The sequence below is a fragment of the Azospirillum melinis genome, assembly GCF_013340935.1.
In the GTDB taxonomy this organism is placed as follows: domain Bacteria; phylum Pseudomonadota; class Alphaproteobacteria; order Azospirillales; family Azospirillaceae; genus Azospirillum; species Azospirillum melinis.
The window spans coordinates 1-40,855 of sequence record NZ_WHOS01000066.1; the positions used below are offsets into that span (position 1 = coordinate 1).

Annotated in this window: 38 protein-coding genes; 22 read left to right on the plus strand and 16 right to left on the minus strand. The window is 68.0% G+C overall.

The features are described 5' to 3' along the window. Positions 1-7: 7 nt before the first annotated feature. Genes ubiV through ubiT form a run of 3 tightly spaced genes read right to left on the minus strand, consistent with a single transcriptional unit; the run spans position 8 to position 2,657 of the window. Positions 8-919, minus strand: a complete 912-nt coding sequence (gene ubiV / locus GBZ48_RS30305; protein WP_174474415.1) for a ubiquinone anaerobic biosynthesis protein UbiV — start codon at positions 917-919, stop codon at positions 8-10. A gap of 28 nt (positions 920-947) precedes the next feature. Continuing rightward, on the minus strand, positions 948-1,934 hold the full coding sequence (ubiU, locus tag GBZ48_RS30310) for a ubiquinone anaerobic biosynthesis protein UbiU (protein WP_174474416.1): 987 nt from the start codon (positions 1,932-1,934) through the stop codon (positions 948-950). 6 nt (positions 1,935-1,940) lie between these two features. Next, entirely contained in the window at positions 1,941-2,657 is a 717-nt protein-coding gene (gene ubiT, locus GBZ48_RS30315; RefSeq protein WP_174474417.1) for a ubiquinone anaerobic biosynthesis accessory factor UbiT, read from the minus strand. Positions 2,658-3,222: 565 nt separating this feature from the next. Here ubiT and GBZ48_RS30320 point away from each other — a divergent pair. Then, entirely contained in the window at positions 3,223-3,363 is a 141-nt protein-coding gene (locus tag GBZ48_RS30320) for a hypothetical protein (protein WP_174474418.1), read from the plus strand. A 173-nt stretch (positions 3,364-3,536) separates the two neighbouring features. Continuing rightward, positions 3,537-3,689 (plus strand): hypothetical protein, encoded by a 153-nt coding sequence (locus GBZ48_RS30325; protein WP_158285609.1) that lies wholly within the window; start codon positions 3,537-3,539, stop codon positions 3,687-3,689. 35 nt (positions 3,690-3,724) lie between these two features. Here the strand turns inward: GBZ48_RS30325 and GBZ48_RS30330 are convergent, their stop codons facing one another. Beyond that, positions 3,725-4,387: a hypothetical protein gene (locus GBZ48_RS30330; RefSeq protein ID WP_174474419.1), complete on the minus strand. Its 663-nt coding sequence runs from the start codon at positions 4,385-4,387 to the stop codon at positions 3,725-3,727. Positions 4,388-4,999: 612 nt separating this feature from the next. Between GBZ48_RS30330 and GBZ48_RS36525 the strand changes: the two genes are divergently transcribed. Continuing rightward, the gene (locus GBZ48_RS36525; protein WP_246307564.1) at positions 5,000-5,368 is read left to right on the plus strand and encodes a hypothetical protein; all 369 of its coding nucleotides are present in this window, start codon (positions 5,000-5,002) and stop codon (positions 5,366-5,368) included. Positions 5,369-5,442: 74 nt separating this feature from the next. Here GBZ48_RS36525 and GBZ48_RS30340 read toward each other — a convergent pair whose 3' ends face one another. The 3 genes from GBZ48_RS30340 to GBZ48_RS30350 form a co-directional block, all read right to left on the minus strand. Continuing rightward, on the minus strand, positions 5,443-6,345 hold the full coding sequence (locus tag GBZ48_RS30340) for an SDR family oxidoreductase (RefSeq protein ID WP_174474420.1): 903 nt from the start codon (positions 6,343-6,345) through the stop codon (positions 5,443-5,445). 127 nt (positions 6,346-6,472) lie between these two features. Further along, positions 6,473-6,997 (minus strand): DUF2249 domain-containing protein, encoded by a 525-nt coding sequence (locus tag GBZ48_RS30345; RefSeq protein ID WP_174474421.1) that lies wholly within the window; start codon positions 6,995-6,997, stop codon positions 6,473-6,475. Positions 6,998-7,141: 144 nt separating this feature from the next. Then, positions 7,142-7,867 carry a Crp/Fnr family transcriptional regulator gene (locus GBZ48_RS30350; protein ID WP_174474422.1) on the minus strand — a complete coding sequence of 242 codons (726 nt, stop codon included), beginning with the start codon at positions 7,865-7,867 and terminating at the stop codon, positions 7,142-7,144. 138 nt (positions 7,868-8,005) lie between these two features. On the opposite strand from GBZ48_RS30350, the gene GBZ48_RS30355 reads away from it, so the two are divergent. Next, a complete protein-coding gene (locus tag GBZ48_RS30355) occupies positions 8,006-9,148 on the plus strand; it encodes an NnrS family protein (RefSeq protein ID WP_174474423.1) in 1,143 nt (380 codons plus the stop codon). Here GBZ48_RS30355 and GBZ48_RS30360 read toward each other — a convergent pair. The 4 genes from GBZ48_RS30360 to GBZ48_RS30375 form a co-directional block, all read right to left on the minus strand. Then, on the minus strand, positions 9,113-9,781 hold the full coding sequence (locus tag GBZ48_RS30360) for an alpha/beta hydrolase (RefSeq protein WP_174474424.1): 669 nt from the start codon (positions 9,779-9,781) through the stop codon (positions 9,113-9,115). The two genes, GBZ48_RS30355 and GBZ48_RS30360, sit on opposite strands and share 36 nt — an antisense overlap. Before the next feature lie 28 nt (positions 9,782-9,809). Next, complete coding sequence (locus GBZ48_RS30365) at positions 9,810-10,811, minus strand: glutathione S-transferase family protein (RefSeq protein WP_174474425.1); 1,002 nt, start codon at positions 10,809-10,811, stop codon at positions 9,810-9,812. Between the two features lie 88 nt (positions 10,812-10,899). Then, a complete protein-coding gene (locus GBZ48_RS30370; protein WP_174474426.1) occupies positions 10,900-11,484 on the minus strand; it encodes a YceI family protein in 585 nt (194 codons plus the stop codon). Positions 11,485-11,528: 44 nt separating this feature from the next. Then, the gene (locus GBZ48_RS30375; protein WP_174474427.1) at positions 11,529-12,374 is read right to left on the minus strand and encodes a hypothetical protein; all 846 of its coding nucleotides are present in this window, start codon (positions 12,372-12,374) and stop codon (positions 11,529-11,531) included. Positions 12,375-12,497: 123 nt separating this feature from the next. On the opposite strand from GBZ48_RS30375, the gene GBZ48_RS30380 reads away from it, so the two are divergent. Continuing rightward, complete coding sequence (locus GBZ48_RS30380) at positions 12,498-13,406, plus strand: LysR family transcriptional regulator (protein ID WP_174474428.1); 909 nt, start codon at positions 12,498-12,500, stop codon at positions 13,404-13,406. A gap of 127 nt (positions 13,407-13,533) precedes the next feature. Here the strand turns inward: GBZ48_RS30380 and GBZ48_RS30385 are convergent, their stop codons facing one another. Beyond that, complete coding sequence (locus tag GBZ48_RS30385) at positions 13,534-15,381, minus strand: DEAD/DEAH box helicase (RefSeq protein WP_174474429.1); 1,848 nt, start codon at positions 15,379-15,381, stop codon at positions 13,534-13,536. A 300-nt stretch (positions 15,382-15,681) separates the two neighbouring features. Here GBZ48_RS30385 and GBZ48_RS30390 point away from each other — a divergent pair, with 300 nt between their 5' ends. The 6 genes from GBZ48_RS30390 to GBZ48_RS30415 all read left to right on the plus strand — a co-directional run bounded on the left by GBZ48_RS30390 (position 15,682) and on the right by GBZ48_RS30415 (position 22,857). Next, entirely contained in the window at positions 15,682-16,740 is a 1,059-nt protein-coding gene (locus GBZ48_RS30390; protein ID WP_174474430.1) for a LacI family DNA-binding transcriptional regulator, read from the plus strand. Positions 16,741-16,787: 47 nt separating this feature from the next. Then, entirely contained in the window at positions 16,788-18,239 is a 1,452-nt protein-coding gene (xylB, locus tag GBZ48_RS30395; protein WP_174474431.1) for a xylulokinase, read from the plus strand. Then, a complete protein-coding gene (gene xylA, locus GBZ48_RS30400) occupies positions 18,236-19,558 on the plus strand; it encodes a xylose isomerase (protein WP_174474432.1) in 1,323 nt (440 codons plus the stop codon). The genes xylB and xylA overlap by 4 nt, the downstream gene beginning before the upstream one ends. 118 nt (positions 19,559-19,676) lie before the next feature. After that, a complete protein-coding gene (gene xylF / locus GBZ48_RS30405) occupies positions 19,677-20,735 on the plus strand; it encodes a D-xylose ABC transporter substrate-binding protein (protein WP_209798453.1) in 1,059 nt (352 codons plus the stop codon). Beyond that, on the plus strand, positions 20,735-22,057 hold the full coding sequence (locus tag GBZ48_RS30410) for a sugar ABC transporter permease (RefSeq protein ID WP_174474433.1): 1,323 nt from the start codon (positions 20,735-20,737) through the stop codon (positions 22,055-22,057). Before xylF ends, GBZ48_RS30410 begins: the two co-directional genes overlap by 1 nt. After that, on the plus strand, positions 22,054-22,857 hold the full coding sequence (locus GBZ48_RS30415; protein ID WP_174474434.1) for an ATP-binding cassette domain-containing protein: 804 nt from the start codon (positions 22,054-22,056) through the stop codon (positions 22,855-22,857). The genes GBZ48_RS30410 and GBZ48_RS30415 overlap by 4 nt, the downstream gene beginning before the upstream one ends. A 71-nt stretch (positions 22,858-22,928) precedes the next feature. Here the strand turns inward: GBZ48_RS30415 and GBZ48_RS30420 are convergent, their stop codons facing one another. The 3 genes from GBZ48_RS30420 to GBZ48_RS30430 form a co-directional block, all read right to left on the minus strand. Next, positions 22,929-24,032: a TAXI family TRAP transporter solute-binding subunit gene (locus GBZ48_RS30420; RefSeq protein WP_174474435.1), complete on the minus strand. Its 1,104-nt coding sequence runs from the start codon at positions 24,030-24,032 to the stop codon at positions 22,929-22,931. Between the two features lie 32 nt (positions 24,033-24,064). Then, positions 24,065-25,459 (minus strand): sel1 repeat family protein, encoded by a 1,395-nt coding sequence (locus GBZ48_RS30425; protein WP_174474436.1) that lies wholly within the window; start codon positions 25,457-25,459, stop codon positions 24,065-24,067. A gap of 452 nt (positions 25,460-25,911) precedes the next feature. Next, positions 25,912-26,472, minus strand: coding sequence for a sugar O-acetyltransferase (locus tag GBZ48_RS30430; RefSeq protein WP_174474437.1), 561 nt, complete (start codon positions 26,470-26,472; stop codon positions 25,912-25,914). A 410-nt stretch (positions 26,473-26,882) separates the two neighbouring features. Here GBZ48_RS30430 and GBZ48_RS30435 point away from each other — a divergent pair, with 410 nt between their 5' ends. Further along, positions 26,883-27,293, plus strand: a complete 411-nt coding sequence (locus GBZ48_RS30435) for a hypothetical protein (RefSeq protein WP_174474438.1) — start codon at positions 26,883-26,885, stop codon at positions 27,291-27,293. Between the two features lie 115 nt (positions 27,294-27,408). Here the strand turns inward: GBZ48_RS30435 and GBZ48_RS30440 are convergent, their stop codons facing one another. Then, positions 27,409-28,599, minus strand: coding sequence for a plasmid replication protein (locus GBZ48_RS30440; RefSeq protein WP_174474439.1), 1,191 nt, complete (start codon positions 28,597-28,599; stop codon positions 27,409-27,411). A 968-nt stretch (positions 28,600-29,567) separates the two neighbouring features. Here GBZ48_RS30440 and GBZ48_RS30445 point away from each other — a divergent pair. The 10 genes from GBZ48_RS30445 to GBZ48_RS30490 all read left to right on the plus strand — a co-directional run bounded on the left by GBZ48_RS30445 (position 29,568) and on the right by GBZ48_RS30490 (position 40,623). Further along, a complete protein-coding gene (locus GBZ48_RS30445) occupies positions 29,568-30,467 on the plus strand; it encodes a helix-turn-helix domain-containing protein (RefSeq protein WP_174474440.1) in 900 nt (299 codons plus the stop codon). An 11-nt stretch (positions 30,468-30,478) separates the two neighbouring features. After that, positions 30,479-31,174 carry a hypothetical protein gene (locus GBZ48_RS30450; RefSeq protein WP_174474441.1) on the plus strand — a complete coding sequence of 232 codons (696 nt, stop codon included), beginning with the start codon at positions 30,479-30,481 and terminating at the stop codon, positions 31,172-31,174. Between the two features lie 82 nt (positions 31,175-31,256). After that, positions 31,257-32,333 carry an apurinic/apyrimidinic endonuclease family protein gene (locus GBZ48_RS30455; RefSeq protein WP_174474442.1) on the plus strand — a complete coding sequence of 359 codons (1,077 nt, stop codon included), beginning with the start codon at positions 31,257-31,259 and terminating at the stop codon, positions 32,331-32,333. Positions 32,334-32,418: 85 nt separating this feature from the next. Then, entirely contained in the window at positions 32,419-33,999 is a 1,581-nt protein-coding gene (locus tag GBZ48_RS30460; RefSeq protein ID WP_343049729.1) for a PAS domain-containing sensor histidine kinase, read from the plus strand. Next, positions 33,989-34,699, plus strand: coding sequence for a response regulator transcription factor (locus tag GBZ48_RS30465; protein WP_246307565.1), 711 nt, complete (start codon positions 33,989-33,991; stop codon positions 34,697-34,699). Before GBZ48_RS30460 ends, GBZ48_RS30465 begins: the two co-directional genes overlap by 11 nt. Positions 34,700-34,826: 127 nt before the next feature. Further along, positions 34,827-35,255, plus strand: a complete 429-nt coding sequence (locus tag GBZ48_RS30470) for a response regulator transcription factor (RefSeq protein WP_246307566.1) — start codon at positions 34,827-34,829, stop codon at positions 35,253-35,255. Positions 35,256-35,396: 141 nt separating this feature from the next. Next, complete coding sequence (locus tag GBZ48_RS30475; RefSeq protein WP_174474443.1) at positions 35,397-36,161, plus strand: helix-turn-helix domain-containing protein; 765 nt, start codon at positions 35,397-35,399, stop codon at positions 36,159-36,161. Positions 36,162-36,311: 150 nt separating this feature from the next. Then, positions 36,312-38,969, plus strand: coding sequence for a bifunctional acetaldehyde-CoA/alcohol dehydrogenase (gene adhE / locus GBZ48_RS30480; RefSeq protein WP_246307567.1), 2,658 nt, complete (start codon positions 36,312-36,314; stop codon positions 38,967-38,969). Between the two features lie 154 nt (positions 38,970-39,123). Continuing rightward, the gene (locus GBZ48_RS30485) at positions 39,124-39,519 is read left to right on the plus strand and encodes a hypothetical protein (RefSeq protein WP_174474445.1); all 396 of its coding nucleotides are present in this window, start codon (positions 39,124-39,126) and stop codon (positions 39,517-39,519) included. A gap of 330 nt (positions 39,520-39,849) precedes the next feature. After that, a complete protein-coding gene (locus GBZ48_RS30490; protein WP_174474446.1) occupies positions 39,850-40,623 on the plus strand; it encodes an FRG domain-containing protein in 774 nt (257 codons plus the stop codon). Positions 40,624-40,855 lie beyond the last annotated feature (232 nt).

Sequence of the window (40,855 nt, forward strand, 5' to 3'; positions counted from 1 at the left end):
ACCCCCCTCACGCCACCCGCAGAGCCCCCGCGGTGTCGTGGTAGAAGCCGTTGACCAGCGGCGCGTCGATCAGCCCGCCCAGCTCGGCGGCGACCTCCGCCCCGTCGCGGCGCCCGTCCAGCACCGCCCGGAACGCCTCGGCGACCCGCACCATGTCCATCGCCTGCGGCGACAGGCGGAAGCGGTCCACCCCCATCGCCACCAGCGCCGGCATCTCCGCCGCCAGGCACAGGCAGCCGTGCGACATCGTCTGGGTGCCGTTGACGGTCAGGAAAGGCTGGCCGTCCATCGTCGTCACCGGCATGCCGTCCGGGTCGTTGCCGCAGACGAACTGGCAGCCGTCCTTGTGCAGCCCATGGGCGCGCGCGTGATAGCAGCGGGCCGAGATGGCGAGCGGCGCCCGCCCCCAGACCTGCACCTCGGTCCCGATCCCCAGCTCCCGCCCGGCCTTCGCCAGCACGGCGACGGTGGCCGCCGGCAGTTCCGCCGGCAGCGACACCGCCACCGCCCCGCGCCCGGCCATCCAGCCCAGCGTCGCCTCGTTGTAGACGTTGATCGTCGGCCCGACCGCATGGGGCCGCCCGGCCAGCAGCGCCAGCGCCCCCATGTCGTTCGCCTCGACCAAGCCACCATCCGGCAGCCCGGCATCCGACCCCACCAGATCGCGCATCGCCGAACGCTCGCGCTCGCTGCCGACCAGGATCGGGCTGGCGAGCCACACCGTCTTGCCGGCGGCGCTCAGCCGCTCGATCACCTCGCCCATCGCCTCGGCGAAGAAGGGCGCCCGCTTGAAGCAGACGATCTCGCCGACGACCACCGTGTCCACCGGCGCCTCGTCGGCGATGCGGGCGTAGAAGTCGCGCCAGCGGTCGACCGGCCAGTTGAACAGCACCGGCCCCAAAGTGAGTGACGCAGTCATTCCTTGAAACTCCTCAGCGCACCCGGGCTTACCGCCACGCGCGCGTATAGGCTCCGGTGGTCTGGGTCCCGCCCTCGACCATCGCCTGCAGATCGATGTGCGGCACCGGCCGGCCGGCGGCGAATGTTTCCAGCGCCTCGCGATAGGCGCGGACCACCGCGGCGATATAGGCCTTGCCGCGCTGCCGCCCTTCGATCTTCAGCGCCCGCACCCCGGCCGCCTTCAGCTCCGGCAGCAGATCCATGGCGTTGAGGCTGGTCGGCTCCTCGAACAGGTAGGCCGGCCCGTCCCCAGCGACGAAGCGACCCTTGCACAGCGTCGGATAGCCGGCCTGCTCGCCCTCGCCGAACACATTGATGGTGAAGCCGCCCAGCGTCGAAGCCAGCGACCCGCCCCGCTGCTCGTAGCGGACATGGTTGGCCGGCGAACAGACCCCCTGCTTGTTGGGCGACAGGCCGGTGGCGTAGGAGGACAGCGAACAGCGCCCCTCCGCCATCGGGCAGAGGCCGCCGAAGACGAACACCTCGGTCTCGATGTCGATCTCGGCATTCAGCCTGGCGATTTCCGGCACCGTCAGCACACGCGGCAGCACGACCCGGCGCACGCCGAAGGCCTCGCGGTACAGCCGGATCGCCTCGACATTGGCGGCCGACGCCTGGACCGACAGATGCAGGCGCAGGTCGGGATGGCGCTTCGCCGCATAGTCCAGCAGCCCGGGATCGGCCAGGATGACGGCATCCACCTTCAGCCGCGCCGCATCGTCCACCGCCTTCCGCCAGGGGCCGAGATTGCCCGCCTGCGGATAGGTGTTGATGGCGACATAGACCTCGACCCGGCGCGCATGGGCGTAATCCACCGCGTCGGCCACATCTTGCCGGGTGAAGTTCAGGCCCGGAAAATTGCGGGCGTTGGTCTCGTCGCGGAAGCCGAGATAGACGGCATCGGCCCCGGCATCGACGGCGGCACGCAAGGCGGCCGGCGTCCCCGCCGGGCAGATCAGTTCGAAATTGTCCATGATCCCCTACGCCCCCGTACCCGGCAACTTCCCCGGCAGCCCGCCTGGCGGCGTCCCCGCCGTCCCGCCGAGCCGTGCCTCCAGCCGTGCTTCCAGCCGCTCGATCCCGCGGCGCAGCGGCGGCGGCAGCAGCCGGCGCGCCGCGTCGATCCGGTCCAGCACCGGCCCGGCATTGCGCCGCAGCACCGGCAGGGCGCGGGCCAGCGGCCCGGCGATGGAGGCGGCATCGGCCACCAGATCCATCTCGTCCTCGCCGTCCAGCGTGTTGCGCAGCGCGAGGATCAGCGCGGTGTCGCCGGAAATGCTCAGCTCGCGCCGGAAGAACAGCGCATCGCCGTCGATCCGCCCTTCCAGCAGGTCGAGCAGCCTGTCATAAGGCCCGCGCACCACCGCGTCGGCGGCAGCGGCCTCGCCCGCCCCATCCGCTCCACGGGGCAGGGCATGCAGCGACAGCTCGGGCCCGACGCGCATCAGCAGGGCGACCGGCGCGTCCACCGGCTCGATCAGCACGCGGGCGTCCGGCATCTCGCGCAGGGCCTCGAAGGCGCGCGGATGACGGTCGGCCAGCAGCCGCAGCAGCCGGGCGAGCAACGCATCGCTGGCCCGCCGCCCCAGCCTGGGCACCAGCCCCAGCCCGGCCCGGCTCAATCCGGTCTCGAACCGGCGGGCACGCTCGCCAGCGGGGGAATTGGAAACAGTCTGTGCGACATCGGGATCGCGCATGGGCGGCTTCCCTCCTCATCGGTCATTCCGCCGCCCATGAAAGCCGGCAACCGCCTGACGTCATTGACCTCGGTCAAGTTCAAGCTTGAAAAAGCCCTTGCGTCAGGCTGCGCTCGCCGACCCGGAGCGGCCGCTCAGGTCGTACAGCCGGCGATCCTCCCGGCCGATGCGGTGTTTCAGCGCAGCGACCCGAAGGACCGCCGGGGCCTGCCAGGGGATTGGGCTGGGGGATTGCGGTGGGGGATCGCGCCAAGCGGCCAGTTTTCCGGCCGAGCCATCCGCCGTGCCTTCGATGACTGTATGAATCTCAACGGAGCATTGCATGCATATCTGTTGACATTGTAGGTCTCAACGGAGCATACAGTTGCGCATTGTATGCATTAATTGCTTGGATTTCCTCCAGGAGAGCCATGCAATGTCATCCGAACAGGAGTGGCCGCCTCTCCGGTACAGCCACGCCAACCCAGCCGTCTGTCTTCCGCCCGCAGACAAGGACCCGCGCCCGACCCGACTCCCGTCGGTTTCCCCTGACGAAAGACAGCGTCGTATTCTGGAGATGTTCAAAATGTACGACTGGTTCCCTCTGGTCTTCTTCCCGTTCAAGATCATCGTGTTGGGCACGGGGATGTTCTTCGCCATCAAGTGGCATCACGATCGGGCGAAGGAGGAGCAGGCAAAGAAGGACAAGGAAGCCAGCAGGCGGTAAGCACCCGCCGAAGCTGCCGGGCGCCGCCCGATCCGTGCTTCGGAATGAGCCGGGCTGTGGCACCGCTCACAGCACCGGAAGCCGGATGCGTCCAGGATCGCCCCATCGCCGCCGACCATCCCCGGTCGATTGAATGGCACCGAGATATCAGCCCTTTCGGACGGAGCGATCCCATGACCATCCTCTGCATCAGCGCCGCCACGTCGATCCTCAGCCTCGGCCTGCTGGCCGGGTTCGACCTCTGCATCGCTCCGCCGCCGAAAACCGCCGGGGCAAGGGCCGCCGCATCCGCCCGCCGGCGGTCCGGCGAAGACATGATGGGGTGAAAGGGGCATGCGCCGAAGGCGACGGGACACTGTCCCTATTCGTTTCTGATCACCCTGTTGACGGCCTTGGTTATATCGGGGCTGCTCTTGCTCCTGACCCAGTTTCCGGCCTCGGTACAATCGTACCTGATGGCCTTCGCACGGACCTGGATGGCATGAGGGGCCTTGACATCCACATCCTTGGTTCTTCCTGTCTTTTTGTCCAGGACGGGCATCGTCATTTTTGTATTGCTGACGATCACCTTCATCTCTATCGCATGCACATACAGCTTTGCCAGTTCCGCCCGTTTATCCTTCTCCGTGACGGCCCGCGAAATGGCCTTCTCGACCTCGGATTTGTCGATATTGAAGAACTGGTTGGAAATAATCAGAAGCTCCTTCACCTTCAACTCTACCGCACTGTGGCGCTTGTTCGTCGTTGCGGTAAGGGGCGTCAGGTTTTCGCTCACCCCCGGTCCACCCATGTTGTCGTTCAACAGATGGCCGGCGATCCACTTGACCTTCGGATGGTCTCTTCTCAAAGCGGTGATGCAGCGCGGGGAATTTCTCTGCGGCTTGCTGCCGTAGTTGGAAGACGCAATGGCGCCGGGCCCCATGATCACATGGACGGATGTGCCGCCACCGCCGCCCGCCAGCTCCCTGCCCCATTTCGGGGCCATGAAATATATTGGAACGGATGGAATCTGTACTCTGGCCATCAGAGACCCTCATTCTCGTGACTGACGGGTGAGCGCCCAGGCGGCGTCGCGTCGATTGACGAGGGCAATTCTAATCATACTTGCTTTCGCAAGTTAACACTCGCGGCAAAGTTATCGAAAACAACCAATGCGTTTGCCGGCGCGGTCGGTCCCGGCATTTTGCCGGGAAGGGTCTGAGAACCATCTCCAACCCGTCTTTGCGAAAAATATCCTCAGGAGAATAATTTCCTATAATCTCTTCGCGAATGTCCCCTCAGTCGCGGAGCCACGCCATGCCTCTCGATCCCCGCAGCTTCACCGGTGACAACTTCCCCCGCTGGGCCGAAGAGCCGCCGACGCCTGCCGAAGGCTCGCTGGTGCCCGGATCGCAGTTCCATGAGGAACAATGGATCATGGCCGCCGGCATGCTGGCGCGCGGCAACAGCTTCCTTCAGGTCTCCCGCGCCATGGGGTGCAGCCGGACGACGCTGTGGCGCGCCTATTACGGCTCCCAGGATTTCCGTCACAGGGTGTGGTGGGAGCGGCAGGCGCTGAACCGCGAGGCCGAACTGCGCCTGTCCTCGCTGCGGGTGCTGGTGGCCGAGCAGATCGAGCGTCGGCGATCCCGCCACCGTGCGCTGGCTGGCCGAACGGCTCGGCCTCATCCCCGGTCTCGGGAGCGCCCGCACCGCCTCGCTGGACAGCCGGGAGGTGGGGGCGGAGGAGGGACCGGCGGCGAGGCCCGAGGACAGGCCGCGGGCGCCCCGCCCGGAGGACCCGCCCGCCGTCACCGTCCCCGAACTCGACGACGACATCCCCGGCGCCCTGCGCGAGCGCCATCCACCCAGCCCGGCCATGGTCGCCGCCGTCGTCGCCCAGCCGGAGGCGGAGGGTCCGAAGGGCGTTTTCCCCTGGACCGTCAACCAGTACGAGGAGTACCCGAACCTCAACCCCGGCCCGGTCGGCCGCCGGGCTGCCGACGCCTTCTCCGGGCGCCGGTAGAGGGGTGGCCGGGCGGTGGAACATCCGCCGGAAAACGTTCCACGCCGTTCCATCCTCCGCCGAAGGAGCCTTCCTTACGGTTGCCCGCTGCCGCCCGCCGCGCCATAGACATGGCCGGTGGTGAAGCTGGCATCCTCCGCCGCGAGCTGGACATAGATGCTGGCAAGCTCGGCCGGCTGGCCGGGGCGCCCGAACGGGGTCTGGCTGCCGAACTGCTTCAGCTTCTCCTGGCTGGCGCCGCCGCTGACCTGCAAGGGGGTCCAGATCGGGCCGGGGGCCACGCCGTTGACGCGGATGCCCTTGTCCGCCAGCTGCTTGGCCAGCGACTTCACGTAGTTCATCGTCGCCGCCTTGGTCTGGGCATAGGCGTAGAGGTCCGGCGTCGGGTCGTAGGCCTGCTCCGACGTGGTGCCGATGATGACCGATCCCGGCTCCAGGTGGGGCAGGGCGGCCTTGATGATCCAGAAGGGGGCGTAGATGTTGGTCTTCATCGTCGCGTCGAACTCCTCGCTGCTCAGGTCGAGGATCGACGGGATGGCCTGCTGGCGCGCCGCGTTGCAGACGACGATGTCGAGCCCGCCCAGCCCGGCGACGGCATCGGCCACCAGCTTTTTGCAGAACGCCTCGTCGCGCAGGTCGCCGGGGATCGCCACCGCCTTGCGGCCGGCTTCTTCGATCAGGGCGACGACGTCCTGGGCGTCCGGCTCCTCGGTCGGGAAATAATTGATGGCGACGTCGGCGCCCTCGCGGGCATAGGCGATGGCGGCGGCCCGGCCCATGCCGGAATCGCCGCCGGTGATCAGCGCCCGGCGCCCGGCCAGCCGGCCGGAGCCCTTGTAGCTGGTCTCGCCATGGTCGGGCGGCGGATCCATGTCGCGGGCCAGCCCCGGCCAGGGCTGCGACTGGCCGTTGAAGGGCGGGCGCGGATACTTCGTGCGCGGGTCCTGCGGCGTGACGGTGTCGTCCTTGCGGTCCATGCCTGTCTCCTGATCCGGCGTGCTGTGTGCGATGGGGCGATGCCTCGCACACAGAACCGGACGGGGACGGAAATGGTTGCCGCAACCCTGCCCATCAGCGAAACGGGCCATCGGCGGAACGGTATCCTCAGCCGCACATGCCGCCGCAGCAGGACCCGTTGCGCCGGGCCAGCAGCCGCTCATAGGCGATGCTGACCACGCCGGCCGGCGGGATCACGCCCTGCAACAGCGCCAGCACGTCCCCCTCCGGCGTGCCGGGCGGGACATCCGTCACCTCGCAGACCGAGGCGCCGCTGCCGTCCGGACCCAGCCGCGCATCGCCGGCGGCAACAGCCACATCGCCGTTGCGGTCGATGCGCACGCGCAGGCTGGCCGCCGCCGCCCCCTCGGGCCGGGCAATGCGGACCTGCCAGACCTCGGGCCCCTGTTGCAGATACTCCCAGGAGAAGCTGGCGCCGAACAGGCTGAGCAGCTGGTGGTGCAGCGGGCGCGGGTCATGGTCGTTGACCAGCGAGAAACCGTCGCCGGGCGTCAGATCCTGCACCGACGCGAAGATCAGCTGATGGCGCTGGTAGGGCGGGATCGCGCGGAGATCGAGAACCGGTTCGGCCTGCCCGGCGTGGGGGGCGGTCGGCGCAATGGGAGAGGTCATGGTCGGCATCGTCGTCCGTCTGGTCTGTGGGGGAGCGGCAGGATCGCCATGTCCCCCTGTAGCCCGGATCGCCGCCCCCTTCTTTGCTCCAGCACAAACCCCGGAACGGGTCGGGCGTTCAGCCGACCCAGCATCCGATCACGGTCAATTCCGCTCAGCCGGCAGCGGCAAGGACGGCAGATCCTCGGCGATGGCGACCAGCGCATGGGGCTTGCGGATCACCACCTGCTGCCGGCCGCTCTCGACGATGCCCTGGCTTTCCCAGGCCGACAGGGTGCGGCTGACGGTGTGCAGCGTCGTGCCGGTCATCTCCGCCACATCCTGCCTGGACAGCGGGAAGTCGATCTCCACCCCGGCCTCCACCCGCCGCCCGGCGTGGCGCACCAGACGCAGCAGGGCGTGGGCGATGCGGCGCTCCACCCGCTCCGTCGCCACCTCGCGCAGGCGGTTCTGCACTTCGCGCAGCCGCCCGCCGACGATCGACAGCGCGTTGCGGGCGATGGCGGGATGACGGTCCATCAGCTCGGTCATCGCGGCGGCCGGCCAGGACAGCTCGACGCAATCGGCCACCGCGACGGCATCGGCCGGATAGAACCCGTCGGTGAAGATCGCCAGCGTGCCGAACATCTCGCCGGGGCCGATGAAGCGCATCACCACCTGCTGCCCGTCGGGGCCGGTCTGCACGATCTTCACCCGCCCGTCGATCAGCGCATGGCCGGCCGCCGCCGGTTCCCCCTGGCTGAAGACGGCGGTGCCGCGGACATGCAGACGGGGCCGCGCCAGCGCAACGGCCTCGGCCAGCGCCTCGGCATCCAGCCCGGCGAACAGCGGCATGCCGCGCAGGATGGCGGGATCGGGGGGCGGGGGCATGGCGGTCGTCCTGGCGCGCTGTGCGTGATGGGGGGCGTGATCTCCATCCATTCGTGCACGAGTTTGTTGCGGGTCAAAGCGCGAAATCCGGCATGCCGCCAGAATGGCCGCAGCATCCCAGGGAAAGCACCCCGCGCCATGTCCACCCCCATTACAGGTGCCGCCTCCGGCGCCGTCACCAGCGCCCACCGGACGATGTACCCGGCCGCGGCGCTCTATGCGGCGCTTGCCGTCCCGCTGTGGCTGGCGCAGGCCGGCGGCCTGCTGCCGGCGGGCTGGTCGCCGGCCGTACATGCGCATGAGATGACGCTGGGCTATGCGCTGGCAGTGGTCGGCGGCTTCCTGATGACCCGGCTGTCGCGTCCTATGCTGGCGGTGGCCCTTCTGTCCTGGCTCGCCGGCCGGCTGGTTTTGCTGCCGGGGCTGCCGCCGCTGCTGGCACTGCCGCTCTGCTTCGCCTATCCGCTGCTGCTGTTCGTCGTCGCCGGCCTGCCCTTCCTGCGCACCGGCCGCAGCGGCCACAACGCGGTGTTCGGCCCGCTGATCGGCGCCTTCCTCGGTGCCGAGGCGCTGTTCTGGGCCGGGGAACTGGGCCTTGTCCCCGGCAACGGCCAGCCCGTCGCCCTGCTGCTGATCGCCACGCTGCTGCTGGCCATGGGCGGGCGCGTCATCCCCGCCGCCACCGCCGGTGCCCTGCGCCGCCAGGGCGTCACCCTCGCGCACCGGGTTCAGCCGAGGCTGGAGGCGATGGGCATCGCCGGGGCCGCCCTCTGCCTGCTGTCGGCCACCAGCGGCCTGCTGCCCCTCGCCGGTGCCATGGGTGCCGCGATGGCCGGGACGAGCGCGCTGCTGCGGCTCGCCCGCTGGAAGCCCCATCTGCTGCTGCGCCGGCCGGAGATCGCCAGCCTGCATCTGGGCTATCTCTGCCTCGGCGCCGGCTGGCTGCTGACCGCCGGCACGGCGTTGTCCGGCCTGCCGCCCGCCGCCGGCTGGCACATGCTGGGGGTCGGCGCGCTCGGCATCCTCGCCAGCGCCATGACGATCCGCACCACCCTGCAACGCGAAGCGGAGCCGGAGCGTTTCCCACCGGCCGCGACCGTCGCCGTCGGGCTGATCGCCCTGGCGGCGGTTCTCCGCCTGACGGCGGTCCGGTGGCCGTCGATGACGCTGCTGACCGCCGCGGCGACCGCCTGGACACTCGGCCAGCTGCTGACCGCCGGGGTGCTGCTCACCCGGCCGCGACGGTCACGCCGACGGCAGGACGCGCTGCAGGAAGTCTAGGCCGAGCTGCGCACCGGCGGCGGTGATGGTGTGGGGAACGCCGCGCAGCAGATGCTCCTCCACCGCGAAGCCGGCGGAGCGGAAATGCGTGGCGGCGGCCTGCACCACGGCGGGCGGCATGATGCTGTCAGCCGCACCGCCGACCATCAGGATCGGCGGACGCCGGCCCGACCCGTCGGGGGTTGGAACCGGCGCCGCGATGCGGCCGGCGAAGGCGACGACCGCCCCACAGCGCTCCGGGGCGGTCATGGCGAGATGCAGCGCCATGATGCTGCCCTGGCTGAAGCCGACCAGCGCCACATCGGCGGGGGAGACACCTGCCCGCTGCCGTTCGGCCTCGATCAGGTCGGCCAGCGCCGGCAGGGCGGCGGCGACGCGGGCGGGACGATTCTCCTCCGTCACACCGGCGATGCTGAACCACTGATGCCCGTTGCCCATGTCGAACGGCTGCGGCGCGTTTGGCGCCACGAAGGCGGTGTCGGGAAGCGCCCCCCGCCATGCCTGGGCCAGGGGCATCAGGTCGGCACCCGACGACCCGACACCATGCAGCAGGATGACCAGCCGCCGTGCCACCCCGGAGGCCGGGGCCAGGCGCAGGACCTCGCCGGAACCGTCTGATGTGCTGCTGCTCATGGAAACCACCCTTCCTGCCGTTGCCGTGTCACGCCCGCTGCCAGATGCCCTTGCCCGGCAGCCGGTCGCGGTCATGCGGACGGTCGAAATCCAGCGCCGGCCCCTTCGGCACGATCAGCGTCGGGTTGATCGCCGGGTTGGTATAGTAGCCGGCCTTGATGTCGTCGATCTTCACCGTGTCGCGGATGCCCGGCCACTGGTACAGCTCGCGCAGATAGGCCGACAGGTTCGGATAATCCTCGATCCGCCGCAGGTTGCACTTGAAGGCGCCGTGATAGGCGGCGTCGAAGCGCACCAGCGTCACGAACAGGCGCCAGTCGGCCTCGGTCAGATGCTCCCCCGCCAGATAGCGGCTGGCCGACAGCCGCTCCTCCAGCCGGTCGAGCGTGGCGAACAGCGCCTCGAACGCCTCGTCGTAGCTGGCCTGCGACTTGGCGAAGCCGCAGCGGTACACGCCGTTGTTGACGGTCGTGTAGACCAGCTCGTTCCAGCGGTCGATCTCCGGCCGCAGCGGCTTGGGATAGAGGTCCAGCCGGTTGCCGGTCAGCCCATCGAAGGCGCTGTTCAGGATGCGGATGATGTCCGCCGACTCGTTGTTGACGATGCGGCCTTCCTCCCGGTCCCACAGCACCGGGACCGACACCTTGCCGGTGTAGGTCGGGTCGCTCGCCGTATAGAGGCTGTAATGGTGGCGGAAGCGGCCGACGCGCGGTCCGCCGTCCTGCTCCTCGCCATAGACCCAGCCATCCTCGCCCAGCACCGGCTCGGCGGCGGACATGCCGATCACCCCCTCCAGCCCCTTCAGCGCGCGGACGATCAGCGTGCGCGAGGCCCAGGGACACAGGTAGGAGACATAGAGGTGATAGCGCCCGGCCGACGCCGGCAGGGTGGGGCGCCCATTCTCATCCGGCGCGCCATCCGGCGTGATCCAGTCGCGGAAGCGGGTCGGCTCGCGGTGGAAGGCGCCGCCCTTGATCTCGCTGGCCGCGATGTCGCCCTTTTCCCAAACACCGTTCACAAGCTGCGGCATCGCGGTTCCTCCGGTTCAATCGGCACATATGCGAAGGGGCCGGCGAACCGGCCCCTCTTACTCTGCAACAGTCGAAGACTGCCCGCGATCAGGACTTGACCGCTTCGACCTCGATCAGCAGCTGGATGTCGTCGCCGATGGCCGGGGCGCCGTACTTCATGCCGAACTCGGTGCGCTTGACCGTGCCGCGGGCGGAGAAGCCGGCGGTCTCCAGCTTGCTGGCCGGGCTGACGCCGTCCTTGTTGAAGGTGATGTCCAGCACCACCGGCTTGGTCACGCCCAGCATGGTCAGGTCGCCATGCAGCTTGCCGGTCTTGTCGCCGGTCTTCTCGATCTTCGTGCTCTTGAAGGTCATCTTCGGGAACTCCTTCGCATTGAAGAAGTCCGGGGAGCGCAGATGCTCGTCACGCTTGGCGTGGTTGGTGTCGACGCTGGCGGTGTCGATGGTGACGTTGACCACGCTCTTCTCGACGGCGTCCTTGTCGAAGGTCACGTCGCCGCCGACCGTGTTGAAGCGGCCGATCACGTTGGAGAAGGCAACGTGGTTGACGATGAAGGCGACCGCCGTGTGCGCCGGATCGATCTTGTAGCTGACCGGGGCGGCGAAGGCGGGGGCAACGGCACCGGTCGCCGTCGCGACGAACAGGGCGGCGGCAAACAGGGTCTTCTTCATGAACGGAACTCCGGAAATCAGGATTGACTGGAAGGAAGGCGGGATCAGTAGGGCGACGCTTCGCCGCCGGTCAGCGCGAAGGCCGCGCCGATGGCGACCAGCGCCGGAAGGACCGCGACCACCGTGACGGCGGCCGACGAGGCGGCGCGGCCGATCAGTCCGTCGCCCAGGGGAATGAAGCGGCGGACATGGCCGGCGAACAGGGCGGGCAGGGCCAGCAGCAGCACCGCGGCCTGGGTCTGGGTGAACAGGGCCAGCACGGCGGCCAGCAGGACGGCGATGCCGGTGGCAACCCGGCCCGACAGGCCCCAGCCATGGCGCTCCACCGGCCAGTTCCACAACAGGAACCCACCGGCCGACGCCGCCAGCGCCAGCGCCATCTGGGCGATGGAGGCCGAGGAGCCGATCAGCGCGGTGCCGCCGACGGCCAGCGCCAGCGCCAGCAGCGTGGCGGCCGGCGCCGTCGGGCTCTCGCCCTCCTGCGTTTCCGAACCGCGGGCAAAAGCGACCCACGCTGCCGTGCCGAGCAGGACGACAAGGCTGACGATCGCCGCTGCGGAGTCGAGCGCGGGCAGGGCGATCCACAGCAGCGACGCGGCCAGCCAGACCGCCAGCACGGCCGAAGCGACCCGGCCGCGGATCCCCGCCACATCGGCGACCACGCCGATCAGCAGTCCGGCGGCGGACGCCCAGAACAGCTTGCCTATGCTCGACGGCGGCGGCAGGGCCGGCAGGCCGATCACCAGCGCGAAGACGACCAGGAAGCCGGCGGCGATGCCGGCCGCCGCCAGCGGGCGGCGCAGCAGGTGCAGCGCGCCGACCAGGATCAGGCCGACCAGCAGCGGCAGCACGCTGGATTGGACGAAGGGGTCTTGAAGCAGCTCGGACATGGGGGAAAGCCGGGTCTCGATAAGGTGGCGCAGGTTGCGCTTGGTCGGGACCCTAACCTGTGCTCTGGTAAGCGCAAATTCGGGAGATTTGCAAAAAGCATATGCAGGAATGAGCGGGAATAAATGATAGGTAGCAGCAATTGGGATGATTTTCGCTATCTGCTGGCGGTGGCGCGGCATGGGTCGCTGTCGGCGGCGGCGCGCGTCCTCGGGGTGAACCACAGCACGGTTCTGCGCCGGGTGACGGCGCTGGAGCAGGCGATGGGCGCACGCCTGTTCGACAAGCTGCCCGGCGGCTATGTGCTGACCGCGGCGGGCGACGAGATGCAGCGGGTGGCACAGAAGATGGAGGAGGATCTGGCCGCCGCCAACCGCCTGCTGTCCGGCCGCGACACCCGGATCAGCGGCAGCTTGCGCGTGACCACCGTCGACATCCTGACGCTCTACGTCCTGCCGCGCCACATCGCCGCCTTCCGCCGCCGCCACCCCGACCTGCGGGTCGATCTGGTGGCGGCGGAGGCCTCGCTCAGCCTGACCCGGCGCGAGGCCGACGTGGCGATCCGCGCCACCACCAGCCCGCCGGAAAATCTGGTCGGCCGCGCGGTGTCCGGCCTCGCCTTCGCCGTCTATGGCGGCGCCGGCTATCTGGAGGAGGCGGGCGAAGGCGGCGATCTCGACCGCCACCCCTGGGTCGGGCTGGACGAGTCCTTCGACCACACCAACCTCGCCGACTGGATGAAGCGGACGGTCCCGGCGGACTCGGTCCGCTACCGCGTCAATTCGGTGGCGGGGGCGGTGGAGGCGGTGCGGGCCGGGATCGGGCTTGGCCTGCTGCCCTGCGGCGTGGTCGACCGCGACCCCGCCTTCCGCCGCGTCGGCGACCCGGTGCCGGAGGCCGACGCGAAGCTCTGGCTGCTGACCCACGAGGATCTGCGCCACATGGGCCGCGTCCGCGCCTTCCTCGACTTCATGGCCGACGCCCTGACCCGCGAGCGCGACCTCCTGGAGGGACGCTGTCCGTGGTTGGAATGACCGATAAATGCCCTCTCCCGCCCCGGGAGAGGGAGGGGACCCACGCCAAAGGCGTGGGGAGGGTGAGGGGGAGAGCAAGGATCCCGAACCGCATGGCCCCGAACCGCATGGATCTTTGGATAACCCCTCACCCTTCCCACCGCTTCGCGGCGGGCCCCTTCCCTCTCCCGGGGCGGGAGAGGGAGCTATACGGGATGGCCTGACCCCGCCGCCGGGTCGACCATGTGAATTGCGGATCGTCGAGGATCAGGTGCCGGTGGTCCGACAGCCGGTTGCGCTCCAGCCAGCCGACCGTCGCCTCCAGCTCCGACAGAGTCATTTCGGAGCGCGCCTTCTTCATCAGCCGCTTCAGCACGGCGTTGTAGATGTGGTAGCCGGTCGGCCCCTCGGTGACGAGGTTGTTGTCCTCGTCCTCGATCACCTGGGCCGCAACCAATTGCCCGATGCGCTGGCGCAGGTGATGCTCCGCCGCACTCGGCGTCAGCGGCAGCTCCCCCGGATCCCGCCCCTGCGCACCGAAATCCGGCCCCGGCGCCACCACCGCGAAGCTCAGCGCCGTGGCGTTGGATTCCAGCGGAATGATCTCCGGTTCCCGCTCCGTCGAGCGTTCGAAGGGAAGCTCCTGCTGCGGCCTGCGGGTCTTCACCATGGCGCGGGTGCCCTGCTGGGTCTCCACCATGGTGCGGAACTGTTCGAACAGCGCGTCGGACGGGTGGTAGACCAGCGCCCGCTGCCGGTCGTAGGGGCCGCCATGCGGGTCCACCCGCGTCGCCCGCGCGATGGCCTGCTCCAGCCAGGGGCGGGAGCGGATGTGCGTCAGGCAGGCGACATGGGTGATCGACGGCGCGTCCAGCCCCTCATACGCCATGGCGACGGACACCAGCACCGCCGGTTCGGGACGCAGGCGGAAAGCGGCGACCACCTCCTGCGCATCGCGGCACTCGGAAATGGCGAGCCGCGCCATGCGCCCCGCCTGCGCCTTCGGCATCCAGCCCTGCAGCGTCTCCAGATAGAAGCGCGCCGTTCCCTGGTCGGGGGCGATCACCAGCAGCTTGCCAAGCCCCGGATCGTCGCGACCCGCCGGCAGCTTCAGTTCCGCCCGCCGCTTCGCCCGATGCTCCCGGCAGGAGCGGTAGGCTTCCCGCAGCATCGCCTGGGCGAAGCCGGTGCGCAGCGCGGTGAACAGGGCGTCGCGCGTGTTCTCCCCCGCCTTGGACAGGGAATCGACCCAGCGGTTGGTCCGCTCCGCATCCAGCCAGGAGGCCGTGCCGTCCATCGCCCCGAAGGTGACCGGCAGGATCGCCTTCTCCGCCAGCGCCTGCCGCCGCGAATATCCCACCACCGCCCAGCCCGGCGCCTTGAAGTCGACCTCCCGCACCTTCCGCGTTCCCTGCGGCGCACGGTAGGGCAGCCACAGGATCGGCCGGCCGTCGGCGCGCTCCAGCGTCCCGCTCATCAGCAGACGGGCCGACGCATTCTCCAGCAGCGGCAGGATCGACCGGCTCCAGGCGGTTTCCTCCTCCACCGCCGCCATGCGGTCGGTGTCGAAGACCGCCGGCAGATGGTGCAGCTCGTCCACCGCCAGCAGGTAGCGGTGGCGGCGGAACTCCTGCAGATGCAGGTCCGGTGCTGCGGCCACCGCCTGATAGGTGGTGACGTAGCCCTGCAAACCGCGGCAGAGGTCGCGCCCGTTCTCCGCCGCGCGCAGGGCAAGGTTGTGTCCCAACACCTCGCGCCAGCGCGGATCGACGAAGGCCTCCTCCGCCTGCTGGCGCAGGCTGTCGCGCGGCACGATCCAGCAGACCCGGTCGATCCGCCCGGCCTTGTGCAGCGCCGCCGCCATGATCACCGGCAGCAGCGATTTCCCCCCGCCGGGCGTCACCGCCGCCAGAACGTCGCGAACCTCCGTCTGCTGCTGGCCGATGGCGTTGGCGATGGCGCTGACCAGTTGCTGATGGGTTCTCAGCTGCGGCATTCCACCCTGCTGGCTGTGGCACGAGGGAGGAGCAAGCCTAAAGTGCCGAGAGTCCCCCGGTCTTGAGCGCAATCGTAGGTAACGAGCCTCAGGGGGAGTAATGCCGCCACCGGTCGGGTGGAGCGATGAGCGCCACCTAAGCCTTATGAGCACGCCGCCCTGCGGCATTCTGATGTACGCACCTGAAATTCCGCACATGCGAACCTCTCAGCATCAAAGCCAACCGGCCAAAAGGCAGAGCACAAGCTGAAGCTCAAGATTTGAGTTGCGCACCTCAAAATGCAGGAATATGTTCGCGGCATGAACAATCAAACCAGCGACGGCCCCCTGACCCTGCGTGACGTGGCAGCTGCGGCCGGCGTCAGCCTTGCGACCGCCGACCGGGTGGTCAACGGGCGGCCCGGCGTCAGCGCCAAGACCGCGCGCAAGGTGCACGAGGCGGTGCAGCGGCTGGGCTTCCGCCCGCTGGCGGCGGCGGCGGAGCTGGCGCGGGCACGCTCCTGGCGCTTCGCCGCGATCCTGCCCGGCGGCGGCAACCGCTTCATGATGGACATTGCCGACAACATCCGCGCCCAGGCCGGCTGGTTCCGCGCCCGCCGCATCGGGGTGGAGATCGTCGAGGCCGACGTGTTCGACGCCGACACGCTGGCGGCGCAGCTGGCCGCCCTGCCGGGCCGCTTCGACGGGGTGGCGCTGGTGGCGCTCGACCATCCGCGCATCCGCGCCGCCATCGACGATCTGGTCGAGGGCGGGATGGCGGTGGTGACGCTGGTGTCGGACGCCCCGTCGTCGCGCCGCCAGCATTATGTCGGCATCGACAACATCGCCGCCGGCCGCACCGCCGGATCGCTGGTCGGCCGCTTCCTCGGTCCGCCCCGAAACGGGGAGACAGGAGGCGCCGTCGGCATCATCACCGGGTCGGGCAGCCTGCGCGACCATGCCGAACGGCGCTTCGGCTTCGGGCAGGTGCTGGCGGAGGAATATCCCCATCTGACCTGCCTGATGCCGGCGGAGGGCCGCGACGATCCCGACCGCAACCGCGATCTGGTTCGCCGCATGCTGGCCGACACGCCCGATCTGGTGGCGATCTACAACACCGGCGAGGGTTCGGTCGGCATCGGCGAGGCGCTGGCCGAGGCAGGGCTCGTCCGCAAGATCCTCTGCGTCGGGCACGAGCTGACGCCGGCCACCCGCCGCATGCTGCTGGACGGCAGCTTCGCCGCCCTGGTCGCCCAGGATCCGGGGCACGAGGTGCGCTCGATGGGCCGGGTACTCCACGCCCTGGTCACCGGCCAGGAGATCGTCGCGGCGCAGGAACACATCAGGGTCCAGGTCATCCTGCGCGACAACCTGCCCTGACGGGCATCGGAACACGCCTTAACGGGCATCGGAGAAGGTCGACAGTCATGTTTCTCGGGATCGACATCGGCACGTCGAGCGTCAAGGCGGTTCTGACCGACGCCGACGGGGCCGTCGCCGGCAGCGCGTCCCGCCCCTGCACCGTCTCGCGCCCGCATCCCCTGTGGTCGGAGCAGGAACCGGAGGACTGGGTCGCCGCCGCCGTCGCCGCGGTGGACGAGCTGGCAGACCGCCAGCCGGACGCGCTCGCCGCCGTGCTCGGCATCGGCTTCTCCGGCCAGATGCACGGCGCGGTTCTGCTGGGGTCCGACAACCGGGTTCTGCGTCCCGCCATCCTGTGGAACGACGGCCGCTCCCACCGCCAGTGCGCCACGCTGGAGGAAACGCTCCCGACACTGCGCACCATCAGCGGCAACATCGCCATGCCCGGCTTCACCGCGCCCAAGCTGCTGTGGGTGGCGGAGGAGGAGCCGGAGGTGTTCGCGGCGCTGGCCAAGGTGCTGCTGCCCAAGGCCTATGTCCGCTGGCGCTTCACCGGTGCCATGGTGGAGGAGATGTCGGACGCCTCCGGCACGCTGTGGCTCGACGTGGCCCGACGCGACTGGTCGGACGACCTGCTCGCCGCCACCCGGATGACCCGCGCCCACATGCCCGATCTGGCCGAAGGCTCCGACGCCGTCGCCCGGCTGTCGCCCGAACTGGCCCGCCGCTGGGGGATGCGCAACCCGCCGCTGGTGGCGGGCGGGGCAGGGGATTGCGCCGCCAGCGCGGTCGGGCTCGGCGCCATCGCGCCGGGCGACGGCTTCCTCAGCCTCGGCACCTCCGGCGTGGTGTGGCGGACGACCGACCACTTCCTGCCCAACCCGGCGATGGCGGTCCATGCCTTCTGCCACGCGCTGCCCGGCGTCTGGCACCAGATGGGCGTGATGCTGTCGTCGGCCGCCTCGCTGGCCTGGGCGGCCTCCACCCTCGGCGCGCCCGAGGCGGAGCTGCTGGCCCCGCTGGGCGATTCGGTGGACGGCCCCTCGCCGGTCGCCTTCCTGCCCTATCTGTCGGGCGAGCGCACCCCGCACAACGACGCCACCGTGCGCGGCCTGTTCGCCGGCCTGTCGGCGGAGACCACGCGAGACGCGATGGTCCAGGCTGTGCTGGAGGGTGTCGCCTTCGCCTCCCGCGACAACCTCGTCGCGCTGGGAGAGGGCGCCCCCAAAGTTTTCGACCTTGCCGGCGGCGGCTCCCGCTCGGGACTGTGGGCGCGCATCTGCGCCGACGCGCTCGGCGTCACCATCCACCGCATCGAGGACGGCGAGGTCGGGGCGGCGCTGGGTGCCGCCCATCTCGGCCGCATGGCGGCGACCGGGGAAGCCCCCGCCACCGTCTGCCGCAAGCCCCGCCGTCTTGAGACCTTCACCCCCGATCCGGCCCGCGCCGAGGCGTACAGCCAGGCCTGGCTGCGCTGGCGCCGGCTCTACCCCCTTGCCAAGGAGTTCGCGTCTTGAGCACCGCCTCATTCTTCGGCGACCTGTCCCCGGTGGCCTATCGCGGGCCGGACAGCCGCGACCCGCTGTCCTACCGCTGGTACGACAAGGACCGCGTGGTGCTGGGCAAGCGGATGGAGGACCATCTGCGGCTGGCCGCCTGCTACTGGCACAGCTTCTGCTGGCCGGGCGGCGACCCGTTCGGCGGCGAGACCTTCCAGCGCCCGTGGATGCGTCCCGGCCAGGACCCGATGGCGGCGGCCCGCGCCAAGGCCGATGTCGCCTTCGAGATGTTCCGCCTGCTCGACATCCCCTTCTTCTGCTTCCACGACCTCGACGCCGCGCCGGAGGGCGGCTCCCTGGCCGAGAGCGTCGACAACCTGAAGGCCATCACCGAGCTGTTCGCGACAAAGATGGAGACCGCCAAGGTCCGTCTGCTGTGGGGCACCGCCAACCTGTTCTCCAACCGCCGCTACATGGCGGGCGCTGCGACCAACCCGGACCCGGATGTCTTCCTCTATGCCTGCGGACAGGTGCGCGCGGCGCTGGAAGCCACCCACGCGCTGGGCGGCGCCAACTATGTCATGTGGGGCGGCCGCGAGGGCTATGAGACGCTGCTGAACACCGACCTGAAGCGCGAGCTGGACCAGATGGGCCGCTTCCTGGCGATGGTGGTGGAGCACAAGCACAGGATCGGCTTCGACGGCCCGATCCTGATCGAACCGAAGCCGCGCGAACCGACCAAGCACCAGTACGACTTCGACGTCGCCACCGTCTACGGCTTCCTGGAACGCTACGACCTGCTGGCCGACGTGCGGGTGAACATCGAGCAGAACCACGCCATCCTCGCCGGCCACAGCTTCCAGCACGAGGTGGCTCTGGCGCTGGCGCTCGGCATCTTCGGCTCGCTCGACATGAACCGCGGCGACCCGCTGCTGGGCTGGGACACCGACCAGTTCGCCAACGACGTCGGCGAGCTGACGGTGGTCATGCACGACATCCTGAAGGGCGGCGGCTTCACCACCGGCGGCTTGAATTTCGACGCCAAGATCCGCCGCCAGTCGCTCGACCCGGCGGATCTGCTGCACGGCCACATCGGCGGCGTCGACACCTGCGCCCGCGCCCTGCTGCAGGCGGCGCAGATGCTGGAGGACGGCGCCCTGACCAAGCCGCTGGCCGAGCGCTACGCCGGCTGGGACGGTGCGGAAGGGCAGGCGATCCTGTCCGGCAAGCGCGACCTCGCCACGCTCGCCGAACGGGCGCTGACCTCGGGCCTGAATCCCCAGCCGCGCTCCGGCCGGCAGGAGTATCTGGAGAACATCGTCAACCGCTACGTCTGAGAAGGGACGCATGACATGCCCTCTCCCGCCGCGGGAGAGGGAGGTGATCCCCGCTCCACTGCTTTCGTCGATCAACAAGGCCGCCACACCCGACGCGGCCACACAGGGAGGAAACACGATGAAGCACCGCCTCACCGCGACCGCCGCCGGCCTGTTCCTGACGCTGGCCGCCGCAACCACCATGACCTCGACGGCGGCACTCGCCGCAGGCGCCACCGTCGGCGTGTCCTGGTCCAACTTCCAGGAAGAGCGCTGGAAGACCGACGAGGCGGCGATCAAGGCCGTGATCGAGAAGGCCGGCGGCAAGTACCTTTCGGCCGACGCCCAGTCCTCGCCGGCCAAGCAGCTGTCGGACATCGAATCGCTGATCTCCCGCGGTGCCAACGCGCTGATCATCCTGGCCCAGGACAGCGACGCCATCCGCCCGGCGGTTGAGAAGGCGGCAGCGGAGGGCATCCCGGTCGTCGGCTATGATCGCCTGATCGAAATCCCGTCGGCCTTCTACATCACCTTCGACAACAAGGAGGTCGGCCGGCTCCAGGCGCGCAGCGTCTTCGCGATGAAGCCCAAGGGCAACTACGCCTTCATCAAGGGCAGCTCGACCGATCCGAACGCCGACTTCCTGTTCGCCGGCCAGATGGAGGTGCTGAAGGCCGCGATGGACCGCGGCGACGTGAAGAATGTCGGCGAGGCCTACACCGACAAGTGGCTGCCGGCCATCGCCCAGCAGAACATGGAGCAGATCCTGACCAAGAACGGCAACAAGGTCGATGCCGTGGTCGCCTCCAACGACGGCACCGCCGGCGGCGCGGTCGCAGCACTGGCGGCGCAGGGGCTGGCCGGGACCGTTCCGGTGTCGGGCCAGGACGGCGACAAGGCGGCGCTGAACCGCATCGCGCTCGGCACCCAGACGGTGTCGGTGTGGAAGGACGCCCGCGAGCTTGGCCGCCGCGCCGCCGAGATCGCCATGGATCTGGCGGGCGGCAAGAAGATGACCGACATTTCCGGGGCCACGACCTTCGACGGCGGGCCGAAGAAGCAGAAGATGACCTCGCTGTTCCTCACCCCCATCGCCATCACCAAGGACAACCTCGGCCAGGTGATCGACGCCGGCTGGGTGACCAAGGACGTGGTCTGCCAGGGCGTGAAGCCCGGCAGCGTCAAGGCCTGCAACTGATGGCGGAGCCGTCCACCACCCTGTCCCCGGCGCCCCCTGCGGAAGCGCCGGCCGGACGGCGGGCCGGCATCGGCGACGCCCTGCGCGCGCTGGAGTTGGACACCCGCATGGTCGGGATGATCGGGGCGCTGGCCATCGTCTGGATCGGCTTCGACATCCTGACCGGCGGCGCCTTCCTGACCCCGCGCAACCTGTGGAACCTGTCGGTACAGACCGCGTCCGTCGGCGTGATGGCGACGGGCATGGTTCTGGTCATCGTCACCCGCAACATCGACCTGTCGGTGGGCTCCATCCTGGGCTTCACCGGCATGGTGGTCGGCGTGCTCCAGGCCCGCCTCTTGCCGGAGATCTGGGGATTCGACAATCCGCTGACCTGGGTGGTGGCGGTGCTGGCGGCGGTCGCCGTCGGCGGGGCGGTCGGGGCGGTGCAGGGCGCCATCATCGCCTATCTCGGCGTGTCGTCCTTCATCGTCACGTTGGGCGGGCTGCTGGTCTGGCGCGGGGCGGCATGGTGGGTCACCACCGGCCAGACGGTGGCGCCGATGGACGGCCTGTTCAAACGGCTGGGCGGCGGCTTCGAGGGCGCCATCGGCGCCGGGCCGAGCTGGATGGTCGGCATCGCCGCCGTCCTGCTCTCGGTCGCCGCCATCCTGGTGACGCGGCGGCGGCGGGCCGGCTTCGGCTTTCCCGTCCGGCCGCTGTGGGCGGAGGGGGTGGTGATCCTGCTGGTCGCCGCCGCCATCGTCGGCGCCGTGCTGGTGGTCAATAGCTACCCGCTTCCCGTCCCGGTGGTGCGCCGGATGATGGAAGCCCAGGGGCTTTCCACCGACGGCGGGCTTCCCTTCGTCGCCCACGGCTTCGCCATCCCGGTGCTGATCGCGGTGGCGGTGGGGGTGGCGATGACCTTCCTGTCGCGGCGCACCCGCTTCGGCCGCTACGTCTTCGCCATCGGTGGCAATCCGGAGGCGGCGGAGCTGTCGGGCATCAACACCCGCCGGGTGATGGTGATGGTGTTCGGGCTGATGGGGGCGCTGTGCGGCCTGTCCGCCTGCATCGCCACCGCCCGGCTGAACGCCGCCACCAACGCCAACGGCACGCTGGACGAGCTGTACGTCATCGCCGCGGCGATCATCGGCGGCACCTCGATGGCGGGCGGCGTCGGCACCATCCTCGGCGCGATGCTGGGGGCCATGGTGATGCAGTCGCTGCAATCCGGCATGGTGCTGCTGGGGGTGGACGCGCCGATGCAGAACATCGTCGTCGGCCTCGTTCTGGTCGCCGCGGTCTATGTCGACACGCTCTATCGCAGGGGGCTGAAATGAGCGCTCTCGCTACGGCAATCCCGCAGCCGGCGACCGCCCCGCTGGTGGAGATGCGCGACGTCTCCATCGCCTTCGGCGGCATCAAGGCGGTGGACGGCGTCAGCATCGACCTCTACCCCGGCGAGGTGGTCGGGCTGCTCGGCCACAACGGGGCCGGCAAATCGACGCTCATCAAGATCCTGTCCGGCGCCTATGCCGCCGACCATGGCGAGATCCGGGTGAACGGCGAGACTGTGCACATCGCCAGCCCGCGCGACGCCAAGCGCTGCGGCATCGAGACGATCTACCAGACGCTGGCTCTGGCCGACAATGTCGACGCCGCCGCCAACATCTTCCTCGGCCGCGAGAAGCTGACCGCCTGGGGCACGCTCGACGACCATGCGATGGAGGCGGAGGCGCGCAAGGTGATGGGCCGCCTCAACCCGCATTTCCGCCGCTTCAAGGAGCCGGTGAAGGCGCTGTCCGGCGGCCAGCGCCAGTCGGTCGCCATCGCCCGCGCCATCCATTTCGACGCGCGCGTCCTGATCATGGACGAACCGACCGCAGCGTTGGGCCCCGCCGAGACCCGGCAGGTCGGCGAGCTGGTGAAGCAGCTGAAGCAGGAGGGGATCGGCATCTTCCTGATCTCCCACGACATCCACGACGTGTTCGATCTGGCCGACCGCATCCATGTGATGAAGAACGGCAAGCTGGTCGGCACCGCCCGCGTCGCCGACGTGAGCAAGGACGAGGTGCTGGGGATGATCATCCTCGGCAAATGCCCGCCCGGTGCCGTTCCCGGACCGGGGGCGGCGGCCTGACGCCCACCTGAACCGGGTGCCTTCCGCCGATCCACCGGCAGAAGGCCCCGGCTTCCCCCTGACGCCATCTCCTATTGCGGCGAGCGCGCCTGCCACAGCAGGAACTGCTCGAACAGCTTCTCCGCCTGCTGGGGCGGCACCCCGCGCTGCTCGACGAAGCTGCGGAACTCCTCCTTCCTGGCGGCGGCGGTCTGCGGCTCCTTCGCCGCCGACGCCTGACGCAGCCACTGCTCCGCCGGCTCGAACCGGGTCCAGCCGGGAACGTCGGCGGCCAGATTGACCTCCTTCCATTTCGGATGGCGCGGCGGCTTCAGGAACTCGTCGAACTTGCTGAAGAAGGCATCGACGAAGCGGGCGACCTTGCGGTGCCGCTCCAGGTCGCGCTCCCAGCCATAGACCGCCATCACCGCCCCGACCGCCACGGTGTCGACCTGCTCGCCGGGCTTGATCAGCCCGTCATAGTCGGCGCTGGTCAGGCGCGAGGGCAGATAGGTGTCGAGCAGCGCGGCGCTCATCGGGACCGACAGGAAATGCAGCCCGTCCCCGGCCTTCAGGTCGCGGAACAGCCGGGTCGGCTTGCCGGCGACATAGGCCATCGCCGCGATCTCCCCCTTGCGCAGCTTCTCCAGCGCCAGCGCCTGATCGTTCGCCTGCGGTTCCACCCGGATGCCCAGCATGTCGAACACCAGCGAGGCGGTCATCGAGGTCCCGCTTCCCTGGACATCGACATTGACCTTGCGGCCGGCCAGATCCTCGATCCGCGTCACGTCGGGTCCGGCGAGGATGTGCAGTTCCTCGTTGTAGAGCTTGGCGATGTATTTGATGCGGCGGTCGAGGTTGGGCAGGAGCCGTTCGCGCTTGGCATAGGCCAGCACGTCCGACTGCACGATGCCGACATCGATCCCCTTCAGCAGCACCACGTCCTTCAGGTTCTGAACCGAGCCCTTGCCCAGCATGGGGAGGACACGCAGCGTGTCGCCGTCGTCCAGCACCGACGCCAGATCGGCGGCGATGCGCACATAGGTCCCCTCGACCCCGCCCGACACGATGCCGACGGTGCCGCTGTTGGCATTGACGCCGCGTGGATCGGCGGCCGACGCCATGCCGGCGAGGCCGAGCACGCCGCCGGCGATGCAGGCCCCCACCGCAAGCATGCGGACAAAAGATGCCTTCATGATGCTTTTCCCCCCTCGATGGCTGCGCCCGGCTATCGCGATTTTCCGGCGAGCCAGTCGGTCAGTTTCTTCAGTTGCTGTTCGGCATCCCCGCTGCCGGCGGCGACCGCCCGCCGGTACCATGCGGCGGCCTGCTCCGGATCGGGCGGCAGGCCACGGACATGCAGCCGCTCGTGCACCAGCGGGTCGTGGGTCCGGCCGAGCGCAAAGGCGGCCTTCGCATTGCCGGTTTCGGCGACCATCTCGTAATAGAGCCGCGCCCCCGCCAGATCGCCCTGGGCGAACAGGTCGTCGCCCCGCTTCATCAGCGTCGCCTCCGGAATGTTGGACGGCAGCTTGGCCGGTTTGTGCACCACCTCCTCCCGCTTCTCCGCCCGCGGCGGCTCCGGCGGAGGAGCGGCCACCGCCGGAACGGCGGCGACGGCGACGGTGGCCGGCGGGGAAGCGGCCTTGGCGGCGACCTGCGGCTCCGGCGGCGGCGGAGGGGCGGCAACCGTCTGAACGGCTGCCGGGACCTCGGCCGGCGGTGGGTCGGCCGTTGGCGCGGGGGCTGGCGCCTCGGCGACCGCCGGTTCGCTTTGCTGCGGCTCCTGCGCTTGCGGCTCCGGCGGCACAGGCGGGGAGGAACTTCCGGACACCGCCGGTTCCGCCATGTCCGGCTTTGCCGCCTCCATGACCTGCGCCGGGCCTCCCTGCGACGAGCCCCCCTGCGCCGGAGGGTCGGCAGCAGTGTTGGCGGCAGAGCTGGCGAGAGAGTCGTCGGCGACCGCAACGGTGTCGGAGACCGGTACCGCCAGCGTCACCGCCTGTCTGGCGACCACGCCGCCGCCATGATCGGTCACCGCCGTGATGAGCAAAGTCAGCGGAGCGGCGGTTTCGGGCGGCACGCTCAGGGTCAGGTCGGACAGTTCCTCCTGCGGCACCTTCCAGGCCCCGTCGCTGCTCCGCTGGCCCCGCGACAGGCTGGCACCGTCCGGCAGATTGTCGATCAGGACGAAGGTGACCGCCTCATACTGCGGGTTCGGCTGGCCGTAGGGAGAGGTGACGACGATGGACAGCGGGATCGGCTGCCCCGGCACGCCGCCCGACGTCTGGGCGGCGACGAAGGGCATCAGCCGCCAGTCGGTCGCTGCCTCGCCCGATTTCGGCAGAACCGTCGTATGGGTGGCGACGGTGTCGACCTGCCGGGCGTTGTTGCCATGCGGCTTCTCGCGCACGACAAGCCAGGAGTCGAGCGTGCTGCCGGCCCCACCATCCTCGCCCGCCCCCTCTCCGGCCACCAGCAGGCAACAGCCGCCGCCCGGCCCGGAGCCGAAGGCAGCGCCCCTCCCGTCAAGCCGCCCGGCCACCCCGTTAAGTTGCATCGGCAGCGCCAGAACCGTCAGGACGGCGAAGCAGGGTCGGATGCTGCCTGAGCCTGGGAGCAAGGACTGCCCGGCCTCCCGTCCGCGGCGGCGATGCAGAAAATCGGCATGGGATAGGAAACGGCGCAGAAAACGGGGCCGCGTCTCGCGCATGTGGCATCCTCCCAGACAAAATCCCTCAAAACCCGCCTTGCCGGCGGATCGAATTCGGGACTTTTGAAAGACATGCGGCGATGTTTTACGCCGTCGATTGTTTCGAATTATTTGTTATCTTACCGATCTCTCGGGATCGTTTCATTTTAAGTGACAACCGAAGAAAAACAACCATCCCGTAGAGGGCGTTTCCCGTTTTACGGTAAAGGGAGGATTACTTCGTAATCTTCTGACCCGTATCGGGCGGAGAGGGCTCGAATCCGGCCGCGGCATCCACCGCCGGAACGGGGTGCCACCGCCGGTCGCAGCGGCACCCCGTCTTGCGAAGAAACAGACCCTTGTGAAAAAAAGCGAAAAGCGGATCAGCGCACCCTGGCCGGGTTTCCCATCACCGTGGCACCGGCCGGCACGTCGCGCGTCACCACGCTTCCGGCACCGACGATGGCGTCGTCGCCGATGGTGACGCCGGGCAGGATCAGCGCAGCGCCGCCGATCCAGACATTGCGGCCGATGTGGATGGGCCGCCCGAACTCCAGCCCGGCCTCGCGGGTGGCGAAGTCGCGCGGGTGGTCGGCGGTCAGGATCTGGACGCCCGGCCCGATCTGCGTCTTGTCGCCGATGGTCACCGCGACGACGTCCAGAATGACGCAGTTGAAGTTGAGGAACACCCCGGTGCCGAGACTGATGTTGTAGCCGTAGTCGCAATGGAAGGGCGGACGGACGACCGCGCCTTCGCCCACTGCGGCGAACCGCTCCAGCAACAGCTTGCGCCGGTCGCCGGGGGGCAGGGCGAGCGCGGCGTTGTAGCGGACCATCCACGCCTTGGCGGCAGCCTGATCCGCCTGGATTTTCGGGGCCGAGGCGTCATAGAGATCGCCGGCCAGCATCTTTTCCTTTTCGCTGCGTCCATCGGACGTCTGCATCGCTCATCTCCCAGTTCGCAGGCCCGCCGGCAGTTGTGCGCCGGGGGCCAGCGATTAGAGCAGTTGTCGACCGGCCATGCGCCGACGCTTCGGGATGACTCGGACCGTCGAACTCAAGTCCGTCTTACGCTCCCTTCTGCGACATCGCTTCGGGGATCGAGTCTGCGCCGCGCATCTTCGGACGTCGCCCCGGCGCCCCGCACATGCCGCGCCTTGGTACGCGCCATCCTCGCAGGGCATTATATACTTATACTTGTATGCATCAAATCATTATTCCCTCATAAAAAGTATCTTTTGCTTGAGAACAACTAAAAGCGCAACTAATGTCGCCATCGCACGCGCATTCGATTCAGCCTCGCGGCCGAGTGAGCGCGTTCATGCTCCCCGGTCACGTGCAGGAGGATTCAGCGATGAAAAAACGGTTTGGTCTGGCGTTCGCTTTTGCCGTCGGCCTGTCGGGTCTGTTCGCTACCGCGGCGCCGGCGGCGACTTATGTCTGCGCCTCCGAGACCAACTGCGACAATTACACTCCGATCACGGCGACGCAATTGGCGCTGACCGCGCCCGATACGACGATCACCGTCCAAATGGCGCTGCAGCAATCGGCGGACGACTCGATCAAAAACGGCTACAACAGCGTCGCGAAGACCGACCTTGGCATTACCAAATGGTGGCACAAGGGCGGCAGCACGACGCTCGACCAAACCTATTACCACATTACCGTCAGAATCTACAAAGACAACAAGTGGACCAAGACCTGCCACGCTTATGCCCTCAACATCGGCACGAGCACTCCGAAGTATCAGGCGACTTGCCAGTAACTGCGCAATCGTCTTTGGTCACTTGAACAGGACGGCAAGGGCCGCAACTGCGGCCCCGCCGGCCGATCAAGGGCAAGCGTAAAGCCTGATGCGTCAGGCTTTACGCTCGACAGTGTCAGCCTTCGCCCTGGCCGTTGCGCGTACCCAGCAGGGTGCCGCGGCGGCGGCGCAGCTCGACGCTCTGGCCGGGGGAGATGGGCAGGAACTCCTTGGGGCGTTCGTCGCTGCCGGCGATGGCGCGGAAGGTGGCGGCGTTCGCCTCCTGCACGACGTTGCCGCGGCGGACTTGATCGAGGAATTTCTGGCTCGGCATCATGATGTATTCGATGTCGTTGATGCGCCGGCCATCCTTCGACACCGTTTTCTCGACCTGATCGAGAATGCCTTCCTCGACCAGCGAATCGACGGCGGAGGTCACGGTGCGCAGCGTGTCGCGCCGCCGACTCCACTCGTTCATGCCGCTGTTGTTGATGATGTCGTCGGCCGACAGCGTCATCGGCGGCACATCGTGAACGCCGTCCGGCAGGCGGCTGAGGTCGAGGTCGCCATATTCGATGGACAACCGGTTATAAAGCCAGCGCGCCACCGGACTCTTCAGCCGCATGATCCACTGGTAGGAGATCGGCTTGAATTCCAGGTTGCGGATGGCCGAGGCGACCAGCGCGTTGAACTCCAGATAGGTGTCGTTCTCGTCCTCCTCGCCGCCCTCGCCGGTGCGCGGGCGGATGTAGAGAGTGGGGAAGACCGAGGATTCCAGCACCGGCCGCGCCGACTTGCGCCCGTTCTCCGGCATCTTGCTGATGATCATCCGGGTACGGGCGAGGATCTCCAGCGCCTCGCGGATCTCCGCCGTGTCCATGGTGCGGTTGACCGCGCGCAGCTCCCGCCGGATTTCGTAGAGCGAGAAATGCACGCGGACGCGGTCCTGCTTGTCGCCCATCAGCGACAGGCGCGAGCGGTCCATGGCGAGACGGCGTACCACCTGCTCGACGATCTGCTCGCGCTCCGACGGGAACACCTCATACTCGACCATGCGTTTTTCCGCCGGATCCTCGCCGGGGCCGGGCTTGGCCGGGCGGTAGATGCGGGCGGGCTGCAAGGTCAGCGAGAACAGGGCGTCCTTGAAGGGAAACTCCTTGTGGACCGACTGGACGAACGCGTTGGCGGCCGGCAGCTCCGGCTCGGTCCCCCGGCCTTTCGACACGAACACGAATCGCGGTGCCGTGTCGTAAAGCGCGATCATATGGGACTGACTGCGGTCCTCCATCTCGAACAGAGTCAGCTGGACCGCGTTCGCCTTGCTCATGCCTCATCCCTCCTCGCCACAGGTCACGATAGGGGCTCGTGTCCGACGGAGGCAACCGGCAGGGAGGATTCACACCGAAGGCCTGTGTCCCATTTGACCGCGCTTGTGTAGGAATTGGCCGCGCCTGTGTCCCGAATGCCCGCGGTTGGATCGGACCGCGTCTGCCCAACGCCGCCGGATTGGTCCCTGCCGCCGCGAATCGCGGGCGGAACGACGAAGCGCGGGCATTCGGGACATAGACTCGGAGCGCCGATTCCGCCGCGCCGCGGCGATGAAGCGCGGGCAAATGGGATAGCCCCGGACGCGGCCGACGCCAAACGCGAGCATTCAGGACACAAGCCGGGCCGCCGGGCGTTCGACGGACCGTCCAACCGCGGGCAAATGGGACCGAATCCCCTCTTCTCACGCCGCAAGCTTGGCTTACGGCGCCGACAGGCGAAGCGCAGCGTCGCCGAAAGGCGGGGAGAGGATCGGGGGTGAGGGGGACGCACGGCGAGGATTCTCGGGAAAGCGCGCGGGAAATCCCCCTGACCAATCACGTCCCCATGGATTTTATCGAACAATCACAATGGCTTATATCATACTCCGCTCCACAGGGGAGAGCTGACCAGCGTCACCCGCCCTGCAAGCTCGGCCCAACGACAGTCCGCCCGCCGAACCGCGAGCAAGTGGGACAACCTGCCCAGGGGAGCGGCGGCGGGAATCCGGCGAAGCGCGGGCAAACGGGATCGGATCCGATTCGCAGCGCTGGCGCGACCAAAGCCGACCGAACCGCGGGCAAAGGCGACAGGGTCGCGGGCCGTTGGGACAGAATCGCGGGCCAACGGGACACAAGCGACTCTGTCCCATTTGCCCGCGATTCGACGGCCGGCACGACCGGCGGAATCCTTGCCCGCAAGTTCATCGGCCGTCCGGCAGCCTCACCCGCTGGCACCCGGCCGTTTCCCATGCCTTGCGGAGTTTCCCCCATGTCGCCCAAATCGTCGCCATCCACATCGCCCCCATCCGACGGGCACCCTCTCGACACGCGCCGATGGGGCCGGATTCCCGCCTGGTGGCTCGACCATCCCGGCCTGGAGGCCGACGGCTTCGCCGTCCTGGCGGCGCTCGCCACCTTCGCCGACGACAGCGGCCTGTGCTGGCCGTCGCAATCGACGCTGGCCGCCAAGCTCAAACGGTCGCGCCCGACCGTCAACCGCATCATCCAGGCATTGAGCGACCTCGGGCTGGTCGGCATCGAACATCGCCGCGGCCGCGACGGCGCCCGCCTGTCCTGCCTCTACCGCCTGCGCTTCACCCCGCTGGACGGCAGCGGGCCGGATACAGAGTCGCGGGATGCCGCCGCCGGACATCGCCCTGTTCCGGCGGCCGACAGGGATGACTCCGCCATGCACATCCCCTGTCCGCCGGCGAGTCAGGAACAGGTCCAATTCAAACAGATTCCGGACTCGCTCGCTTCGGGCGAGCCCACGGGGACACAGGCGGGCACGGAAGCGGGCCCCCGGTCACGACCGCAGGAGGTTCCGGAAGGCTGGATGCCAACCGCCGACGATCTCGCCTGGGCCAGGGCACGTCATGCCGAGATCGACCTCGGCCGCCATGTCGAGGGCTTCATCCTGCGCTGCCGGGCCCATGGCTACCGCTACCGTGACGTTTCCTCCGCCTGGAGGGCATGGCTTTCGCAGGACGCCGCCGTCGGCAAGGCTCCCCCCCTCTCCGGCAACAGTCCGGCCTTCGCCGCACCCGCCGGCAAGTCCCCCCACAGATCCGCCCACCAATCCGCCATCACCGAACAGCGCCTCGGTGCCTGGAGTGCAGCCGCCGATGAACTGCGCCGGCGCTCCGCCACCGCTCCCACTTGGCGATGAAGGGACGACCGATGACCGCAAGACCCGGAAGCGCCCCCCCCGGTAGGGCGACCGTCACCGCCTTGTCGCGGCCCCACCTTCCAACCTCGCCGGCCGCCGCCTTCGACCCGACCCTGCCTGCGCCCCAGCGCCGGATCCGGCTGACCGCAGCACTTCCGCCGCCGCTTCAGGAGCTGTTGGCCCAGGGCCGCACCGACCGGCGCCCGCGCTTCGGCGAGGATGGCTTCGACGGCATGATCGAGCAGTGGTTTCCCCCGGCAGGCGTTACCGCCGCGCAGGCGGCGCTTGCCCGCCAGACCCTGGAGGATCTGTCCGGGACCGTGCTGGCCCCGGCCGACAGCGACCATCTGCTCGGCCGCGTGCTGACCCTGCTCAGCCATTTCCCGGCCAAGGGTCTGTCTCCCGAGGTCGAGCGGATGATGGCGCTCGATTGGGCGGAGGATCTTGGGGAATACCCGGCCTGGGTGATCGACGCCGCCGCCCGCCACTGGCGCCGCAGCCGGAAATGGCGTCCTTCCATCGCCGAGATGCGGGCCCTATGCGAGGAACTCTGCGCCCCGGAACGCGCCTTGGCCGACCGGCTGCAAGCCCTTGCCGACGCGGCCCCGGATCTGGCGGGCGCAGATCTGCCGGGCACGGATCGGGGAACGATGGAGCCGCGGGCACTGGCGACGGGAGCGCTGCGCCGCATGGGCCAAATGGGATGACCCCGGCCGCAATCGGCCTGCGGTGGAAGCGCCGGATCCGCGGTCCATATTAAGCGGCCCGTCCGCTTCATCATGCCGACCGATGCCCGACACCTCCGCTCCGATGCCGCCGTCCGCCGCCCGTTTCGGCTGGTGCTGCCAGTATGTTCCGCCCGATGGCGACGCCGGACTTGCCAGGCGCATGAATCCCGGCACCGTCACCATCGCGACGTTGAGCAGGCTGAACCCCGCCCGTGCCGAGGAAAAGCTGACGGAGGTCCTGCGCCGCAACCTCCAGTCCCTGCATCTGCAACTGGACGAGGTCGCCCGGCATCCGGCCTACCGCCGCCTGCTGCGCGTCAACAGCGGGTTGCTGCCGGCCTACACGCACGAGGTCGGACGGCCGCTCTACCGCCAGCCCGGTGTCCAGGCGCTGGTGCGGAGCGGGCTGGAGCATGTCGGCCGCAAGGCGATGGCGGCGGACATCCGCATCGGGCTGCACCCGGACCAGTATTGCGTGCTGAACAGCGCCAACCCCTCCACCCTCGACAATGCGGTGGCGGAGCTGGAGTACCATGCCGACATCCTGCGGATGATGGGGCTGACCGGCGGCTGGCACCCGCGGGGCGCGCACGTCAACATCCATGGCGGCGGGCGCGGGGAGGGGATCGCCGGCTTCCGCCGCGGTTATGGCCTGCTGTCGGAGGATGCGCGCGATTTGCTGACGGTCGAGAACGACGAGATGTCCTTCGGCCTGGACGACCTGCTGCCGCTGGCCGACAGTGTGCCCATCGTGCTCGACCTCCACCACCATTGGGTCCGCACGCAAGGCGAGTATCTGCGCCCCGACGATCCGCGCATCGCCGTGGTCGCCGGCTCCTGGCGCGGGGTGCGGCCGGTCGCCCACATCAGCGTGTCACGCGAGGATCTGCTGGCGGACTGGCCGGCCGACAGACTGCCGGACTATACGGCGCTGGCGGCGCGCGGGCTGACCACCAGGGATCTGCGCGCGCACTCCCAGCGCATGTGGAACCACGCGGTCAACCGGCTGGTGGCGGAGCATCTCTCCTGGGCCGATTTCGAGGTGGAGGCCAAGGCCAAGAACCTCGCCGTCGACGATCTGGAGCAGGACGCCCTGCTGAGCGGCGCCATCTCCGCTCCGGCCTCCGCCGGCCCCTGATCGCCGGCCCCGATCGCCGGCCTTGACCCACGGTTGCACTCAACTACTCTGTTGCCGACGAAGGAAGAGAGGTCGAGGGTTGGACGTGGCGGACGATAGCCGGGATGATAACCGGGCCGATGACCGGGAACAGAACCTGGGTGCTCTGTCGCAGTTGCAGGCGATGCTGGACACCGTGCCCGACGGGGTCGTCATCATCGACGACCGCGGTCGGATCACCTCGTTCAACCCCGCCTGCGAACGGCTGTTCGGCTGGACCGCGGCGGAGGTGGTCGGCCGCAACGTCAACATCCTGATGCCCGCCCCCTACCGCGAGGAGCATGACGGCTATCTGGAGCGCTATCACCGCACCGGGGAGCGCCGGATCATCGGCATCGGCCGCGAGGTGACCGGCCAGCGCAAGGACGGCTCCTGCTTCCCGATGGATCTGTCGGTGGGGGAGGCGGGCCAGGACGGCCCACCGGTCTATATCGGCATCATCCGCGACCTGACGGCATCCCGGCAGGCCGAAACCGCGCTGCGCGAGCGCGAGGCGCGGCTGGCCTCGATCCTCCAGACGGTGCCGGAAGCGATCATCGTCATCGGCGAGACGGGGCTGATCGAATCCTTCAGCCCGGCGGCCGAACGGCTGTTCGGCTATGCGGCGGCGGAGGTGACCGGGCGCAACATCAGCATGCTGATGCCGTCCCCCTACCGCGAGCAGCATGACGGCTATCTGGAGCGCTACGGGCGGACGGGGGAGCGCCGCATCATCGGCATCGGCCGAATCGTGTCGGGCCAGCGGCGCGACGGATCGGTCTTCCCGATGGAACTGGCAGTGGGGGAGGTGCTGCTCGCCGGCCGGCGCTGCTTCACCGGCTTCGTCCGCGACCTGACCGAGCGGCAGGCCACCGAGCGGCGCCTGCAGGAACTCCAGTCGGAGCTTCTGCATGTCAGCCGGGTCAGCGCCATGGGCCAGATGGCCTCGACGCTGGCCCACGAGCTGAACCAGCCGCTGACCGCCGTCATCAACTACGCCAAGGCCGCCAAGCGCCTGATGGAACGCCCGGAAACGGTGTCCAAGGCGATGGACATGGTCGACAAGGCGAGCGCCCAGGCCACCCGCGCCGGCCAGATCATCCGCCATCTGCGCAGCTTCATCGAGAAGGGCAAGACCCACCGCTCCGTTGAATCCCTCAACAAGGTGGTGGAGGAGGCGAGCGCGCTCGCCCTCGTCGGCGCCAAGGAGCGCGGCCTGCATGTGCGCTTCGACTTCGAGCCCGCCGACCCGCAGGTGCTGATCGACAAGGTGCAGGTCCAGCAGGTGATCCTCAACCTCGTCCGCAACGCCATCGAAGCGATGGGCGGCGCGCCGGGCGGGCAGCGGGTGCTGACCGTCCGCACCGGCCCCGAGCCGGCGGACGAGGCTTTCCGCCGCGTCTCCGTCACCGACAGCGGCCCCGGCGTGCCGGAGACGGTGCGCGCCCAGCTGTTCCAGCCCTTCGTCACCACGAAGAGCGGCGGCATGGGGCTGGGGCTGTCGATCTGCCGCTCGATCATCGAAGCCCATGGCGGCCGCCTGTGGCTGGAGCCGGCCGCCGAACCGCCATCCACCGGCGCCAGCTTCGCCTTCACCGTCCCCCTTTCGACTTCCCTGTCCGCAGCGGATGCCGACGATGCCCGCTGACGCCAAGCCCGACGCCGTATCCGACATGCCCGCCGACCTCACCGTCTTCATCGTCGACGACGACGACGCCATCCGCGATTCCCTCCAGGTCCTGCTGGAATGCGCCGGTTTCCGGGCGGAAAGCTTCGCCACCCCGCTCGCCTTCCTCGGCTCCGACGCCCCGTCGCGGCCGGGCTGCCTGCTGGTCGATGTCCGTATGCCGCAGATGAGCGGCCTCGACGTTCAGGAACGGCTGACCCGCGACGGCCACGCCATCCCGGTGGTGGTGATGACCGGCCATGGCGACGTGCCGCTCGCCGTCCGCGCCATGAAGGCCGGGGCGGTCGATTTCGTCGAGAAGCCGTTCGAGGAGGAGGCGCTGCTCGCCGCCGTCCGCTCCGCCCTGGCCCGCGCGGCGGACAGCCGGACGGTGGAGACCGCCCCGCCGGCTCCGGCGCCGGAGCAGCCGGCTCCCCCGCCCGCCGCCTCCGCCCCGCCGGAGGTGCTGGCCCGCCTGTCGGCCCTGACGCCGCGCGAACTCGACGTACTGCGCTGGCTGGTTGCCGGAAAGTCGAACAAGGTCATCGCGTTCGAGCTGTCGATCAGCCCGCGCACCGTGGAGATCCACCGCGCGCGGGTGATGGAGAAGATGCAGGCCGACAGCCTGCCCACCCTGGTCCGCATGGCGATTGCCGCCGGTGTCGTTCCCGGCGGGGGCTGATCTGCATCAAAAGCGCGCCGCATACGCATTGCTCCTTATATCGGCGCCCCCGGCCTCCTTTTATCTTCCATGACGCGCCGCACTGTCGGGGCTGTTGTCTGTCTGTTATGGAAGTTCGGAGGCCGTCATGGATCGCCTGGGCAATGAGCCGGGCAACGAGTCCGGCACCGGGCCGGGCGGGATGCCGGGTGCCGGTATCGTCCACATCGTCGATGACGATGAGCCGGTCCGCGACTCGCTGAAAGCGCTGCTGGAAGCCTTTTCCTTCGATGTGCGGGACTTCTCGTCCTGCCGCGAATTTCTCGACCGTTACGACGGAAACCCCAAGGGCTGCCTCGTTCTCGACCTGCACATGCCGGTGATGAGCGGGCTGGAGTTCCTGGAGCGCCATCGCGGCGACCTGCACGGCATGCCGGTCATCATGGTGTCCGGACGCGGCGATCCCGCGACCTTCGCCCGTGCCCGCGAGGCCGGCGTCATCGCCGTGCTGGAGAAGCCGTTCGACGAGGACCAGCTGATCGACATGCTGAACGGCCTGATGCCGGCCGCCGCCTGATATGTAGGTACACTTACGTACGCAAACTTCCTTAGGTACATCACCGAACTGCACAGGGCGACAGGGGAAAGTTAGCTTCGGGCCATCGGATGCACACCGGAACGAACCGGACCGCATCGCACCGTCAAGGCCGAGGTCACCATGTCCACGCACGCCGCCATTGCCGCCCACGCCAACCGCGCCGTCCCTGGTTACCTGGTCTCCGCCCTGGCGATGACGCCGAACGCCGGCATGGGCGCCGCCTTGGGCGCAGGTGTCGGCGCCGCCATCCAGCCACGCAATCCCGCCGACCCGCTCGCCAGCCTGGGCCACGCCAAGGTCTACGAGCGTGAGACCACGGTGTTCACCGAGGGCGATGCCGCCGGTTCGGTGTTCCGGGTGATGAGCGGCATGGTCCGCCTCTACAAGATGCTGCCCGACGGCCGCCGCCAGATCATCGGTTTCCTGCAGGCTGGCGACATGATGGGGCTGGCCTTCGCCGCCCAGTATCTCTACACCGCCGAAACCGTGACGGCGACCACCATCCAGCGCATTCCGCGCCTGGAGCTTGACGCCCTGATGGATGCCCAGCCGGCCTTCGCCCGCAAGCTGCTGTCGGCCACCACCTCGGAGCTGATGGCGGCGCAGGACCAGATGGTTCTGCTCGGCCGCAAGACCGCCGCCGAGAAGGTCGCCACCTTCCTGCTGCGCCTCAGCGACCGCAAGTGCAGCGGCAAAGGTGACGATCACACCATCGACCTGCCGATGGGCCGCAGCGACATCGCCGACCATCTGGGCCTGACCACCGAAACCGTGTCGCGCACCCTGACCAAGCTGAAGTCGAGCCGCCTGATCCGCATCCTGGTCGGCGGCAAGCTGGACCTGCTGGACCGCGACGCCCTGGCCGACCTCGCCGGCGGCTTCTGACCCCCACCGCATTCCTTCAAAATTTCTGGCCGTGCACGCCGGACGCTTGAGCGTCCCGGAGCGCGGCGGCGCGCCCGAACGGCGCCCTTTCCCACACATCACCGCGACGGCGTCATCGCACAGGTCGCGGACAGCAAGTGGATGATGACCATGACCGTCACGACCCTTTCCGACCTGAACGCCCTGATCGCGCGGGTTAAGGCTGCGCAGGCGCGCTTCGCCGACTATCCGCAGGAGAAGGTCGACCTGATCTTCCGCAGCGCGGCTCTGGCCGCCGCCAACGCCCGCATCCCGCTCGCCAAGATGGCGGTGGCGGAGACCGGCATGGGCGTCATGGAAGACAAGGTCATCAAGAACCACTTCGCCGCCGAATACATCTACAACAAGTACAAGGACGACAAGACCTGCGGCGTCCTGTCCGAGGACAACGACGCCGGCATCCTCACCATCGCCGAGCCGGTCGGCCTGATCTGCGGCATCGTCCCCACCACCAACCCGACCTCCACCGCCATCTTCAAGGCGCTGATCGCGCTGAAGACCCGCAACGGGCTGGTGCTCTCCCCCCACCCCCGCGCCCGCAAATCGACCTGCGAGGCCGCCCGCCTCGTGCTGGCCGCCGCGGTCGAGGCCGGCGCCCCCGACGACATCATCGGCTGGATCGACGAGCCCTCGCTGGAGCTCTCCAACGCCGTCATGCACCACCCGGACATCAACCTGATCCTTGCCACCGGCGGGCCGGGCATGGTCAAGGCCGCCTATTCCTCGGGCAAGCCCGCCATCGGCGTCGGCGCCGGCAACACCCCCGCCGTCATCGACGAGTTCGCCGACATCAAGCGCGCCGTCGCCTCCATCCTGATGTCCAAGACCTTCGACAATGGCGTGGTCTGCGCGTCCGAACAGTCGGCGGTGGTGGTCGAGGCCGTCTATGACGCCGTGCGCGACCGCTTCGCCCATCATGGCGGCTACATCCTGTCGCCGCGCGAGGCCGACGCCGTGCGCAAGGTCCTGCTGACCGACGGCCATCTCAATGCCGACATCGTCGGCCAGCCCGCCCACGCCATCGCCGCCATGGCCGGCCTGAACGTGCCGCTCGCCACCAAGGTGCTGATCGCCGAAGTCACCGACGTGGACGACAGCGAACCCTTCGCCCACGAGAAGCTGTCGCCGACCCTGGCGCTCTACCGCGCCAAGGATTTTGCCGAGGCTTGCGACAAGGCCGCCGCGCTGGTGGCGCTCGGCGGCATCGGCCACACCTCCGCACTCTACACCGACCAGGACCGGCAGGCCGGGCGCATCCGCCATTTCGGCGACAGGATGAAGACCGCCCGCATCCTGATCAACACGCCGTCGTCCCATGGCGGCATCGGCGACCTCTACAACTTCCGCCTCGCCCCCTCGCTGACGCTGGGCTGCGGCTCGTGGGGCGGCAACTCGATCTCGGAGAATGTCGGGCCGCAGCACCTGATCAACAGGAAGACGGTGGCCAAGCGGGCCGAGAACATGCTGTGGCACAAGCTGCCCAAGTCGATCTATTTCCGCCGCGGCTGCCTGCCCTTCGCGCTGGAGGAACTGCGCGGCAGGAAGCGCTGCCTGATCGTCACCGACCGCTTCCTGTTCGAGAACGGCCATGTCACCGACAGCGTCCGCGTGCTGAAGTCGCTGGGGCTGGAGGTCGAAACCTTCTTCGAGGTCAGCGCCGACCCGACGCTGGCGGTGGTGCGCAAGGGTGTCGCTCTGGCCAACGCCTTCCAGCCCGACGTGATCCTGGCGCTGGGCGGCGGCTCGCCGATGGACGCGGCCAAGATCATCTGGGTGATGTACGAGGCGCCCGAGGTGGCCTTCGAGGATCTGGCGCTGCGCTTCATGGACATCCGCAAGCGCATCTACACCTTCCCCAAGCTCGGCGTGAAGGCGCAGCTGGTGGCGGTGCCGACCACGTCGGGCACCGGGTCGGAGGTGACGCCGTTTGCCGTGGTGACCGACGAGCGCACCGGGACGAAGTACCCGATCGCCGATTACGAGCTGACGCCGAGCATGGCGATCGTCGACGCCAACCTGGTGATGGACATGCCCAAGGGTCTGACGGCGGCGGGCGGCATCGACGCGGTGACCCATGCGCTGGAGGCTTACGTCTCGGTGGTGGCGAACGAGTATTCCGACGGGCAGGCCCTGCAGGCGCTGAAGCTCTTGAAGGAGAACCTGCCGTCTGCCTACCGCAACGGGTGCCAGGACCCGAAGGCGCGGGAGCTGGTTCACAATGCGGCGACGCTGGCCGGCATCGCGTTTGCCAACGCCTTCCTGGGCGTGTGCCATTCGATGGCGCACAAGCTGGGGGCGGAGTTCCACATCCCGCACGGCATCGCCAACGCGCTGCTGATCGCCAACGTGATCCGCTACAACGCGGCGGACATCCCGACCAAGCAGACGGCGTTCAGCCAGTACGACCGTCCCAAGGGCGTGGCGCGCTATGCGCAGATCGCCCGCCATCTGGAGCTGGGCGGCAGCCGCGACCATGAGCGGGTCGAGAAGCTGATTGCTTGGGTGGAGGAGTTGAAGCGGGCGCTGGAGATCCCGGCCTCGATCCAGGCGGCGGGGGTGCCGGAGGCGGCCTTTCTGGCGCGGGTCGATGCGATTGCCGAAGCGGCCTTCGACGACCAGTGCACCGGCGCCAACCCGCGCTATCCGCTGGTCGCCGAGATCAGGCAGCTCCTGATCGACAGCTATTACGGCCGCGCCTATGTCGAGCCGGCGAGTGACCGGACCCCGGTGGAGCTGACCGTCGTCGGCCAGAAGACCGCCGCAGAGTAGCCGGTTTCTCGCACATCGACACCAAGCAACGGGGACCCTCGGGCCGGGGCGGAAGCCTCCGGCTCAAGGGCTTTCCATTTGGGAACGCCGCTTGGTCGGGAAGGCGGGTGGCGTTTACCGTTGCCACTCGCGAGCCAAATGTTTTCGACTTGCCATGCTTGAGGCGGTTATCCTGACCGGGCGAAAACTGTTGTTTGGCATGGAAACGACCGACGACCGCGTCAAGCTGATCTATCACCGTCTGGTGGCGCGCGAAATCAGACGCGACCCGGAATTGATCGAACGTGCACACAAGATCGTCGAGGAGCTGTCGGCCAAGCCGAACCAGCGTTCGCATGTTTTCGAATGGAAAGCCCTGCTGGCGCAACCCAGCGAGAAGGTCCGCCATTTCATCGTCTCGCGGAACCAGGATGCCACCCGTTTGCGCATCACATCCCCGTTTCCTATGCTACCCGAGCTTTCGGTGCAGGATGAGCAGACGCGGAGGCGGATGTGGCGGAAGGCGAAGATGCACGAACGCTCGACGACCTTGATCGCGCCGTCCGCTTGATAGTGGTGGGCACCGGACAGGCGGCTACATTTGTAAAATGATATAATTCCTTTTGCTTTTCTGCCGTTATTTTTAAGTTTCATTTTTCTCAAAAAAGTTCGAAATCTCTATGGAAGACACAAAAAACAATAAATCGCCCCTGTTGTGCTGCCGGATTGTTAACGAAATTCTCTTGAAGATGTGGTGCGACTATTTAACGCATGCGTCTCTTTGAGTGCTCCAATTGACTACTTCTATATTTTGGGATTTTTATAGATACCAATCTCGCATAAATCTATTATTGCGAGGTGTGAAGCTATCTGTCAAATTGATGCAATAAGAGAGTGTGGAATGCTAGTAAATGCCGAAGAAAAAGATCCGAGCGTTAAAAATAATATAGTGAATATAATTTGCTCCAGTTGGAGCGAATTTAAGGATAGGGTCATATCTGATCAGTATTCAGATCGCTTATTTCGAAAAGGAAAGTATCTATTTCGTGGTCAAGGCTCCGATTCTTGGGCGCTGAGTACAAGTTTCGACCGCTGGTATGAGGGGAAAAAAAGCGAAAAGAACGAGAGTGCTGACCGTCTCCTTTCAGAGTTCAAGCTTGAGTGCGAATTTGAGGAAATGCCAGAGTCCCTTCGACGGGACAACATGGCGATGCTGGGGCTCGCGCAGCATCATGGGCTGCCTACTCGTCTTTTAGACTGGAGCGAAAGCCCATACGTTGCCGCATTTTTTGCATTCAGCGGACATGTTCGCCAAGGGATTAACTTGGAGAAATACGTGGCCGTCTGGGTGCTGGATTCGGAAAGCAAAGTATGGAGTGAAGAGCACGGCTGCGCATTGGTGAAGGTTCCTGCTCTTTGGAATCAGAGAATAAGAAATCAATTTGGGCGCTTTACGTATCTTCGTACAGCAGACGATACGCTCGAAAATTACGTAGCACATTTTGAGCATGAAGAGGTGGTTCTAAAAAAGTATTGCATTCCTGTTAGAGATTTGCTCCCAGCAATGTCAGAACTGGATGCTATGGGGCTTACGCACGCCAGAATTTATCCAGGTCTTGAGGGAAATGCACGGGCAGCAGAGGTCCGCGTCACGCTTAGACGCTTGGGGGCCTAGTCGATACAGCCAGACGGATCGCGTCGTTTTACATAGGTGGGGTCCGGCTGGCCTAAACCTCTAGCGACCCACTTCAAGCGCAACAGCATAGTCATCGTTGGTGATTAGCCCGGATCATTCATCAGCGCTTTGGAACGGCTGCCCGAAGGCGCGTCGATGGGTGGCGCCAACGGCGCGGCATGACGGGGCTGGAGGGTTGCGGGGACAGGTTCGTTCGGGGGCACGTCGCCCC

Excerpts from the sequence above, each read along its gene's own strand:
- GBZ48_RS30455 (WP_174474442.1), top strand. The coding sequence starts at position 31,257 with ATGCCCGACACCTCCGCTCCGATGCCGCCGTCCGCCGCCCGTTTCGGC.
- GBZ48_RS30445 (WP_174474440.1), top strand. The coding sequence starts at position 29,568 with ATGTCGCCCAAATCGTCGCCATCCACATCGCCCCCATCCGACGGGCAC.
- GBZ48_RS30415 (WP_174474434.1), top strand. The coding sequence starts at position 22,054 with ATGAGCGCTCTCGCTACGGCAATCCCGCAGCCGGCGACCGCCCCGCTG.
- xylF (WP_209798453.1), top strand. The coding sequence starts at position 19,677 with ATGAAGCACCGCCTCACCGCGACCGCCGCCGGCCTGTTCCTGACGCTG.
- GBZ48_RS30450 (WP_174474441.1), top strand. The coding sequence starts at position 30,479 with ATGACCGCAAGACCCGGAAGCGCCCCCCCCGGTAGGGCGACCGTCACC.
- GBZ48_RS30320 (WP_174474418.1), top strand. The coding sequence starts at position 3,223 with ATGTACGACTGGTTCCCTCTGGTCTTCTTCCCGTTCAAGATCATCGTG.
- GBZ48_RS30365 (WP_174474425.1), bottom strand. The coding sequence starts at position 10,811 with ATGCCGCAGCTTGTGAACGGTGTTTGGGAAAAGGGCGACATCGCGGCC.
- GBZ48_RS30350 (WP_174474422.1), bottom strand. The coding sequence starts at position 7,867 with ATGCCCCCGCCCCCCGATCCCGCCATCCTGCGCGGCATGCCGCTGTTC.
- GBZ48_RS30340 (WP_174474420.1), bottom strand. The coding sequence starts at position 6,345 with ATGGACCGCAAGGACGACACCGTCACGCCGCAGGACCCGCGCACGAAG.
- GBZ48_RS30345 (WP_174474421.1), bottom strand. The coding sequence starts at position 6,997 with ATGACCTCTCCCATTGCGCCGACCGCCCCCCACGCCGGGCAGGCCGAA.
- GBZ48_RS30410 (WP_174474433.1), top strand. The coding sequence starts at position 20,735 with ATGGCGGAGCCGTCCACCACCCTGTCCCCGGCGCCCCCTGCGGAAGCG.
- GBZ48_RS30470 (WP_246307566.1), top strand. The coding sequence starts at position 34,827 with ATGGATCGCCTGGGCAATGAGCCGGGCAACGAGTCCGGCACCGGGCCG.
- ubiV (WP_174474415.1), bottom strand. The coding sequence starts at position 919 with ATGACTGCGTCACTCACTTTGGGGCCGGTGCTGTTCAACTGGCCGGTC.
- GBZ48_RS30360 (WP_174474424.1), bottom strand. The coding sequence starts at position 9,781 with ATGAGCAGCAGCACATCAGACGGTTCCGGCGAGGTCCTGCGCCTGGCC.
- GBZ48_RS30385 (WP_174474429.1), bottom strand. The coding sequence starts at position 15,381 with ATGCCGCAGCTGAGAACCCATCAGCAACTGGTCAGCGCCATCGCCAAC.
- xylB (WP_174474431.1), top strand. The coding sequence starts at position 16,788 with ATGTTTCTCGGGATCGACATCGGCACGTCGAGCGTCAAGGCGGTTCTG.
- GBZ48_RS30475 (WP_174474443.1), top strand. The coding sequence starts at position 35,397 with ATGTCCACGCACGCCGCCATTGCCGCCCACGCCAACCGCGCCGTCCCT.
- GBZ48_RS30370 (WP_174474426.1), bottom strand. The coding sequence starts at position 11,484 with ATGAAGAAGACCCTGTTTGCCGCCGCCCTGTTCGTCGCGACGGCGACC.
- GBZ48_RS30490 (WP_174474446.1), top strand. The coding sequence starts at position 39,850 with ATGCTAGTAAATGCCGAAGAAAAAGATCCGAGCGTTAAAAATAATATA.
- GBZ48_RS30435 (WP_174474438.1), top strand. The coding sequence starts at position 26,883 with ATGAAAAAACGGTTTGGTCTGGCGTTCGCTTTTGCCGTCGGCCTGTCG.
- GBZ48_RS30440 (WP_174474439.1), bottom strand. The coding sequence starts at position 28,599 with ATGAGCAAGGCGAACGCGGTCCAGCTGACTCTGTTCGAGATGGAGGAC.
- GBZ48_RS30390 (WP_174474430.1), top strand. The coding sequence starts at position 15,682 with ATGAACAATCAAACCAGCGACGGCCCCCTGACCCTGCGTGACGTGGCA.
- GBZ48_RS30330 (WP_174474419.1), bottom strand. The coding sequence starts at position 4,387 with ATGGCCAGAGTACAGATTCCATCCGTTCCAATATATTTCATGGCCCCG.
- GBZ48_RS30325 (WP_158285609.1), top strand. The coding sequence starts at position 3,537 with ATGACCATCCTCTGCATCAGCGCCGCCACGTCGATCCTCAGCCTCGGC.
- GBZ48_RS30355 (WP_174474423.1), top strand. The coding sequence starts at position 8,006 with ATGTCCACCCCCATTACAGGTGCCGCCTCCGGCGCCGTCACCAGCGCC.
- GBZ48_RS30465 (WP_246307565.1), top strand. The coding sequence starts at position 33,989 with ATGCCCGCTGACGCCAAGCCCGACGCCGTATCCGACATGCCCGCCGAC.
- GBZ48_RS30420 (WP_174474435.1), bottom strand. The coding sequence starts at position 24,032 with ATGAAGGCATCTTTTGTCCGCATGCTTGCGGTGGGGGCCTGCATCGCC.
- GBZ48_RS30380 (WP_174474428.1), top strand. The coding sequence starts at position 12,498 with ATGATAGGTAGCAGCAATTGGGATGATTTTCGCTATCTGCTGGCGGTG.
- ubiT (WP_174474417.1), bottom strand. The coding sequence starts at position 2,657 with ATGCGCGATCCCGATGTCGCACAGACTGTTTCCAATTCCCCCGCTGGC.
- adhE (WP_246307567.1), top strand. The coding sequence starts at position 36,312 with ATGACCGTCACGACCCTTTCCGACCTGAACGCCCTGATCGCGCGGGTT.
- GBZ48_RS30430 (WP_174474437.1), bottom strand. The coding sequence starts at position 26,472 with ATGCAGACGTCCGATGGACGCAGCGAAAAGGAAAAGATGCTGGCCGGC.
- ubiU (WP_174474416.1), bottom strand. The coding sequence starts at position 1,934 with ATGGACAATTTCGAACTGATCTGCCCGGCGGGGACGCCGGCCGCCTTG.
- GBZ48_RS30375 (WP_174474427.1), bottom strand. The coding sequence starts at position 12,374 with ATGTCCGAGCTGCTTCAAGACCCCTTCGTCCAATCCAGCGTGCTGCCG.
- GBZ48_RS30485 (WP_174474445.1), top strand. The coding sequence starts at position 39,124 with ATGCTTGAGGCGGTTATCCTGACCGGGCGAAAACTGTTGTTTGGCATG.